Here is a 57,080-nt window from a genome sequence, read left to right as displayed (position 1 = left end):
CCCCGGCCTCTGGCCTGACACCCACGGCCCGGAAGTCCTCCTCGACCTGGCCCGCGACGCGGACATCGTCTTCGTGGGAGAGGACGAGGCAGAGGAGGCCTGGGGCATCACAGGCGGCCCGTCCAAGATCCGCGAGGCCTTGCCGGAACCGGCCATCCTGGTCGTCAAACAGGGCGCCCACGCAGTAGTCGCCTTCACCGGACCCGCGGGCAGCCGTACCCGCCTCCCCGCGGGCAGTCGTGCCGCTGGGGCGACGGGGGTCCCCCCGCTCGAGCGAAGCCGAGAGTGGGGGAGGGTGGGCGCGGACGGCACCCCGCAAGCGCCGGGCAGCGCGACCCACCCCCGCCCAACCGCAGCACAGGGCACCTGTGAACCCGCCCTCAAAGTCGACGTAGTCGCAACAACCGGCGCCGGCGACGCCTTCGCCGCCGGCTTCCTCTCCGCGACCCTCCGGGACCTCCCCCTCCGCGACCGCCTGCGCCATGGCCACCTCACCGCCGCAGCCGCCCTCACCACCCCCGGCGACCTCGCCCCGCCCCCACCCCGCGCCCTCGCGGGGCGCCTCGTCGCCCTCGACGACACCGCGTGGGGGAGACTGCGACTCGGCCCCGGCTGGACACAAGCCGACGAAGAGGCCGAAGAGGAGGCACGCACCCCATGAGCCAGACCGTAGACCGCGCCCTGAGCATCCTCCCCCTGCTCGCGGAGGGCCCCGCCGACCTCGGCCAGGTCGCCGACCGGCTGGGCGTGCACAAATCCACCGCCCTCCGCCTCCTGCGCACCCTCCACGAGCACGGCCTGGTCTACCGCCAGTCCGACCAGCGCTACCGCCTCGGCGCCCGCCTCTTCGCCCTCGCCCAGGAGGCGATGGAGAACCTCGACGTCCGCGAGATCGCCCACGCCCACCTCGTACGCCTCAACGAGACCTGCGGACACACCGTCCACCTCGCCGTGTACGAGGAGAACGAGGTCCTCTACATCGACAAGGTCGAGAGCCGCTACCCGGTCCGCATGTACTCGCGGATCGGCAAACCCGTCGCCATCACCGTCGCGGCCGTCGCCAAACTCCTCCTCGCCGACCTGCCCGAACACGAGCGCCGCCCCCTCGCGGAGAAGCTCGACTACCCCATGTACACGTCCCGTTCGACACCCAACGCCGCCGCGTTCCTCCAGGAACTGGCCAAGGTGCGCGAACAGGGCTGGGCCACCGACCTCGGCGGCCACGAGGAGTCCATCAACTGCGTCGCCGCGCCGATCCGCGGCGCCGACGGCCGGGTGGTCGCCGCGATGTCGGTCTCCGCGCCGAACGTCGTCGTCACCGCCGACGAACTCCTCACCCTGCTCCCGCTGGTGCGCCGTACGGCGGACGCGATCAGCGGCGAGTACTCCGGCAGAACCCCAGTGAAGGACACCCCCGCATGACCGAGAAGACCGCGCTCACCCCCGCCACCCACACCACCCCGCCCGCGAAGTTCTCCCACGGCGTCCGCAAGGGCAACATCCTCCAGGTCGCCGGCCAGGTCGGCTTCCTCCCGCACGAGGAGGGCAAGGCCCCCACCCCCGCCGGTCCCACCCTGCGCGAGCAGACCCTCCAGACCTTCGCCAACGTCAAGGCGATCCTCGAAGAGGGCGGCGCGAGCTGGGACGACGTGATGATGATCCGCGTCTACCTCACCGACGTGGACCACTTCGCGGAGATGAACGAGATCTACAACACCTACTTCGAGGAGCAGGGCCTCACCCAGCCGCCCGCCGCCCGCACGACCGTCTACGTCGGTCTGCCCGCCGGCCTCCTCATCGAGATCGACGCGCTCGCCGTCCTCGGCTGACCCGCGCCGCCCCCCCACACCACCGCCGTACGACATCACGGCACGGTGTCCCGCACCCCTGGGACACCGTGCCGCGATCCCCCCTGCCCGAAAGCCCCATGCCCTTACCCAGAGGACCCCCGCATGTCCCATCCGCTCCTCCCGCTCGCCGCCTCCGCACCCGCCGAGGCACCACCGCACACCGGAGGACTGCTCGTCCTCCTCGACGGCACGGCGGGCCTGCTGACCGTCGCCGCCATCGGCATCGCGCTCCTCCTCTTCCTGATCATCAAGGTCCGGCTCCAGCCGTTCGTCGCGCTGCTCGCCGTCTCCATAGCCGTCGGCCTGCTGGCGGGCCTGTCGGTCACCGAACTCTTCGGCACGGTCCAGCGGTCGGACGCGGTGTCCACCATCGAGTCCGGGATGGGCGGCATCCTCGGCCATGTCGCGATCATCATCGGCCTGGGCACGATGCTCGGCGCGATCCTCGAAGTCAGCGGCGGCGCCGAGGTGCTGGCGGGACGGCTGCTCGGCCTGTTCGGCGAGAAGCGGGCCCCGCTCGCGATGGGCCTCACCGGTCTGATCTTCGGCATCCCGGTCTTCTTCGACGTCGGCATCTTCGTCCTCGCGCCGATCGTGTACGCCGCCGCCAAGCGCTCCGGCAAGTCGATCCTGCTCTACTGCCTCCCCCTCCTCGCGGGTCTCTCGGTCACCCACGCCTTCCTGCCCCCGCACCCGGGCCCGGTGGCCGCCGCCGGACTGCTCCACGTCGACCTCGGCTGGGTCATCCTCATGGGCGTCGTCTGCGGTCTGCCGGCCGTCGCCGCCGCCTGGGTCTACTCCGCCTGGATCGGCAAGCGCATCTTCGTCGCCGTACCGCAGGACATGGTCGAGGCCGCCCAGGAGGCCAAGGACGCCGTCGCCGCCGAGCAGCGCGCCTCCGGTGTCACACCGCGGGAGGCGCCGGTGCCGCTCGGCACGGTCCTCGGCATCATCGGTACGCCGCTGATCCTGATCCTCGCGGCGACCTTCTCCTCGATCGCGCTGGATCCCTCCACCCTCCGCTCGGTCATCGAGTTCTTCGGCCACCCCTTCGTGGCCCTCACCCTCGCCCTGTTCCTCGCGTACTACCTGCTGGGCATCCGGCGCGGCTGGTCCCGCAAGTCCCTGGAGACCGTCTCCACGTCCTCCCTCAAGCCGGTCGGCAACATCCTGCTGGTGGTCGGCGCGGGCGGGGTCTTCGGCGCCGTCCTCAAGGCCAGCGGGGTCGCCCAGGCCCTCTCGGACACCTTCAACGACGTCGGCCTCCCGGTGATCGTCCTCTCCTACCTGATCTCCGTGGTGCTGCGGGTCGCGCAGGGCTCGGCGACGGTGGCGATCGTGACGACGGCGGGCATCGTGGCCCCGCTGCTGGCCGAGGGGGACCACTCGCAGGCGTTCGTCGCGCTGGTCATCATGGCCATCTCGGCGGGCTCGATCTTCGCCTCGCACGTCAACGACGGCGGCTTCTGGATGGTCGCCAAGTACTTCGGCATCAGCGAGCGGGACACGCTCAAGACGTGGACGGTGCTGGAGAGCGTGCTGTCCGTGGCCGGGTTCGTGGTCGCCGCCGCGCTCAGTCTCGTCGTGTGAGCCGTGGTGCTCATGTAGGCGTCTGATAACGAAGTTGGGGGCTGGCTGTGTCCGTCACAGGTTCGTCGACCATACTCCTGCGGTGTGGAGCAGCGCATAGGATCGAGCAGCCAGCCCCTGGAAGGCGCCGGATTCGACCCGGCATTCATCCCCGGGCTCACCTCGCCCGCGTCCGGCCGGGAGGAGGACGCGAAGGCGAAGCCGGAGGAACCGGAGGACACGGCCCCGGCGGAGGACACGACTCCGGAACCGGAGGCGGAGGAGGACTCCGCCCCCGAGGAGCCGGCGGCCCCCGACGGCCCCGTCTTCGAGGCGTCCGACCGCCGCGCCAAGGTGATCGCCGACCACAGGGGCGTACGACTGCGCCTGGACGACCAGGAGTGCGAGTTCCGCTGGGACGAGATCGGCGCGGTGGAGACGGAGACCGCCCGCTTCGGCAAGCGCTACACGCTCACCGTCCACACCCCTGACCGCCGCTGGTACCCGATCGAGGTCGAGGCCCCGTCCCGCAGCAGCTTCGCGGAATGGGACACCGCCCTGGACGCGGTCCTGGACGCGTACTTCGAGGACGGCGAGGCGCAGTCCGAGAAGGACGACCAGCCGGACGACGCGAAGGACAGCGCGAAGGACGACGCGAAGGACAGCGCGAAGGACGACGCGAAGGACGACGCGAAGGACAGCGGGGACGACGGCGACGGAACCGACGCCGACTAGGCACATCGGGTGAAGATCCGCGCACGCCCTCTTGTCCCCCCGGCCGCCATGGGCTTTCTTGACCCCCATGGCGGACACCACGGGCAACACCAGAGACGTAGGCGTACCGGACGGAACCGACTCGGCTCCCCGTAAGTCCAGTTGGCGCTACATCGGCCCCGGCATCGTCGTCGCCGCGACCGGTGTCGGCGCCGGCGACCTCGTCGCCACCCTCATCGCGGGCAGCAACTTCGGCTACACCCTGCTGTGGGCGGCGATCCTCGGCTGCCTGGTGAAGATCTCCCTCGCGGAGGCGTGCGGACGCTGGCACCTGTCCACCGGCCGCACCCTCTTCGACGGCTGGGCGAGCCTCGGCCGCTGGACGACCTGGTTCTTCGCGGTCTACGCCGTGATCTGGGGCTTCGTCTACGGCGCGGCGGCGATGTCGTCGAGCGCCCTGCCGCTCCAGGCCCTCTTCCCGGACGTGATGGACCTCGAATGGTGGGGCATCGCCTGCGGCCTGGTCGGTCTGGTCTTCGTCTGGTTCAACAAGTACGACGTGTTCGAGAAGGTCATGACGGTCCTGGTGGGCGTCATGTTCGTCGTCACCGTCTACCTGGCGATCCGCGTCACCCCCCACCTCGGCGACGCCTTCGCCGGCCTCCTCCCGGTCCTCCCCGACGAGAAGGACTCGGTCCTCAACACCCTCGGCCTGATCGGCGGAGTCGGCGGCACCATCACGCTGGCCGCGTACGGCTACTGGGTCAACGCCAAGGGCTGGACGAACACCGGCTGGATGAAGGTGATGCGCCTGGACAACCGGGTCGCCTACGCCACCACCGGCGTCTTCGTCATCGCGATGCTCCTGGTCGGCGCCGAGCTGCTGCACTCGGCGAACATCGCGATCGCGAGCGGCGACAAGGGCCTGATCCAGCTCGGCGACATCCTGGAGGAGGAGTACGGCACGGCCACCGGCAAGCTCTTCCTGATCGGCTTCTTCGCCACCTCCTTCACCTCCCTGATCGGTGTCTGGCACGGCGTGAGCCTGATGTTCGCCGACTTCCTGGCCCGGCAGCGCGGCGAGCGCGAGGCACGGGGCGACGAGCTGGCCTCCGGACGCCGCGAACGCTCCTGGGCCTTCCGCGCCTACCTGCTCTGGCTCACCTTCCCGCCCATGATCCTGCTCTTCCAGGACGAGCCCTTCCGCCTGATCATCATCTACGGCGTCCTGGGCGCCGCCTTCATGCCCTTCCTCGCCCTCACCCTGCTCTGGCTCCTCAACTCGTCCCGCACACCCCGCGAGTGGCGCAACGGCCCGCTGAGCAACGGCATGCTCGCGATCGCGGGCCTGCTGTTCCTGGTCCTGTGCGTGAAGCAGGTCTGGGACCAGCCGTGGTCGGAGTTCTTCTAGTCCGCGCGACGGCAGACCGACGGAGGCCGGCCGTCACCGAGCACGGTCACGGCCGGCTGGCCGGCGCTCTTGAGCCGCGACGTCTCCGTGGTGCCGTCCTCGCACCGGTCCTCCGGTTCCGCGACCGTGACGACCGCCGGGCCGAGCCGCACCCCCGTGCTGGTGGCGTCCACCACGACGTTCTCCCACGCGCAGTGGTACGCCGCCCCGTCACCGGTCCACCACCTCGCCGTAGGCCCCTTGCTCCGGCACGAGGGACATGCTCACGCCGGAGTCGGGGCCCTCACGCTTCCAGGTGCCGGGGGAGGGTTCCGGGACGGGGGTGTCGGACGGTTCGGTCCTCGTGAGGATCGCGGTCTCGCCGCCGTCGCCGCAGCCGGACTCGGGGATGCTGGTGACCCGCGGTCTTAGGCCGGGCCGACGGGCACCGCGCGCATCGCCCCCGCCCCACGCGGCCGTGGGACGGGGGCGATGGCGGTCCGGACCGGTTACGGCAGGGCGTGGACGTGCGGGCCCACCGCGTTGGACCAGGCGTTCCCGGCCGTGGCGTCCCAGTTCGTGGACCAGGTCATCGCGCCCCGCAGGGACGGGTAGGTCCGCGACGGCTTGAAGGTGCCGCAGCCGGTGCCCTTGGTGAGGCAGTCCAGGGCGTTGTTCACGACCGACGGGGAGACGTAGCCGCTGCCCGCGCCCCGGGTCGAGGCCGGCAGGCCCAGGCCGACCTGGGACGGGTCGAGACCGCCCTCGAGCTGGATGCAGGCGAGCGCGGTCAGGAAGTCCACCGAGCCCTGGCTGTAGACCTTGCCGTCGCAGCCCAGCATGGAACCGCTGTTGTAGTACTGCATGTTGACGACCGTGAGGATGTCCTTCACGTTCAGCGCGGTACGGAAGTACGAGCCGGACGTGGACTGCATGTCGATGGTCTGCGGCGCCATCGTCAGGATCATCGACGGGCCGGCCTTCGCCGACAGCGACCGCAGCGCCTGCGTCATGTAGGTCGGGTTGAGACCGTTCTCCAGGTCGATGTCGACGCCGTCGAAGCCGTACTCCTGCATGACGGCGTACACCGAGTTCGCGAAGTTCGTCGCGGAGGCGGAGTCGTTCACCGAGACGGTGCCCTTCTCGCCGCCGACCGAGATGATGACCTTCTTCCCGGCTGCCTGCTTGGCCCGGATGTCCGCCTTGAACTGGTCGACGGTGTAGCCGTTCAGGCCCGCCGAGTCCAGGTTGAAGGTGACGGCGCCCGGTGTGCCGGTGGCGTCGGCGAAGGCGACCGCGATGATGTCGTACGCGGACGGGACGTCGGAGATCCTCTGCACGGCGGCGCCGTTGTCGAAGTTCTGCCAGTAGCCCGTCACCGCGTGCTCGGGCAGGTCCCCGCCGGTGTCGCCGCCGCTCTCCTCGGTGCGCGCCGACACCGCCGTCGACTTCGGCGACTCGCCCGCCGCGTTGGTGGCGGTGACCTGGAAGGAGTACGACGTGGCGGCCGCGAGCCCGGTCACGGTCGCCGAGGTGCCCGACACGGCCGTCACCTTCGTGCCGTTGCGGTAGATGCTGTAGCCGGTCGCCCCCGACACCGCGTTCCAGGCCAGCGACACCGACGAGGCGGTCGTACCGGAGACGGTCAGCCCGCCCGGGGTGCCCGGGACCGTCGGCTCCGGGTCTCCGCCGCCGCCCCCGTCGGGGCCGAACACCGAGAGGTCGTCGACGTAGTAGGGGGCCTGGCCGTACCAGCCGTGGGTGTAGACCGTCACCGAGGTGGTGGAGGAACCGGTGGAGAAGCCGGTCGACAGCTGCTTCCAGCCGCCGGAGTCCGGGGTCCAGGTGGACACGTCCGTCGTGCCGGTGCCGGTGACGCCCAGGTAGGTGTATCCGCCCTGCACCCAGCCGCTCAGCCGGTAGGTGGAGTTGGGCTTCACCGCGACCGTCTGGGAGCAGCGGGCGTTGTCCTGCCCGGCGGGTGTGGCCTTGAGCGCGGCCGTGCCGCCGTGCACCGGGGAGGAGACGGTCGTGCCGCTGTTCGCCGAACAGGTCCAGTTGCCCAGGCCCGCCTCGAAGCCGGCGTTCCTGACGTTGTTGACGTCCGCCGCGGACGCCTGGCCCGCGCCGGCGAAGGTGAGGGCGAGGGCGGAGACGACGGCTGAGGCCCAGACGCGTCTGCTGCGGCCGGGCGTTCCTGGTGCGCGGTTCACTGGGGCCTCCGGTGGGGGAGAAGGGTGGGGGAGAGGGGAGGAGGAACTCGACGGTGGCCACCGTGTGCAGCACAAGGTGGTCCAGACCAATCCAGTTGTCAATAGGTCCAGACCAAAAACGACCAGTGAGCCGACCCCGCGGCACCACCGACGTCAAGGCGATGCACAGGACCTCCACCCGTAAGGCCCGATCGGGACCGGCGAGATGCTCAACCTGCCCCGTTTTGGCGCACCTTGTGCACCGACGGTTGCCGTTCGGCTGCTCAATCGCTGTTCTCCGGCCACCGGCCCGCGGATACAGTGCTGAGGTAGTCACGCAGTGAAGTCGTCAGGGTGCGCCGGAGTAACGTCCGGTGGGCCGAGGGGCCTGGGGAGAACGGGGAGCCGCGCGTGCCAACTGCCATTGCCGTGACCGGCGCCGACATGGCGCTGCCGGCCCAGGACGAACGAACCCTGCCCGCCGTGGTGCTGCGGGACATCGACACCCGCCCCCTCGAACAGGTCCTGGCCGAGCTTCAGTTGATCATCGAGCACCACGGTCACGTCATCGTCGTCTGCTCCCGGGCCACCCCCGTCGCCGTCCAGCGACGCCTGCACACCCTGCGCTCCCTGCTGGAGAGCGACCGGATAGCCCTCTTCCGCCCCGATCTGCCACCGCTCGGACTGGCCGTCCTGGCGCGCCAGTTACGGCAGCTCGCCTCCTGCGACCTCAGCCCCGGCGTCCTCGCCTCCGCCGGCCGGCTGCTGATCCACTACCTCCACTCCGGGGCCCTGCTCGGCTCCGTCGCCCGCCTCGACCGCGTCCCCGTCGACCTGAGGCAGCACGCGAAGTCCTGGATGCCCGGCAGCCAGTTCGCCGTACTCGCCCATCCGCAGCCGCAACTCGTCCGCCTCGGCCCCGAAACCTCCCTCGCCGGACCCGAGTTCGGCACCTGGATGCTCGTCGCCAAGGGCCACCTCCAGTCCGACTGGGTCACCACCACCCTGGCCCCCTCCTGGAAGGTCCAGGGCCTGCGCGAGACACCGCTCCCCGCCGAGTCCCCCGACTGGTGGGGAACCGGCAAGGTCATCGAGTTCTGCACCTACCTGCCCGACCTGTCCGTCCTGTACCAGCTCGTCACCTCCGTACGGCGCGGCGTCTGCCACTGGTGCGGCATCGACGTCATCGGCGACCGGTGCGTGTTCTGCTCCGCCGTACCACCCGCCCCCGAGGGCACGCCGGCCCTCGCCCGGGGCCGTACCTGACCCCCCACCCCCACCGCACGGTCCCGCTCGACCGATATCCCCGATGAGGTTGCACGGTTCATGAACTCCCGTCAGCGCCGCGGCGTGATACTCCTGCTCCTGTCGGTCCTGTGCGCCCTCGGCGCGTTCGCCGGCGTCCTCTCCGTCATCGACGACGTGGAGTCCAAGGTCGGCCCCGAGGTCACCGCGTACCGGCTGAAGACGGACGTGGCGCCCTACACGCCCCTCGGCACGGGCCAGTTCGAGAAGATCGAGATGCCCGAGCGGTGGCTGTCGAAGAACGCCGTCACCGACCTGGACGAGATCCGGGGCAAGATCGCCGTGACCGATCTGCGGGAGGGCTCCCTGCTGCAGAGCGACATGATCGTGAACCAGCCCGCCCTGCAGCCGGGACAGCAGGAGGTCGCCATCATGATCGACGCGGCCACCGGCGTCGCCGGCAAGATCACACCGGGCTCCTCGGTCAACGTCTACGCCACCTTCGAGGGCGAACGCGAGGGCGACCCCGACCAGTCCAGGATCATCGTGACCAACGCCAAGGTCCTCGACGTCGGCAAGCTCACCGCCCTCCAGCCCGACGAGAACGACCGCGGCCGGGAGCCCACCGACGCCGTTCCGATCACCTTCGCGCTGTCCGCCGTCGACGCCCAGCGCATCACCTACGCCGAGTCGTTCGCCCGGCGGGTCCGCCTCGCGCTGGTCGCACCCGGAACCGACGGCACCGTCCCGGACTCGCAGCGGACGTACGAACTCGCGAAGGACAAGTGAGAGGCCCGCATGCCCACGAGGATCCTGCCGGCAGTCGGCGACGCGGACGCGGTCCGGTCCCTCATCACCCTGCTCAGCCAGCTCCCGGACGCCGAACCGGTCGCCCCGGTGACCGACTCCACCCAGCTCATCGACACCCTCGCCCGCCTGGCCGCCGAGTCCGTCGACGAGCTGCCCGAGGTCGTGGTCGTGCACGAGCGGATCGGCCCCGTCCCCGCCCTGGAGCTGATCCGCGAAGTCGCCCTGCGCTTCCCCGCCGCCGGCGTCATCCTCGTCACCTCCGACGCGAGCCCCGGCCTCTTCCAGGCCGCCATGGACTACGGCGCCCGCGGTCTGGTCGCCCTCCCGCTCGGCTACGAGGAACTCGCCAGCCGCGTCCAGGCCGTCGCCCAGTGGTCCGCCGGCGTACGACGCCACCTCGGCTCCGGGGGTGACGTCTTCACCGGTGCCGGCGGCACGGTCGTCACCGTCAGCGGCGCCAAGGGCGGCGTCGGCACGACCCTGACCGCCATCCAGCTCGCCCTCGCCGCCCAGGCCTCCGGCCGCACCACCGCCCTCGTCGACATGGACCTCCAGACCGGCGACGTCGCCGCCTACCTGGACGTCCAGTTCCGCCGCTCCGTCGTCGACCTCGCCGCCGTGGGCGACATCTCCCCGCGCGTCCTCGCCGACGCCGTCTTCCGCCACGACACCGGCCTCGCCCTGCTGCTCGCCCCCGGCGAGGGCGAACGCGGCGAGGACGTCACCGACCGCGCCACCCGGCAGATTGTCAGCGCCCTGCGCTCCCGCTACGAGGTCGTCGTCATCGACTGCGGCGCCCAGCTCGGCGGCGCCGGCGCGGCGGCGGTGGAGATGGCCGACACGGCCCTGCTGGTCACCACCCCCGACGTGGTCGCCGTACGGGGCGCGAAGCGGGCGGTGCGGATGTGGGACCGGCTGCAGATCCGCAAGGCCGAGGAGACCACCGTGGTCGTCAACCGGCACACCCGGTCCACGGAGATCCAGCCCCCGCTCATCCGGAAGATCACCGGCACCGCGGTCGCGGCCACCGCGATCCCCGCCCACTTCAAGGAACTGCAGGCCGTCGTCGACGCCGGCCGCGTCCACGAACTGGAGAACAAGAGCACGGTGAAGCAGGCCCTGTGGGGCCTGGCCGGCGAACTCGGCCTGGTCAAGGCCGCCGAGGGCGCCCACAAGGGCGGCAGGCCGCGCGGCGACCGGGGGCCGGTGAGCTTCCGGCGGCGCAGGGACGGAGGGGGATGACCATGAAAGCGGCATCACCCGCGCGTGACCGGGGCCGCGACGGCGACCGGGGCCAGGTGACCATCGAGTTCCTCGGCATGACCCCCACGATCCTCGTGACGCTGGTGGTGCTGTGGCAGCTCGTCCTGGTGGGGTACGCGTTCACGCTCGCGGGGAATGCTGCGGACGAGGCCGTACGGGCGGCCACGGCGGCGGCACCGGGCGCACGCCAGGGCGCGTGCCGGGCGGCCGGGCTGGACAAGCTGTCGGGAGCGTGGGCGGGGGGAGCGACCGTGAACTGCACGACCTCGGGCGGCTTCGTCACCGCCGACGTGAGGCTGGACGTCCCCCTCCTCTTCCCCGGCGCCGTCTCCCTCCCCCTCGACGTGGAGGGACACGCGGGCGCGGTCGAGGAGGAGACGGACTGACATGCCGTACGAGCCCTGCGAGCCGCACGCACACCGGCTCCACGACCGCGACCGCGACCGAGGCCAGGTCGCCATCGAGTACCTCGGCTTCCTCCCGATCCTGCTCATCGTCGCCATGGCCGCCGTACAGCTCGGCCTGGTCGCCTACACCGCCCAGCAGGCCGGCACGGCGGCCCGCGCGGGAGCGCGCAGCGCGTCACTGGGCGAGGCGTACGGCTACACCTGCAGGGACGCCGTCAGCACCTGGCTCGCCGACGGCACGTCCTGCGAGGGCTATCCGGGAGGCGACGAGATCACCGTCACCGCCACGGTCGACATCCCCTCGATCGTGCCGGGCTGGGACTTCGGCCCCGCCCGCAAGTCCGCCACGATGCCGCGAGACCACTGAGGAGCGAGCGACCCATGAGCCTGCGGGCACGCATCAACTCCCCCGAGGAGACGGCCGGACGGGGCGAGGACGGCCACCTGGTCGCCTCCTACCGCGCCAAGCTCCTGGAGGAGATCGACCTCGCGGAGATGAGTTCGCTGGCGGCGGCCGAGCGCCGGGCCCGGCTGGAACGCGTCCTCGGCCACATCATCAGCCGCGAGGGCCCGGTCCTGTCGACCGTCGAGCGCTCCCAGCTGATCCGCCGGGTCGTCGACGAGGCCCTGGGCCTCGGCATCCTGGAGCCCCTGCTGGAGGACGCGTCCATCACCGAGATCATGGTGAACGGCCCGGACGCCATCTTCGTCGAGCGCGGCGGCCGCGTCGAACAGCTCCCGCTCCGCTTCGCCTCCAACGACCAGCTCATGCAGACGATCGAACGCATCGTCTCCACCGTCAACCGCCGCGTCGACGAGTCGAACCCCATGGTCGACGCCCGCCTCCCCTCCGGCGAGCGCGTCAACGTCATCATCCCGCCGCTCTCCCTGACCGGCGCCACCCTCACCATCCGCCGCTTCCCCCGCTCCTTCACCCTCCAGGAACTGATCGGCCTCGGTTCGCTGGACGAGCACATGCTGTACCTGCTGGCCGGTCTGGTGCAGGCCCGCTTCAACGTCATCGTGTCCGGCGCGACGGGCACCGGGAAGACGACCCTCCTCAACGCCCTCTCCGGCCTGATCCCCGAGCGTGAACGCATCATCACCATCGAGGACTCCGCCGAACTCCAGCTCCAGCAGCCGCACGTCATCCGCCTGGAGTCCCGCCCGCCGAACGTCGAGGGCAAGGGCCAGGTCACCATCCGCGACCTGGTCCGCAACTCCCTCCGTATGCGCCCCGACCGCATCGTCGTCGGTGAGGTCCGCGGCGGCGAGTCCCTGGACATGCTCCAGGCGATGTCGACGGGCCACGACGGCTCCCTCGCCACCGTCCACGCCAACAGCGCCGAGGACGCCCTGATGCGGCTCCAGACCCTCGCCTCCATGTCGGACGTGGAGATCCCGTTCGTGGCGCTCCACGACCAGATCAACAGCGCCGTCGACGTCATCGTCCAGCTCACCCGCTTCGCCGACGGCGCCCGCCGCATCACCGAGGTCGCCCTGCTGGAGAGCCACGCGTCGGAGCCGTACCGGCTGACCACGGTCGCCCGCTTCCGCGCACAGCCCATGACCGCCGACGGCCGCGTCCACGGCGTCTACGAGCACCACCCCCTCCCGCGCCGCACCGCCGACCGCCTCTACATGGCGAGCCAGCCCGTCCCCCAGGCGTTCGGCATCGCCCAGTCCTACGACCAGCTCGCCACCCGAGAAGCCAGGTAGGAACCGCCCCCATGGATCTGCAGAACCTGATCACGCTGACCACCGGCATCACGCTGCTGGCCTGCGTCCTCGCGGTCGTCGGCGTGCAGTCGTACGCCACCGGCAGGGCACAGCGGCAGGCGCTGGTGGACCGGCTGTCGGCCACCGGCCGGATCCCCCTCGCCGGCCGCCGGCGCCGCTTCCCCACCCTGGACCGCCGCCTGCGCCGCACCGGGCTCGGCAAGAAGCTCGAACTGCGCCTGGCGGCCACCGGCCTGGACGTCACCCCCGGCGAGTTCTTCGTCTACATGCTCGCCACGGTCGCCGGCCTGTGGCTCGTCGGCCAGGCGACCCTCGCCCCCTTCTTCGGCCCGATCGCCGGCCTGCTCGGCATCGGGGTGGCACTGCAGTTCCTCAACTGGCAGCGGCAGAAACGCATCGAGAAGTTCATCAACCAGCTCCCGGAACTGGCCCGCATCCTCGCCAACGCCACCCAGGCCGGCCTCGCCCTCCGTACGGCCGTCGGCATGGCGGCGGAGGAGCTGGAGGCCCCGGCGGGCGAGGAACTGTCCAAGGTCGCCAACCAGTTGGCGGTGGGCGCGTCGATGGACGACGCCCTCGGCGAACTCGCCGACCGTCTTCCGTCCCGTGAGCTGGTCGTCCTGGTCACCACCCTGGTGCTGTCCAACCGGGCGGGCGGCCAGGTGGTGAGCGCCCTGCGGAACCTGACGGAGACGCTGGAGGAGAGAAAGGAGACCCGGCGGGAGGTCCGTACGCAGCTCTCCCAGGTCAGCATGACGTCGTACGCCGTCCCGGTGCTCGGCGTCGGCTCCCTCTTCCTGATGAACGGGGTGAAGGACGGCGCCCTGGAGCGCATGACCGGCTCCCCGGCGGGCCAGGCCGCGGTGATCATCGCGTTCGGCCTGTACGCCGTCGGCTTCGTCCTCATCCGCCGCCTGTCCCGCATCGACGTCTGAGCGGCGAGGAGGCCGACCGACATGGCACTTCTGCTGGCCCTCCTGACGGGTCTCGCCGTCTACGGCGTCTTCGCCGGCATCCGCATGTACCGGGCGGAGGCGAAACTCCCCGGCGACCTGGCCCTGGCCCTGGAGGTCGGCTCCACCCGCACGGGCGCGGTCGACTCCCTCGTCGACCGCATGGGCATGCGCTACGCCCCCGCCGTGCTGCGCCTCATGGGCCCCCGGCAGGTCGCCAAGTACCGCCGCAAGATCGACCTGGCGGGCAACCCCGGCGGTCTGACCATCGACCGTTACGCCGCCCGACGCGCGGTGTACGGGGCGCTCGGCGGGCTGGGCTTCCTGGTGTTCCTGATGCGCGGCCAGCTCTTCATGGCCCTGCTGCTCCTGGCCTTCGGCGCGTTCTGGACGGAGGTCGGCATCTGGTCGGCGATCCGCGTCCGCAGGGACGTCATCGAGCGGACGCTGCCGGACTTCCTGGACGTGCTGGCGGTGGTGGTGAGCGCGGGTCTGGGCTTCCGGCAGGCCCTGGACCGGGTGTCGTCGAAGTACGAGGGCCCGTGGGCGGACGAACTCCGCATCACCCTGCGTCAGATGGACCTGGGCATGAGCCGCAGGCAGGCGTTCGCGGAACTGCGCCGCCGCAACGACTCGGAGCAGGTGGCGATGTTCGTCACGGCGTTGCAGCAGGGCGAGGAACTGGGGGCGCCGATCGTGGACACGCTGGTGTCCCTGGCGAAGGACATGCGCCGTACGGACTCCCAGAACGCCCGCCGCAAGGCGGCCCGCGCGGTCCCGAAGGCCACCATGATGATCACCACGTTCATGGTCCCGGCCACGATGATCCTCCTCGGCGCCGGTCTGATCCTCGGTTCCGGCATCGACTTCGGCGCGGTCACGGGCGAGTAGGGCAGGGGGGCAGGGAGTGATGACGACGATCAGGGAACGCACGGGGCTGTTCCGCCGCGCGGCCGGACCGTCGGAGATCACCACCCCGCCGGCAGGCACGGTCCTCCCGCCCCACGCGCGGACGGGCGCCCCGGACATCCCGGTGACATCGGTGACCCCGGCACTGCCGCCGGGCTGGGAACCGGCGAGGGGTACACAGCCACGGCTGCCCGAACCACCGGCCGCGGAGGCGGCTGGTCTCTCGCAGGACCACGGAGCGCCGGCTGCCGACGGCGCTGAGCCCCCACAGGGGCCACCCGCACCCGACAACGAAACCCGCACGGGTGGTACGGGTGGGAACCCCCATCCGGCCGAAGGCCGGATACACCCCCCACGACCCGCACCGGCACCCGCACCGGGCCCGGACGTCCAGATCCAGATCAACGCCCTCCAAGCCCTGTGCCGGCAGGCATTCGGTTTCCGTCTGGCGATGATCGCGCTGGCGACCCCCTCCGCCCTCCTCAACGCCGCCCCCGGCTGGAGCACCCGCCTCGTCGGTATGGCGGTGGTGGTCACTTTCATGGCCTCCTACGTCCTCTTCAGGGACTGGGAACGCTTCGGCCCCCTCCTCCTCCGCCACCCCACGCTCCTCGCGGCGGACACCCTCTTCGGATCCCTGCTCCTGATCTCGGCGGGCCCCGACACCACCCTCGCCTACGTCAGCGTCTGCACCCCCCTCCTCGCGGGCCTGATCTACGGCTGGCGCGGCGCGGCGGTCTTCGCCTCCCTCCAGGGCCTGATCCTCCTCCTGGTGTACGCGGCCCTGGACAACCCCCGGACGGACCCGGCGGAATCACTCCTCCTCCCCGGCCTCTGCGTGATCGCGGGCGCGGTCGGCTCCAGCCTCCGCAACCTCGTGCTCCGCCTGGGCACGGCGACCCAGGCCCTCACCACGGTCCAGGCCCGCCTGGCCGTCACGGAAGCGGTCAGCGCCGAACGGGCACGCCTGGCCCGCGAGATGCACGACTCGGTGGCCAAGACCCTCCACGGAGTGGCCCTGGCGGCGGACGGCCTGGCCGGCACGGCGGGCGCCCCGCACCTGGACCCGGCCCTGGTGAAACAACAGGCGGAACTGGTGGCCCGCTCGGCCCGCAGAGCCGCCGCCGAGTCCCGCGAACTCCTGGCGGACCTGCGCAGGGAGTCGGATCCCGGCCAGGGTATGGACGTGCTGGTGGAACTGGCCGCCCGCACCCGCGACTTCACCACCCGCACCGGCGTCCCCGCGACCTACCGCCCCACCGGCGAGCACACGGTCCCGCCCGTCCCGCCCGCCGTGGCCCGCCAGCTCCTCACCATCGCCTCGGAGGCCATGGAGAACGCCCACCGCCACGCGCGACCGACCAAGGTCGACGTCCAGGCCGGCGTCCACGGCGACCTGCTCCGCATCAGCGTGTACGACGACGGCACCGGTCTCCCGCCCGGCACCGACCTCGAACAACTCCGCCGTGCCGGTCACTTCGGCCTCGTCGGCATGGTCGAACGGGCGGCCTCGGTCGGCGCCCGCATCCGCATAGGCCGGGGCGCGTACACGCAAGGCACCGAAGTCCGCCTGGAACTGCCACTGGCGGCCGTGACGACCCCCACGGAGGCCACCCCGTGACGACACCACCGAACCCCTTCGCGAACGTCCCGCCCCCGGCCCCGCTCCGGGTGGTGGTGGCCGACGACAACCCGGTGGTCCGCGCCGGCCTGACCGCCCTCCTCACCGGACGCGAGGACATCACGGTGGTGGCGGAGGCGGCCGACGGCCGGGAGGCCTACGAGGCGGCCCACACCCACCGCCCCGACGTGGTCCTCCTGGACGTCCGCATGCCCGGCGTGGACGGCATCTCGGCGCTCCCGTACCTGGTACGGATCGCCCCTGTGGTGATGCTGACGTACAGCAGGGAGTCGGAGATCGTCCAGGAGGCGCTGCGCAGGGGAGCGGGCGGCTACCTGGTCCACGGCGAGTTCACGGCGGACCAACTGGTCTCGGCGGTCCACGACATCAGGGAGGGCAGGCCCCACTTCACCCCCACAGCGGCAGGAGCGTTGCTCTCGCAACTGCGTCAGGACCCGCGACCGGCGAGGCCGCTACCGGAGGGGCTGGGTAATGCGCGCGCAACTAACGCCACCACAAACGGACTCGGCCCGCCCCACATCTCACCCCCGCCTACTTCTGCGGAAAACCTTTCGCAACTGCAACCGGATATGGCACGATCGTCGTCTGGGTGGACAGGCGGCCGCCCGGCCGCTCCCGACAGGTCGGGGTACCAACTGAGCGCGAGGGAGGCGGAGATCATGGACCTCATCGCATCCGGCATGAACAACCAGCAGATCGCCGCCATGTGCTTCATCAGTGAGAAGACGGTCAAGAACCACATCAACCGCATCTTCGCGAAGCTCCACAGCACGAGCCGTTCCGAGGCCGCGGCGAAGTGGCTCGGCACGGCACCGGGTTCGGGCCGAGGGGCGGGGTGAGCTCCGGTGACGGCGAGGACGACGAGGACGACGAGGACGACGAGGAACTGGGCCCGCGATTGGGCCCGGGATTGGGCCCTGGGGCCCTCTGACGGGCAAGGCTCCCGCCCGTACGTTGCGGATGCCGAAAGCGGCCCCGCGAAGCGGGCCGCTGTTGCGTCAGCCGGAGGGGAACACCATGAGCGACCTGATGATGAAGACCGCCGTCGCGACCAAGGTCCGGGTCAACGGCTGGAAGAACACGACGGTCGAGGCCATGCGGCGCCGCAACGCCGACAAGGGGCAGACCGCGGTCGAGTACCTGGGCATCATCGCGGTGGTCGTGCTGATCGTGCTCGCGATCACCGGCACCAACATCGGCCAGACCATCCTCGGCAAGATCAACGCGCAGATCGCCAAGGTCGCTCCTTGACGCGATTCCGCCGCTACGGCGACGCAGGGCAGGCCTTCCCCATCTACATCACGGTGGTGGGAGGCCTGCTCTTTCTCGCGTTCGCGTACTTCGCGGTCGGCCAGGCCGCGGCAAACCGGAACGGTGCGCAGACCGCCGCTGACGCGGCGGCACTCGCGGCAGCTCAGGACAGGCGGGATCAGCTTGCCGGTGCGTGGCTGCGGGACCTGCTCGATCCGACCAAGTGGCAGGACGTTTTCGACGGTAACGCGGAAGGGCTCTCCCCATCGTGCTGGCGGGCGGAGGAACTCGCGGCGCGGAACGACGCCGACATCCTGAGCTGCGGTCCCGACGGATCTCTGGGCTACACGGTCGAGGTCGAGACCAACAAGTCCGTAGGGAAGTCCATCGTCCCCGGCACGGAGGCACGCAGGTCCAACGCGTCCGCCACCGCCGTGATCGAGTCCCGCTGCGGGTTCGAGCTTCCGGCCGAGGATGCCGGAGACGATGTGTTGCCCGCCCTCGACTGCGGTGGAACGACGTGGGACCTGGACCCGAAGGGCCCCGCCGAACTCCTTCCCAAGCCCGAGGACCTGTTCGAAGTCCACCTGGCCGACTGACAAGTGACGACGAGTGGTGAAGGAAGCGGAAAGATGAGTATTCGGATCACTGCCAAGGCTCGCAGGGGGATGGTCGCGTTGACCGCTGTGGCCGGCCTGGCTCTCGGAATGGCGGGCTGTGGCGGCGGTGGTGGCGACGATGAGAAAACGAAGCCTTCGTCACCCGCTTCCAAGGACAGTGGATCGCAGCCGAGTGCTCAGGAGGGGCAGGCGGAGACTCCCCTGGCCGAGCTCAAAGGTACGGACGGACTGCTCCTCCAGGTCACCTCTGCTGTACGGGATTCCGGCGGCTTCGTCACCGTGAGCGGCAACCTCAAGAACGACGGCGCGGAATCAGTGGCCGTCCCCCCTCAGATGAGCGGTGACGAGACCGAAGTCGTCAGCCACGGTCCGTCGCTCGGCGGTGCCACCCTCGTGGACTCGAAGGGAAAGAAACGCTATTACGTGTTGCGAGACACGGACGGCCGACCGCTGACGACGACGGGTCTCACCACCCTCAACGCAGGGCAGGCCCTTCCTGTCTTCATGCAGTTCCCCGCACCGCCGGCCGACACGGCAGACGTGACCTTGCAGGTGCCGACGTTCTCCAGCGGCACGATCAAGATCTCCGGGTGAGGCCGGCCATGACCCGTACCCCGACCCGCCTGGCGCAGCCCCGCCTCGCCCTGGTCCTCTCGGCCGCCACGGTCATGGTCACCGTCAACCTGTACGGCGCGGCGCCGGCCCGCGCGGACGACGGCCCCAGCGTTCCACCGGGAACCGAGGCGTCCGCGTCCGCACCCGTGGAACTCGACCCCAATGACCCGGACCTCAAGCTCCCGGAGGGCGCCACCCTCACCGAGCCCAAGGTCCTCGACATCAAGCAGATCGTGGAGGACAAGAGCGGTGACGAGCGCCGCGAGGACACCAACTCCGACGTGACGTTCGCGCTTCAGGCCGAGGTGCTGTTCGGCAAGGACAGCGCGAAGCTCGGCGCGGAGGCGAAGGCCCGTATCGTCACGATCGCGGGTGAGATCAAGACACAGAACGCGACGAAGGTCCGCGTCTTCGGCTTCACCGACAACCTGGGCTCGTCCGCGCACGGCGACGTCCTGTCCCGCCGACGCGCCAACGCCGTGCAGGCCGTCCTGGGCCAGGAGTTGAGCGACGCGGACATCACCTACGAGGTGCGCGGTTACGGCGAGCAGTACCCGATCGCCGACAACTCCACGGAGGCCGGCCGCAAGAAGAACCGCAGGGTCGAGATCACGTTCCCGCGCACGGGGAGCTGAACCGGAACCGCAGGCACACCAGTGGCGTGTCCTCGTCTACCGGAGTGCCGATGTCTTCCCGGAAGCGCCTGTGTCCGGTCCGCCACTCGTCCAGCGATCGGCCGCCCCCTCCTTCGGCGGTGGCGTGTTCCCACGTGACACCGCCGGAGGAAGTCAGCTCGACGCCGGTGATCGCGGTCGTGGCGACGCGGTCTTCGCCGTTCCCGGGCAGCGCCAGGCGCTCGACCCCGAACTCCAGGCCCCCGTCTCCTCGACGTACTCGGCCGGCAGCCCGGTGGTGGCGGTTTTCCTCCCGGCCGGGACGGGAGCGGTGAGCCGCTCCCGCATCCCACCGACGGTGCCGAGCTCCAGCGCCCGCATGCCGTTCACCCGTGGCCACACGATTCCGCTTCCCCTCCGGCGCCCGTCTCCGCACCGATCGTCCCGAGGCTCCCGGAGCAGGTGATCGGTCTTGCCCGCTCTGATCTCCAGGACGAGGGTGCGTGGAACCTCTCCGCTGCCGGTGAAGGGGTGTTCTTCTGCCCGGTGACGGCGGTGTGGGCGTTGCCGCCGAAGGCAGCGCCGCATCGTCCGTTCAGTCCGGGCGGGAACGGTCTCGGTGAGGGCCTGCGCCGGTGACCGGGGCTTCGGCGACGCGCGGGAACCGGGCGGGGGACCCGCATGGGGGCGGTCCTGCCCAGGGAGGGCGTGCGGGCGTGCCCGGAGGCGGCGGCGTCCTAAAGGTCCACTTCCACCCGGGCCCCGACCCGCAGCCCCCACCCCTCCATCGCCCCGGCCTCGGCTTCGAGCACATGCCGTGCCCGGAGCCGGGGCAGACCGAGCCGCCCCGGCGGCATGGTGCGTACGGCGATGACGCGGAGCCGCCGGTCGAGGTAGGCGACGTCGATGGGTATGCGCATACGGAAGGTGTGCACGCTGTTGGCGGGCGAGAGCAGCAGGGCCCCGTCGAGGGAGTCACGCCCGAGCAGCCCTTTGGTACGGGCCCGGTAGGAGGTGGCGATCTCCAGGGGGACGCGCACCGGCACCCCCTCGCCCTCCTCTCGTACGACGGTCAACTCCCCACGCCCGTCCCGCCAACGCGCCATCCCGACCAACCCCCTCGACCACCGACCACCGATCACCGACCGACGAACCGTCCGCTCCGAACGTATCTCCGCAGGCCCCTCGACATCAGTGCCTGCGGAGTTGTGCGGCCAGGGCGGCGAGGGTCTGGGCGGTCTCGGACAGGCTCGCGACGGCGGCCTGGAGCTCCGAGGCGACGCGGGGAGCGGCGGGAAGGACGGCGGACGTGGCGGCGACCGGTGTGCCCCGGTAACCGATGGGCCCCTCGTTCCAGCGCTGGTAGCAGCCGGTGAACGCCTGCCCGGCGGGCGCTTCCGCGAACCGGACCTGGGCGAGCTGGACCTCGGACCCGCCGGAGTTGCGGGTGATGTCGAGGCGGTAGTGGCGGTAGGCCTGGGTGTTGGAGCGGAGGTGGAACTCGCGGGTCTGGAACCGCTCGGTGAACTTCTCACCGCCGCGCGTGTCCAGCGGTGTCCACGTCCGGCCGTCGTGGGAGCCGAGGAGGGTCCAGTCGCGGGGGTCGCGTTCGTCGAAGTCGTTCGCCGACGTCAGGGAGTACGAGGCGACGGCGGTGGGGCGGGCGAGGGTGAAGTCGAGGTGGGCGGTCTCCTCGAACGTCAGCCACTTGCTGCGCCGCTCCTCGAGGAGGTTGTCGGCTCCCTCGCCCCCTTCGTCGAACTCGCCGCTCGCCTCGACGTCGGTCACCTCGACCTCGGCGGCGGCGGTGTGCAGCACGGCCACCCCGGAGTTGCCCCGCTGGTCGCGCCAGGTGAACCGCTCGACGGGCGCCCCGCCGTCGTCGACCAGCAGCCGCAGTTCGTGGGAGGCGTGCCAGCGACCGCCCCATCCCTCCTCCGTGCGGAAGCGGTGCAAGGGGGACGCCGAGAGGTTCTGGGTGTCGTCCGAGAACGGCCGGCGGTCGGTGAGCCGCCCCCGGTACTCGTACGCCGTACCGTCCGCGGCGCGGTACACGCCGTGGAAGTCGGACATGCTGGACTGGAAACTGATGGCGGCCTCGGCGCCGTCCTCGCCGCGCCAGCCGAGCTGGGCGGGCAGGGAGTGCTCGTCCCGGTCGATGTGGAAGAGCAGTCGCGGGGCCGCCTGCCAGGAGGCGGAGGAGGAGTGGGCGGGGCGGAGCTCCGTACGGTAGGCGAAGACCGAGTCCCGGGCGGCCTCGGCGACCCGCGCGCGCTCGGAGCGGCCACGCTCCCAGACGGGGTCCAGGGTGATCCGGTAGAGCCAGAGCATGCTGCCGGACTTGGCCGAGGAGCGTATCTCCAGGGTGTTGGTGCCGGGCTTCAGCAGACGCCCCGGCACGGCGAAAACGTTGTCCTGCGGAAGGTCGCCGCCACCGGGCACGGTGAGGTCCTCGGCCACCACCTCACCCTGGACCAGTACGTCCATCGGCGCGTACCCGAGGTCGGAGCCGAGCTTGGAGACGAGGGCCGTGACGGTGAGCGTCACCTGGGGGACGTCCTCCGGGTCCTCCACCTCGAAGTCCAGCGTCACGCTCCCGCCCGCGCTCAACGCCACGTGCGACCCGGCGAACCGGGCCCGCTGATACCTGACATCGGCGTTGGCCAGCCGAGCCGGATCGACGGAAAAGTCGGCGTAGGTGACGTCAAATCCCATGATGCACACCATTCCTGATGGTAAGTCAGCAAGATCAGCGGCCCGTGTGGCAGCGACTGTGTCAGGGACCCTAGTGGCCGGGTATGACAGCCCCGGCGGCGCGGTCGGCCGGGAGCGTGGGGCGCGGCACGAGCCCCGCCGGCCACCCCCTCTCCAGAAATGCGTGAGCGGGAGACGGGCAAGTGTCACTCCACCGCTCATATGAGCGCCATCGGGACATCAACGGCTGAAGTGCTCACGCAATTCGGAAAGACCCAGGTGCACGGACGACGGGGGCGCCCCAGGCCTGTCACGGGCCCTCGGCCGGACACCGCTTTGGGCCCACGGGCCCATGCCCCGACCACCCGCCTCTCCCTACCCTCGGGGCCTGCCGTGAACCAAACACGGTTGCGAACCGGGGGACTCGAGGAGGGGCGGTATGGCCTCGAACGGGGGAGGAGCGGAGCCGGGGGTGGGGCGGGGCGCGCCCGGGTACGGGGGAGGGCGGCGGGACATGCCCCGGCCCCTCTCCCAGGCCCTGCTGCTCGTGCACGCGCTGTTCGCGCTCACGGTGCTCGGGGGCCTGGGGCTGCTCCTCACAGCGGCATCGTTCGACGCGGTGGACGGCACACTGCTCGCCCATGTGGCGTACGCCGCCGCTCCCGGAGTCCTCGGCTGGTGGCTGGCCTGCCGCACCCGGCGGGGCGGAACCGGCATCTGGGCCGGACTGATCGTCGTACAGGCATGGCTGGTCCTCGGCTCCCTGTCCCACCTCGCCGACGGATCGGCCCGCGGCCTCACCCAGCTCCTCCTCCCCCTCCTGATCCTCTCCCTCCTGACCCGCCCCGAGAGCCGCGACTGGTACCGCCTCGCGGAACAGGACCGGCGTGAGCACCGCCCCTTCTCCCTGCCCCGGATGATCCGGTGGCGCCGGGACGACGGCCAGACGGCGGTGGAGTACGCGGGCCTGGTCGCGGTCGTCGCGGCGATCATCACCGCGCTGGTCGTCAGCGGCCTGGGCACCCAGATCCTCACCGGCATCCAGACCCAGGTCTGCCACATCACCGGCACAGCCTGTCCGGCCCCCGGCGGGACCGACGACCACCAGACCACGGCGGAGGACGACAGCGAGGACACCGACGACCCCGGCGGCACGGGGGATTCCGGTGGTGTCGGGGACTCCGGTGGCATCGACGACCCCGGCGGCATCGGGGACTCCGGTGGTACCAGGGATCCCGGTGGCACGGGGAACTCCGGTGGCACGGGGAACTCCGGCGGCACTGGGGACTCCGGCGGCGACTCGGACGGCACGAGCCCCGGCCCCCGGGACTCCGACGACACGCCTGCCGAGCCGGAGGGCGACCCCTCCGTCGCGGACCCGGTGGCAGCCGAGGACGAGATCGACGAGCCACCGTACGAGGACCCGACCACCGAGGCCGAGGCCAGGGACGAAGAGGACGGCGACGGCGACGACGAGGGCTGCTTCTCCGGCTTCGGCGCCTTCTTCGGCTGCGCCGGCGACCAGCTCGGCCAAGTGGGCGGAGGCCTCTTCGTCGACGGCGTCTGGGGCGACCTCACCGGCATCTGGGACGTCGTCACCAGCCCCGTCGACACCTGGAACGGCCTGATGGACTACGGCGGTTCCCTCGGCGACGAATGGTGGGACAACACCGCCGACGCCCGCGAGATGTGGGACGACGGCGACTACCTCGGCGCGATCCTGGACTGGGGCGGCGCCTCGCTCGGCACCGGCGGCACGGTCCTGTTCGACTCGTTCATCGGCGGCGACGTCGTGGACCAGTGGAACAGCGGCAACGAGACCCGGGCCGTCACCACCGTCATCTGGAACATCGGCTCCCTCTTCATCCCCGGCTACGGCGAGGTGAAGACAGCCGAGAAGGTCGGCTCGCTCGGCCGGCTCAGCCGGGTCGTCGACGACGCCACCGAGGCCGCCCAGGACGCACGGCGCGCGGCCGAGGCCGGTGACCTCGACGCGCTGGAGGACGCCGCCCGACGCGCCGACGAGGCGGCGGACGAAGCCGAGGACACGGCCCGCCGCACCGGCTGCACCCTCTCCGCACCGCCCCGCAGAACCCCGTACGGCGAGGCCCCGCACGGCGGACCCGGCGCCGGCACCACCGTGCTCGCGGTGGCGGGCAGCCCGTACGTCCTCCTGGCGGAAGGCGGCTGCGACGAGGAAGCCCGCGAACAGGCCGAGGAGGCCCGCGCGGCCGAACGCCAGGCCTACCTGGAACGCAAACGCGCCGAAGAACCGGAACGCGCCCGGCAGGCCCTGGAGAGCAGGAAGCAGTGGCCGGACCCCGAGCGCAACGCCACCAGCGACCCGCGCAACTACAACCCGCCGGACTGGGCCGACGACCTCGACAGCCGCACGTACGGCGACGCCGACAACGGCGACGGCTTCTGGGCGAGCCGAGACCGCAACCCCCAGCCCACCTGGCGCAACGAGTCCTGGCTGCGCTACCAGGAACAGATCACCGGCACGCAGCGCGGCTACGAGTACGTCGTCCCGCACACCGATCCCGACGTACCGGACGTCGAGTTCGACGGCTGGGACTCCTCCCGCCAGACCTACCTGGAGGCCAAGAACGGCTACGACAGCTTCCTGGGCGCCGACCGCACGGAACTCACCCCGTCGGGCCGGGAACGGCTGCTGACCGAGGCCCGCAGGCAGGTCGCGGCGGCGCGGGGCAAGGACATCGAGTGGCACTTCTCCAACGAGGAGGTCGCCGACGCGGCCCGCGACGCCTTCGAGGACGCGGGCCTGGACATCGAGGTCGTCCACACGACGCCCGGACCGGTCGCGGGCGACCGCCGCCCCGAGGCCTTCGACTGACGGGGCGGCGGACCACGTACGACCTAGGGTGTGAAGCGGACACGGGAAGAGAGGGAACGGGACATGCGACGCGTGGTGCGGGGCTTCTGGGGCCCCCGGCAGGAGTCGGCGGAGGAACTCGCCGCACGGTGGAGCACGATGCTGGACCGGTTCGCCCGACTGCTGCCACAGGTGACGGGAACATGGCGCACCGCCCCCGCCTCCGGACCGGCCGAGGTACTCCAGCCGGACGAGCCGTCCCTGCTCGCCGCCCTGCGTACGGCCCGGACGACGGACGACTGGTCGGCGGCGAACGGCACCTCACTCCGACTGCTCGCCGAGAACACCACCCCCGGCTGGAAGGTGGAGATCGCCGCACTCGCGGGCGGAACCCCGGAGTACCTGCTCCAGTCACTGGTGGCCACGATCGTGTCCCCCGACGAGGCGCCGGACCTCCCCGACGTCGAACTCCTCGCGGCGGTGGCGGAGTCATGGGTTCCGGACTACGGGGACGTGAGCGACCGGGCGGTGACGTCCGCGCTGAAGAAGGAAGCGGGCTTCAGGATCGGGACGCCGTCGGTCGGCTGGGCGGCCTACCTGTCCGCCGGCCGCGCAGCCCGCGCACCCCTCACGTCACTCCCCGACAGCAGGACACTCCCCACCGGTGGCGTACTCCTGACCATCGCGCCCCCCGGAGACACGGCGACCGTGGTCAAGGCGTACCGGGCGCTCAGGGAATCAGGCGCACTGGACCCCCTGCCCCACCCCATGACCAGGCCGGCACTATGACGCCCCACGCAGACGCCCCCTTCGACCTGCCCTCCGCCGTGTCAGCCATCGAGACCGCCCTGTCCTCTCCCCTCCCGGCCTCCGGCCCCACCACCGACGAGGGCGAACCGCTGACCGGCGAATGGACATCGACACACGGCGAAGGCTTCCTGCTCCTCCCCCTCTGGCAGAGCGAAACCCTCACGGGTGTGTACGGCCGCGAATGGAACGAGGCGGAGGCGAGGGCGGAGTCGCACCTGGCCGCACTGACTTCACACCTGGACGCCCACTGGGGCCCCCACCGCACGCTGAGCATGCGAGCCCCCCTGCTCCGACGCGGCTCCGACGAACAATTCCCCGAACCCTTCCACACCCTCTCCGCCAAGGACTGCTACGGCGACCTGACGCTCTGGGGCCCGCTGCCACCCACCCTCCCGTCCCCCCGCTGGGCCGCCCTCTCCCTCAACCAGTCCGACGGCGACGCCCCGTTGATCCTCACGGTCCTGATCACCGACCACCCGCTCACGGAACCGCAGAACCCCGCAAGTTGACCCCGTTCACTCTGGTGCCTCGACTTACGCACCGGATAGCTTTGACTTCGCTGAAGCCAAGCCTCGCCCCATTGGGAGCCGACTGTGACCCGCCGCCCCACCCTGCTCGCAGCGCTCGCGCTGACCGCCACCGCGGCCCTGACGCTGTCCGCATGCGGAAGCGACGACGACAGCCCGACAAAGGACAACGACAAGATCGCGGGCGCGGACACGGGCGGTGAGAAGTCGCCCTCCCCGAGCGCATCGACTTCCGCTTCGACGGACCGCCCGAAGATCGAGCTGCCGTCCGACCTCTCCTACACCTTCGACTGGCCGAAGACGGGAGACAAGGAGAAGGATGCGGTCCTGGCGGACGGGGAGCAGTCCATCAAGGCCGTTGACCTGGCGATTGTCAACCAGGACGCACTGGACAAGGCGTACCTCTACTACTACGAGGGCGAGGCGGCGGCCCAGACGGAACAGTTCATCCAGAACTATGTGGATCACAAGGCTGGCCTTACGGGGTCCTACCGCTTCTACGCTCCTGAAGTGGCCGTTGGTAAAGACGGTTCTGCGTCCCTCAGTTACTGCGAGGACCAAGGCAAGGCGTATGTGAAATACCTGGAGAGCAACAAGATCAAGAAGACTGAGGTCACCGCCGAGAGTTACGTGATTTATCACACGTCGCTGAAGAAAAACAGCGACGGCGTATGGGTGATCCAGAAGATCGTCTCGCAGAGTGGGAGCGCCAAGTGTCAGCCATAACACGTTCTTGCTGGAGGCTCACCACTCTCGGCTTGATCGTTTCCCTTTTGGGCCTGCCTGGTATTTCCCATGCAGATGACAAGTTGGGCGGCGAAACCCTAGGTGGAGAACAGAGCGCCAAGACGAGCGACGACGGAACCGTCTCCGTCACCGTCGGCGGCGTCGTCTTCGATCGTTCGAAGAACGGCAGTGGCGGCTCCGCAGGCGCGCTGACGTCGTCCACCTCGTGGAGCCCACCCCCCTGCTGGTACGCCCCCAAGTACACCCCGGAGCAACTGCAGAAGTACCTGGAACCGATCTGGGAAGCCGGCTCGACGGGGTATGAGTGGGACGCCAAGCAGCGGGAGAAGTACAACGCCGACGACGAGAAGAAGGGCTTCAACAAGGACAAGTCCGGCGAAGGTTATTGGTGGGGTTCGTACGTGGACAAGAGCTACCCGCCGGGCTGGGACTCCTGCGACGAGGACTATTTCTGGGTGGACACGGGCGATGCGCCGCCCGCGAACATTGAGAACGCCATCACCCCTGAAATTCTCGCCGAACTCGCCTACGCGGAGATCCGCGTCCCCGGCACCGAGGTGACGCTGGCTCCCGCGGAGACGACGAAAGTGAACCTTCCGACGTGGGCGTGGCTGGACGGTGCGGAGTTCAAGCCGGTCTCGGTCACGGCGTCCGTCCCGGCGATCGGTCTCCAGGCGACGGCCACAGCGGAGCCGGTCTCGCTGGAGATCAAGCCGGGAACCCCGGACGCGGAGATATATCCGGCCTCGGGTGTCTGCGAGATCAACGGCGGCCGTATCGGTGAGCCGTACGCAAAGGGCAAGGCGGACGAGACACCCCCGTGCGGCGTGAAGTACCTGCGCTCCTCGGGCGACGACACGTTCCCGCTCCAGGCGACGGTCACATGGGAGATCCACTGGACCGGCACCGGCGGCGCGGGCGGCGACCTCCCCGACGGCGAGTTCGGAGCGACGCAGGACGTCGAAGTCCAGGAAATCCAGGCCATCAACCGCTGACCCCAAGCTTCGCCCTACCGGGAGCCGACTGCGACCCGCCGCCCCACCCTGCTCGCAACACTCGTGCTGACCACCATCACGGCCCTGACACTGTCCGCCTGCGGAAGCGGCGACGACAGCGCCGCCAAGGACGGCGACAAGGCGCCGGTGCCACCGGGCCCCGTACCGTGCGGCCCGCCGAGGCCGGGGCCGACCCGGTGATTCCGCAGCCGGCCGGCGATGAACCGGACCCGGAGGGCTTCGTGCGGTTCGTGGCGGAGGAGGTACGGCCGTTGGTGCCGTGAAGCCGGAGGACAGGTGATGGTTCCTCTGTGCATGATCGGAGCATGACGGACAAGGCGGCCCGCCGTACCTTCGACGACCTGATCGCGGAAGGAGCCTCCGTGCCCACCGAGGGGTGGGACTTCTCCTGGTTCGAGGGGCGGGCCAGCGAGGCCCGGCCCTCATGGGGGTATGCCAAGGCGATGGCCGGCCGGCTGGGCGGGGCCGGCGCCGCGCTCGACATCCAGACCGGGGGAGGGGAGGTCCTGGACTTCGCCCTCGCCAACGCCCCCCGGCGCCCCCGGCTCGCCGTCGCCACCGAGGGCTGGCCGCCCAACCTGGCCAAAGCCACCGCCCTGCTCCGGCCGCGCGGTGTCGCCGTCGTCGCCTCGCCCGAGGACGCGCCGCTGCCCTTCGCGGACGGGACCTTCGACCTCGTCGTCAGCCGGCATCCCGTCGAGGCCCGCTGGGAGGAGATCGCACGGGTGCTCGAGCCCGGTGGCGTCTACTTCGCCCAGCACGTCGGGCCCGGCAGCGTCCACGAGCTCGTCGAGTACTTCCTCGGGGCGCAGCCGGACGAGGGGCGCGAGGCGCGGCATCCGGACCGCGAGCGGCGCGCGGCCGAGGCCGCCGGGCTGGAGATCGTCGAGCTGCGGGCCGAACGGCTGCGCGTGGAGTTCTACGACATCGCCGCCGTCGTTCACTTCCTGCGGAAAGTGATCTGGATGGTCCCCGGCTTCACCGTCGAGGCGTATCTGCCGCGGCTGCGCGCCCTGCACGAGCGGATCGAGCGCGAGGGGGCCTTCGTGGCCCACAGCACCCGGCATCTCTTCCACGCCCGCAAGGGCGGAGCCGGCCGCGCCCCGCGTCCGTGAGTTTCCTCATCGTTATGGGGTGCGGCTGGTCCGCGGAGCAGAGGATCACATAGGTTCGGACCAAGGTGATTCGCGTCGGCAAAGCCGCGCGGGGCGTCGGTACCGCGCGGCGGAGGGGGCTGCGCGGTGCCCGGTCCGGTCCCCTCGGGTCAATGCCGGTGTCCGCGCCCGGGTCACCCGTCGGAGGGACGGCCGAAAGTGTGGTCATCCGGTCGGCGGGTGGTGCCGCATCCGGCACAGAACCCCCTCATCGCTCGATTTTCGCTCGATTCCGCCGGCTTTCGGCCACCTCGGGGCCCGGAACGGCCCCCTCCGGGGTCGTCCGTGCGTCGCCGGACGGTTTCGGAGAGTAGTTGTGGCGCGCCGATGTACGCGGCATCCCTTACGAAGGGTTATGGTGGAAACCCCCCCTCGGGCCGGTCCGTCTCCCCCCCACGGACCGGCCCGTTTTTTCTTGGCCCCAGGGTGCGCGGGGGTGCGCGGGACGAGCGCCCGACGGGACGGCGGTCCGGGAGGCCGTCCGGGACGGCGGGCGAACGCGACCACCCGGACTTCCCCCTCGGACTTTGGGGGCCTCCGCCCGGCAGGGGTACGCTTCGCCTTCGGGGACCGCCATACGGACAGGGGTCGCCCGCGGCCGAGACCGGGCCGCTTGCCGCGCCACGCGGTGGGGAGCGCCGCGCCTGTCCGATCCGTACGGAGGGGCTGACGATCACGTGAACCTGCGCGACAAGCTGCGGGGCCTGCTGGTCAGGCTGTACGCACGCCGGGTGGAAGGTCACCTGGACACCGCTCAGGTGCCCAAGCACATCGGCGTCATCATGGACGGCAACCGCCGCTGGGCGAAGGCCGCGGGTTCCAGCACCGTCCACGGCCACCGGGCCGGCGCGGACAAGATCGGGGAGTTCCTCGGCTGGTGCAGCGAGACGGACGTCGAGGTCGTCACCCTCTGGCTGCTGTCGACGGACAACTTCGAGCGGCCGAAGGAGGAGCTCGTCCCGCTCCTCGGCATCGTCGAGGACGTGGTGCGCACCCTCGCCGCCGACGGACGCTGGCGGGTCCATCACGTCGGCACGCGTGACCTGCTGCCCTCCGGACTGCAGACCACCCTGAAGGAGGCCGAGCAGGCCACCGCGGACATCGACGGGATAGTGGTCAACGTCGCCATCGGGTACGGCGGCCGCCAGGAGATCGCCGACGCGGTGCGGTCCATGCTGCTGGACGCCCACGAACAGGGCACGTCGATGGACGAGCTCGCCGAGGCCGTCGACATCGACATGATCGGGCGTCACCTCTACACCCGCGCCCAGCCCGACCCGGACCTCGTCATCCGCACCAGCGGTGAGCAGCGGCTGTCCGGATTCATGCTCTGGCAGACCGCGCACTCGGAGTACTACTTCTGCGACGTGTTCTGGCCGGCCTTCCGCAAGGTCGACTTCCTGCGCGCCATGCGCGACTACGCCGCCCGCCACCGGCGCTACGGCGGCTGAACACCCCGCGCATCCTCCGCGGGTCACACGGAGTTCACCGGCGCGCCGTCATATGCCATGGCATGGCGGCGCTCGTTCGAGGGCATAGACCAGACAGGTCGACACCCGAACCACGGGTGTCGGATCTCAGCGGGCGGCGCAGAAGCCGTCCGCCCGGGAGGCCCTTTGCACCAGCCCGACCGTGCGGTCACGGCACGGAAGAAGCGGCGGAGGGCCGGTTTCCGGCCCGCTGTGCATGCGGGCCGTCGACCGGTCCAGTCCCGCCTCGTCGCTCCCCGACCTCATCCGAGGGGGTACGTTCTTCCGTGGTGACCAGCGCAAAGCGCCACAAGCCCGACCGGCGCACCTATGTTCTCGACACCAGTGTCCTGCTGGCCGATCCAGGCGCCCTGACCCGCTTCGACGAGCACGAGGTCGTGCTCCCCGTCGTCGTGGTGACGGAGCTGGAGGCCAAGCGGAACCACCCCGAACTCGGCTATTTCGCCCGGCAGGCGCTGCGCCTGCTGGACGACTACCGGGTGCGGTACGGCCGTCTCGACGCCCCCATCCCGACCGGGGACCTCGGCGGAACGCTGCGGGTCGAGCTCAACCACTCGGACCCCGGCGTGCTGCCCAGCGGCTACCGCCTGGGGGACAACGACTCCCGCATCCTCGCGGTCGCCCGCAATCTGCAGGCCGAGGGGTTCGACGTCACCGTGGTGTCGAAGGACCTCCCGCTCAGGATCAAGGCGTCCTCCGTGGGACTCCTCGCCGAGGAGTACCGCGCGGAGCTCGCCATCACGGACTCCTCCGGCTGGACCGGAATGTCCGAACTGACCCTGCCCGGCGAGCAGGTGGACGTCCTCTTCGAGGAGGGGCACGTGTACGTGCCCGAAGTCGCCGGCCTGCCCGTGCACACCGGGCTGACGATCCAGTCGGAGCGCGGCAAGGCGCTCGGGCGGGTCACGGCCGAGGGCAACGTCCGTCTGGTGCGCGGCGACCGGGAGGCGTTCGGCGTCAAGGGCCGCAGCGCCGAGCAGCGCATCGCGCTCGACCTGCTGCTCGACCCGGACGTCGGGATCGTGTCCCTGGGCGGCCGGGCCGGCACCGGCAAGTCGGCGCTGGCCCTGTGCGCGGGTCTTGAGGCGGTGCTGGAGCGCCGTCAGCACCAGAAGGTGATGGTCTTCCGTCCGCTGTACGCGGTGGGCGGGCAGGAACTCGGCTATCTGCCGGGTTCCGAGGCGGAGAAGATGAGCCCCTGGGCGCAGGCGGTGTTCGACACGCTGTCGGCGGTCACCAGCCGGGAGGTCATCGAGGAGGTCACCGCGCGCGGCATGCTGGAGGTCCTGCCGCTCACCCACATCCGGGGCCGTTCGCTGCACGACGCGTTCGTGATCGTGGACGAGGCCCAGTCGCTGGAGCGGAACGTCCTGCTGACCGTTCTGTCCCGGATCGGGGCCAATTCGCGGGTCGTTCTGACCCATGATGTCGCCCAGCGGGACAATCTGCGGGTCGGCCGGTACGACGGTGTGGTCGCCGTCGTCGAGAAGCTGAAGGGGCATCCGCTGTTCGCGCACGTCACCCTGACGCGGTCCGAGAGGTCCCAGATCGCCGCGCTCGTGACCGAAATGCTCGAAGACGGGCAGATCTGACCCGCGGTATCCAACACGGGCCGGTTACCGATCGGTTGGCGCCGTCCGGAAGGCGTAGAGCCTAGCCGGGCGGCGTCGGCGCGTGTGCGGCTTTCCGGGATTCCCTGGAGGCAAACGGGGTGTGAGCTTTCACACGCAACAGAGAATTGCCTTGCGGCGTCGGGTTGCGGCAGAGTCTCACTCCTGTCAGGCCCCGCATACGACACATCTGTACCCCTGGGGGTACCCCCACACTTTCGTGGTGGGGGAGGTACGGCACCACAGCAGGACACAGTTCCAACTCCATAGCGTCGTCGTATGCCGCCCGAGCACCACAGGGCGCTCCCTCGCGGGAGTCGCCCACCGGGCCCGAGCCTTCCGTGACCCGTAGTTGGGGAGGCCAGTGCCAGGGGCACGATTGCGTCCGCGAGGGTCACCGAAGCGGGCGATGCTGGAAGGAAACCGTGTGAGCCGGATCTCGGTCCGGGGATTCGCAGTGGCCTCGGCCACGGCGGTCACCGCTGTCGGAAGTGTCGTCGGCGTTGCCTCGGGCAGCACCGCGCAGAACAACGACGCCGAAGCGACGGCAAGCGGCACCACGCTGCTCGCGGACATCCCCGCGGGCCAGCAGGCCCAGGTGCAGACCGCGTCCCTGACGCAGCAGGCCGAAACGATGGCCATCGCGGCGGACGCGAGCGCCAAGAAGGACGCCGAGGAGGCCGCCCGCAAGGCCGCCGCCGAGACCGCGGTCGCGAAGAAGAAGGAAGCGGCCGAGAAGGCGGAGCAGGCGAAGCAGGAGGCCGAGGAGCGCGCGGAACTCAAGGCCGCCGCCAGCCGTTCCGCGACCCGCGACGCGTCCAGCTTCCCGGTCCAGTCCTCCTACACGATCGCCGAAGTGCAGGCGATGGCCCGGCAGATCGTCCCGGCGGACCAGTTCCAGTGCTTCAGCACCATCGTGGACCACGAGTCCAGCTGGAACTACAGGGCCGACAACCCCACCTCCGACGCCTACGGTCTGATGCAGGCGCTCCCGGGTTCCAAGATGTCCTCCGCCGGAGCCGACTGGGCGACGAACCCGGCCACCCAGATCAAGTGGGGTCTCGGCTACATGAACGAACGCTACGGCAGCCCGTGCGCGGCCTGGACGTTCTGGCAGGCCAACCACTACTACTAGGCCGACCGGGAGCCCGCCGCCCCCGGCCCCGCTCAACCACGGCACAGCCCCACACCGTCCTACGGTGCGGGGCTTTCGCCATGTACGGTCTGACCGACGACTCCAGGGGGAGTGGTGGGGAGAAACGGGGGAAGAGGACGGATCATGTCGCGAGTGCCAGGATGGCTCGGCCGGGTCGGAGCCGGGCTGACCGAGGTCAGCAAGCGGTTGGAGGAGCGCCGTGCCGAGGTGGAGCGGGACCGTCCGTCGGACGCCGACCCCGGACCCGGTCGGGTGAAGCCCCCGCCCTCCGCCCCCGAGCCGCCGCCCGGGTACACGGCCGCCGTCGTCCCGGCCCGCCCCGACCCGGCACAGGCCGTGCCCTGGGGGGTACGGGTCGCGGCCGAGGCCGGCTGGCGGCTGCTGGTACTGGCCGGCACGGTCTGGGTGCTCATGCGGATCATCAGCGCCGTACAGCTCGTGGTGCTGGCGTTCGTGGCCTCGCTGCTGATCACCGCGCTGCTGCAGCCGACGGTGGCGCGGCTGAAGCGGCTGGGCGTGCCGCGCGGGCCGGCCACCGCGCTGACGGCGCTGTTCGGGTTCGTCGTGATCGGCCTCATCGGCTGGTTCGTGACCTGGCAGGTCATGGAGAACATCGACCACCTCTCCGACCAGATCCAGGACGGCATCGACGAGCTGCGCAACTGGCTGCTGAACAGCCCCTTCCACGTCACCGACAAGCAGATCAACGAGATCGCCAAGAACCTGCGGGAGGCGGTCGGCGCCAACACCGAGCAGATCACCTCGGCGGGCCTGGAGGGTGTGACCGTCGTGGTCGAGGCGCTCACCGGCATCCTGCTGGCGGTCTTCTCGACGCTGTTCCTGCTCTACGACGGCAAGCGGATCTGGCAGTGGTCGCTGAAGCTCGTTCCGGCCGCGGCCCGTCCGGGTGTCGCCGGGGCGGGTCCCGCGGCGTGGCGGACGCTGACGGCGTATGTGCGCGGCACGGTGATAGTGGCTCTGATCGACGCGATCTTCATCGGCCTCGGCATCTACTTCCTCGATGTGCCGATGGCGGTGCCGCTCGCCGTGTTCATCTTCCTGTTCTCGTTCATCCCGCTCGTGGGTGCGGTGGTGTCGGGAGCGCTCGCGGTGGTCGTCGGGCTCGTCACGCAGGGCGTGTTCACGGGTGTCATGGTGCTGGTGGTGGTGCTGGCGGTGCAGCAGATCGAGGGGCACATCCTCCAGCCGTTCATCCTGGGGCGCGCGGTCCGGGTCCATCCGCTCGCGGTGGTGCTGGCGGTCGCCTCGGGCGGGATGGTGGCCGGTATCGGGGGAGCGGTGGTGGCTGTGCCGCTGGTCGCGGTCACCAATACCGTCGTCGGCTACCTGCGCGCGTACACGCACGAGACGGCCGTGGCCCAGGCTCCCCGGCCGCGGGGGGCGACGGCGATGTCCGAGCCGGACGCCCCGCCGCCGGCGGTGTCGGAGGCCCGGCCTCCGGCACCGGACACGGAGAAGCGGCCGGGGGACGCCGACGAGGAGTAGGTGCGGGCAGCGCCGTGCACCCGCCGTGGCTACGGGCAGTCGTGCCTCCCCCAGTGCCTCAAGGGCCTGGGAGGTGCCCCCGGGGCGGCACGGGTGGGCGGTGTTGGTGCGGCACCTGGCGAGCCGAGTGCGCGGGGTGTACGGGTCGGGCCCGCCCACCGGGTGGGGTGGGCGGGCCCGAGGGGTGGGGCGGGGGCGGAGTCACTCCGCGAGGGCCGCCTCCGCGTCCAGCGTCGCGGCGACCGCCTGGATCACCGCGGCGATCTTGAACGCCTCCTGGACGGTCTCGCGCTCCACGCCGGCCTTGCGCAGCACCTGCTCGTGGGAGTCGAGGCACATGCCGCAGCCGTTGACCGCGGAGACCGCGAAGGACCAGAACTCGAAGTCGACCTTGTCGACGCCCGGGTTGCCGATGACGTTCATCCGCAGGCCGGCACGCAGGTTGCCGTACTCGTGGTCCGACAGCAGATGACGGGTGCGGTAGAAGACGTTGTTCATCGCCATCACCGCGGCGGCGGCCTTCGCGGCCGTGTACGCCTCCGGCGACAGGTTCGCCTTCGCCTCCGGCTCCAGCTCGCGCAGCACGATGGCCGAGCGCGAGGCGATCGCCGTCGACAGCACCGTGCCCCAGAGCTGCTGGGCCGGCAGGTCGGAGTTGCCGATGACCGAGCCCAGGTTGAGCTTCAGGTCCTTGGCGTAGTCCGGTATGCGGGACTTCAGGGAGTCGAGGGACATGTCAGCTCACTCCCCGGCCAGCAGCGCGACCGGGTCCAGGGTCTCGTCGCCCTTGGACCAGTTGCACGGGCAGAGCTCGTCGGTCTGCAGGGCGTCCAGGACCCGCAGGACCTCCTTGGGGTTACGGCCGACGGAGCCGGCGGTCACCATGGAGAACTGGATCTCGTTGTTCTGGTCCACGATGAACACGGCGCGCTTGGCGAAGCCGTCCTCGCCCTCGATGCCGAGGGCGCGCATCAGCTCGTGCTTGGAGTCCGCCATCATCGGGAACGGCAGGTCACGCAGGTCGTCGTGGTCCTTGCGCCAGGCGTGGTGGACGAACTCGGAGTCGCCGGAGAAGCCGAGGACCTGGGCGTCACGGTCGGCGAACTCGTCGTTCAGCTTGCCGAAGGCGGCGATCTCGGTCGGGCACACGAAGGTGAAGTCCTTGGGCCACGCGAACACGATCTTCCACTTGCCCTCGTAGGTCTTGTGGTCGATCGTCTCGAACTCCTTGCCCTTCTCCAGCGAGACGCAGGCGGTCAGTTCGAACTCGGGGAACTTGTCACCGACAGTGAGCACAGGCTCTCCTTGCAGCGAGGAAACACCCGGATTGCGGGCGTTTTCCATGAGTTGGTCCTTGTTGATGTTGGCACATCGTGCATTGATTAGTGAAATAGCTACACTCGGTTGTGTTGATCGGAGGTAGCTATCAGTGACCGTGGGTAAGAGGCGCAGGCAGCCCAGCTTCGCTCAGCTCCGCGCGTTCGCCGCGGTGGCCGAGCATCTGCACTTCCGGGACGCCGCCTCGGCGATCGGGATGAGCCAGCCGGCGCTGTCGGGTGCCGTGTCGACGCTGGAGGAGACGCTCGGTGTCACCCTCGTGGAGCGTACGACGCGCAAGGTGCTGCTCTCACCGGCCGGTGAGCGGCTCGCCGCCCGCGCCAAGGCCGTACTCGGCGAAGTCGACGCGCTGATGGAGGAGGCGGACGCGATGCGGGCGCCGTTCACCGGGGTGCTGCGGCTCGGCGTCATCCCGACCGTCGCGCCCTATCTGCTGCCGACGATCCTGCGGCTGGTCCGCGGCCGCTATCCGCTCCTCGACCTCCAGGTGCACGAGGAGCAGACCGCGAACCTGCTGGACGGACTGGCCGCCGGCCGGCTCGACCTGCTGCTGCTCGCGGTGCCCCTCGGTGTGCCCGGTGTGACCGAGATCCCCCTCTTCGACGAGGACTTCGTGCTGGTCACCCCGCTCGGCCACCGGCTCGGCGGCCGGGAGGGCATCCCCCGCGCGGTGCTGCGCGAGCTGAACCTGCTGCTGCTCGACGAGGGTCACTGCCTGCGCGACCAGGCCCTGGACATCTGCCGGGAGGCCGGGCGGGCCGACGTCCCGGCCACGACGACGGCGGCCGGACTGGCCACACTCGTCCAACTGGTCGCGGGCGGCCTCGGGGTGACCCTGCTGCCGCGCACCGCCGTCCAGGTCGAGACCGCCCGCTCCAACCGGCTGCTCACCGCCCGCTTCACCGATCCGGCCCCCAGCCGCCGCATCGCCCTCGCCATGCGCACGGGCACGGCGAGGGCGGCGGAGCACAAGGAACTGGCGGCGGCCCTGCGGGCGGCGATGCGGGACCTTCCGGTACGGATCGTGGGGAACTGAGCGCCCCCGCGGTCCGTGCGGTCCCCACGGCCCCCGCGGTCCGTACCGCTCACTCCGTCCGCAGGCCGTCCGGGCGCATCATGCGCAGCAGCGGGGGCAGGCTCAGCAGGGTCACCACGAGGACCACGCCCGCGCCCATGCCGGTCATCCGCAGCACGCTCGGCCAGTCCACACCGACCGGTGCCGACGTCATCTTCAGCAGCACCGCGCCCAGGGCGATGCCCACCACCGAGGCCAGCAGCAGACCCAGGCCGATCGGGATCGCCGTCTGCCACAGCACCGACAGGCTCAGCGTGCGGCGCCGGGTACCGAAGGCGACCAGGGCCGACAGCAGCTTGCGGCGTTCCCGCAACTGCTCCAGCTGGGAGACCAGCAGACTGGCTCCGATCAGCGCCAGCACGGCGGCGGCGCCGACGGACAGGCCCGTACGGATGGACTCGTAGCGGTCGGCACGCTCGACGGAGTTCCACGTCGCCGGATAGGCCAACGGGTCGATCGCGGCCGCCGCGTTGCGTATGTACTCGCGGGCGTACGGCACCGAGTCGTCGACCGACAGATACAGCTCGCCGGTGACCACCTCCGCGATGTCCGCGGGCACCGCGGCCGGGGTCACGAGGAAGCCGCCGCGCCTGTTTCCGGTCGGGTCCTCGATGGAGGCGGCCTGCTTCAGCCCCTCGGGGAGGGTCCAGACGACGCTCTCCCTGCCGCTGTCGCTGATGGACTTCTCCAGGTACAGCTTCTGGCCCGGCCTGCTCAGCGACGGGGTGTCGGTGTCGTACTCGCCGCCCCGGAGCGTGAACACGTCGCCGTCCGCGCACGAGGGCAGCTTCGCCACCTCGCGCAGGGTCGCGCAGTCACCGATGGTCAACTGGGCGGTGCGCTGCGGATCCTTGTCCCAGGGACGGTCGCCGAAGTACCCCTCGGCCAGCGGGTAGACCTTGCGGACGCCCTCGGTCTCCTCGAGCTTCGTGGCGGCCGCGGCGAGTTCGGTGCCCTTCGGCACCCGTACCTGCATCTGCGCCAGTGACGTGTCATAGCCGGTTTCCTCGGTGTAGTCGCCCTCCACCCCGGCGAACAGCATCTGCAGCGCGATCGCGCCGGCCACCGCGACCGCGATGCCGTTGACCATGCGGGCCGCCGCGCCGCTGCTCAGCTGCAGGCGACGCACCGCCAGCTGCCAGGAGACGTTGCCCGAGCCGAGCCGGGCGACGACCGTCTCCACGATCCACGGCAGCAGCGCGGTGACGCCGACGAGCAGACAGATGACACCGCCGGTGACCAGGTACTGGTTGAAGTCCCCGTTCTCCCGGCCCTGGCCGATCATGGGGAGCAGCATGCCGATCCCGGCCAGCGGCAGCAGCAGCCGCCACCACAGCCGGCGGCGGGCGGGCCGCGCCGTGCGCACCACGCCCAGCGGTTCGATGACCACCCCGCGCAGCGCCAGCAGCGTCACCAGCACGGCGGCCCCCGGAACCGCCACCGCGACCAGCAGCGCCAGCAGCGGGGAGGGGTTCAGATAACTCGGGAAGACACTGATGCGGAACACCTCGACGGACGCCGCGAACTCACGCCCCGCCAGGAAGAACCCGGCACCGAACACCAGTCCGAGCAGCGCCCCGCCGAGCGCCTCGCCCGCGGCGATCCGCCGGGTCATGCCGCCGTCGGAGCCGACCAGCCGCAGCGCGGCCAGCCTGCGGTCGCGCCGCTCACCGCCGAACCGTACGGCCGCGGCGATGAACACGGCGACCGGCATCAGCAGTACGACGAAGACGACCAGGACCAGCAGCATGAGGACCGGATCCGTCTCCTCCTCGATCGGGTTGGGGTCCCCGAAGGAGTCGATACGGCCCACCTGCCCGTCGCCGGCCCGCCCCGCGAGACCCTCGGCGCCCGCGTAGTAGGCGAGCTCCCGCGAGCCGATCAGCCCCTGCTCGCCGATCGTCCCGACGATGTCGTACGGCAGCCGTTCCCGCAGCAGCTCGCCGTCGTCCGAGCCGAGGAACTCCTTCAGCGCGGGGGAGACCACCATGTCGCCCGGCGCCGGGAACTCCCGCAGCCCCGGCGGCAGCGGGGCCTTGTCGCCCTCCGGCTCCAGCAGCCGGCCGCGGATGTCCCGGCCGTCGAACTCGGTGTCGGTGTCCGCGGTCACCAGGGTGTCGTCGGCGCGCTCGATCTGTTCACCGTAGGTGTAGTTGAGTCGTGCCTCCTCCCGCCGGTGCCGCTCCGCCAGCGCGCCGGGCAGGGCGGTGGTGAGCAGCAGCAGCGCCACCCCCAGCCCGACGCCGACGGCGGTGAGCAGCGCCCGGATCCACCCCTCGCGTCCGCCGGCGAAGGCGAACCGCAGCCCCATGCCGAGGTCCCGCGCCCTCCCCCAAGCTCTCGACTTCGCTCGAGCAGGGCGGTGCCCCCAGCCCGCACTCATACGACGCGCTCCATGTCCCGGGACTTCCCGTCGCGCACGACGACCTCGCGGTCGGAGTACGCGGCCACCCGCGCCTCGTGCGTGACGAGGACGACGGCGGCGTTGGTGGACCGGGCGGCGTCGGTGAGCAGCTCCATCACCCGCTCGCCGTTGAGGGAGTCCAGCGCGCCGGTCGGCTCGTCGGCGAACAGCACCCGCGGGCCGGTGACCAGCGACCGGGCCACGGCGACCCGCTGCCCCTGACCGCCGGACACCTCGCCGGGGCGCTTCTTGCGGACGTCGTCGACCTCCAGGCGCTCCATCCAGGTCAGCGCGGTCCGCTCGGCCTCCTTGCGGGGCGTGCCGTTCAGCCGCAGCGGCAGGGCGACGTTCTCCACGCAGGTGAGCTCCGGGACGAGCTGTCCGAACTGGAAGACGAAGCCGAACGCCGAGCGCCTGAGCGCACTGCGCTCGGCGTCGCTCATGGCGGTCAGCTCACGCCCGTCGTACGTGATCGACCCGGAGTCGGGGGTGACGATCCCGGCGAGGCAGTGCAGCAGCGTCGACTTGCCCGACCCGGAGGGCCCCATCACGGCGACGACCTCGCCGGGGTGGATGGAGAAGGCGGCGCCGTCGAGCGCGGTGGTGGGGCCGTAGACCTTGCGCAGGTCCTGCGCGGTGAGCAGGGAACCGGGGGGAGGGGCCGTGGTCATCGGGTCACCGCCGCACGGAGCTTGTCGAGACGCGCCGCGGTCAGCTCCAGCCAGCGCAGGTCGGCTTCGAGGTGGAACAGGGCGTGGTCGCAGATGAGCTGGTCGGCGAGGTCGCCCTTGCGCTTGCGGTCGGTGAGGATCCGCATGCCGCGCAGGTGCTCCGAGCGCTGCGTGTCGAGGATGTCGGCGGCGTCCCGGCTGGTGAGCAGGGCGAGGACGACCTTGGTGTAGAGCGTCGACTGGAGGTACGGCTCCGGCTTCTCCGGTGTGGCGAGCCAGCGCTCGACATCGGTGACGCCGGCCTCGGTGATCGCGTACCGCTTCCGCTCGGGGCCGCCGCCGGCCTCGATGCCGTCGACTTCGACGAGCCCGTTCTTCAGCAGGCGGGACATCGTCGAGTAGACCTGGCCGTAGTGCAGTGGCCGGTCGTGACCGAACTTCTCGTCGAAGGCCCGCTTCAGGTCGTAACCGTGACGCGGACCGGACTCCAGGAGCCCCAGGAGGGTGTGACCGATGGACATGCGGAGCACTCTACACACGGTGTATACGCGGTGTGTATACGCGGAGTGCGCAGGTCGCGCCGGGGTGTACGGAGGCGCAGGTGGGGGCCGATTGTCACGGTTCCGCTACGGGGCGGGGCGGGCTGTGCGCGGGCGCCGGTGGGGTGGGGCGGGCCGCACGCGGGCGCCGATGGGGCGGGCGTGCGTGCGTCGGCCCGTCCGGCACTCGAGGACGAGGCCCTTCAGGCCGACGGGGGTCCGGGGGTGGAGCCCCCGGGCGGCCGTCCGCGGCGGGGGAGGGGCCCGGTGTCGCCGGGCAGCCTCCCCGCCTCGGCCAGCGCCCGCCGCAGCAGGAACTCGATCTGCGCGTTGGCGGAGCGCAGCTCGTCGTTGGCCCACCGCGCCAGCGCCTCGTACACCGACGGGTCCAGCCGCAGCAGCACCTGCTTGCGCCGCGGCCGGCCCTGGGGGGCGGAGTCCCCGGACGGAGTCGTCACTGGTAGAGCGTCCCGGTGTTGAGGACCGGCTGCGCGGAGCGGTCACCGCACAGCACCACCATCAGGTTGGACACCATCGCCGCCTTCCGTTCGGGGTCCAGCTCCACGATGTCCTGCTCCTGGATCCGGGCCAGGGCCGACTCGACCATACCCACGGCGCCCTCCACGATCTGCTGCCGCGCCGCCACGACGGCGCCCGCCTGCTGCCGCTGGAGCATCGCCGAGGCGATCTCGGGAGCGTACGCGAGGTGGGTGAACCGGGACTCGATGATCTGCACGCCGGCCGCCTCCACGCGCGCGTGCAGTTCGACGGCGAGCTTCTCGGTGATCTCCTCGGCGTTGCCGCGCAGCGAGAGTCCGTCCTCGTCGTGGGCGTCGTAGGGGTACTCGATGGCGATGTGCCGCACGGCCGCCTCGGTCTGGGTGGAGACGAACTCGATGTAGTCGTCCACCTCGAAGGTGGCCTGGGCGGTGTCCTCCACCCGCCACACCACGACCGCGGCCAGCTCGATCGGGTTGCCGTAGGCGTCGTTCACCTTCAGGACCGCGGTCTCGTGGTTGCGCACCCGCGTGGAGATCTTCCTGCGCGAGGTGAGGGGGTTCACCCAGCGCAGCCCGTCCTGCCGGATCGTGCCCCGGTAGCGGCCGAAGAGCTGCACCACCCGCGCCTCGCCCGGCGCCACCATGTTCAGTCCGCACATCGCGAGGAACGCGGCGATGACGACCAGGATGCCGCCGACGATCAGTACGGCCTTGGCGCCGGCCCCGGTGACCGCCGTGGCGGTGACGAGCAGCATGGTGCCGAGCAGCAGACCGACGAGGCCGAGCAACAGCGCCAGCCCGCCGCCGATGCTGTGCGCCGCGAACTCCCGCACGCGCGGGGCCGGCATCTCGGGCACATCGGCCGTGACCTGCGTGTCGTGTGTGGACATGGGTGATCCCCCGTTTCTCCGGGCGCCCGCCGAGCGGCTAGCGCCTTTCTAGCTAAGTGATATCAGATTACCCCGTCCCGGCAACCCTGCGCCCCTCTCGGACGTCGGTTCCGTTGGAGCGGGTGCTGATTGTCACGCCCGTAAAGGCCGGATCGGCGGCCCTTTGTCATAGCTCCCGGTGTTAGCTTTCTGAGCTGACCCGAGCGGCGAACTGGTGTGGCCGTAGAGCACACACGAACGAAGCGGAGCGGAACGGACGCATGGGACGAGCGGAAGAAAGACGCGCACGACAGCGCGGTGGGCGCCGTGCGGCACCCCGGGGCCGCCGTTCGTCGGACGCGGCCGGGCGCAGCGGCATACGCCGCCTCTTCACCTGGAAGAAGATCCTCGGCACGTTCTTCGGCCTCTGCCTGCTCGGCATGGGCGCCTTCATCGTGCTGTACATGGTGATCGACATCCCCGAAGGGAACGCCGACGCCGAGCTGCAGGGCAACGTCTACAAGTACAGCGACGGCTCGATCATGGCCCGCAAGGGCTACAACCGCGAGATCGTCGACCTGGCCAAGGTCCCCAAGGACGTCCAGCGCGCCTTCGTCGCCGCCGAGAACAAGACCTTCTACAAGGACTCCGGCGTCGACCTCAGGGGCACCGCGCGCGGCGTGCTCAACACGCTCTCCGGCAAGGGCGCGCAGGGCGGTTCCACGATCACCCAGCAGTACGTCAAGAACTACTACCTGTCCCAGGAACAGACGGTCAGCCGCAAGCTGAAGGAACTGGTCATCTCCCTGAAGCTGGACCGGGAGAAGTCCAAGGACTACATCCTCGCCGGCTACATCAACACCAGTTACTACGGCCGCGGCGCCTACGGAATCCAGGCCGCCGCGCAGGCCTACTACCGCGTCGACGCCGAGGACCTCACCGTCGAGCAGGGCGCGTACCTCGCCGCGCTGCTCCAGGCGCCGAACCAGTACGACTGGGCGATCGCCAGCGACACCGGCAAGAGGCTCGCCCAGGAGCGCTGGAACTACGTCCTGGACAACATGGTCGAGCAGAAGTGGCTGGACCGGGCCGACCGCCAGGGCATGAAGTTCCCGGTTCCCGAGGAACCCAAGGCCGTCCCCGGGCTGGAGGGCCAGACCGGGTACCTGGTCGAGGCGGCCAACACCGCGCTCAAGCGGCAGCTCGTCGCCCAGGGCACCGCCGAGGACACCAAGCAGGCCGACGCCATGCTGGACCTCGGCGGCTACACCATCACGCTGAACATCGACAAGAAGAAGCAGAAGGCGCTGGAGGAAGCGGTCAAGACCAAGCTCACCGGCAGGCTCGACCCCGGCAAGCGCGAGGTCGACGCCGACGTCCAGGCCGGCGCCGTCTCCGTGGACCCGAAGACGGGCGCGGTCCTGGCGATGTACGGCGGCGTGGACTACGTGAAGCACTACCGCAACAACGCCACCCGCGACGACTACCAGCCCGCCTCCACCTTCAAGCCGCTGATCCTCGCCGCGGCCGTGGACCGGGACGCCGAGACCCAGGACGGCGTGCCGATCACGGCGAACACCCTCTACGACGGCACGAGCGGGCGCCCCGTGGTGGACGGCGGCAAGGAGGTCGGCTTCGCGCCGCCCAACGAGGACGACCGGAACTACGGCGACATCACCGTCCAGGAGGCGATGAACAAGTCCGTCAACTCGGTCTTCGCGCAGATGGGCATCGACGTCGGCATGACCGAGGTGATCGAGATCGCGGGCGACCTCGGCATGGAGACCGAGGGCATGCCCCCCGTGCCCGCGCAGACGCTGGGCACCATGGGCGCGAGCCCGCTGGAGATGGCCGGCGTCTACGCCACCCTCGACAACCACGGCAAGAAGGTCACCCCGGCGATCGTGAAGTCGGTCGAGCACAAGGACCGCGCGGTCGAGTTCCCCGACCCGATCGGTGAGCAGGTCATCAGCCGCGAGGCCGCCGACACCGTGACCTCCGTGCTCACCGGCGTGGTCGACGACGGTACGGCCCAGAAGTCCGTGCGGGACAACCCGCTGCGCGACGGCCAGCAGGTCGCCGGCAAGACGGGTACGTCCGACAACAACAAGTCGGCCTGGTTCACCGGCTTCACCCCCGGACTGGTCACCTCCGTCGGTCTGTTCGGCGAGGACCCCAAGAGCGGCAAGCAGGTCCCGATGTACCGGGCGGGCGGCGTCGACTACCGCGTCAACGGCGGTGGCTTCCCCGCGGAGATCTGGGCCGCGTACACCTTCGGCGTCATGGACGAGGTCACCGAGTTCGACCTGGACACCAAGCAGGGCAACGCGGTGAGGAAGCCGAGCAGCTCCCCGCCGGTCTCGCAGTCGCCGTCCGGGACGCCGAGCGACGAGCCGACGAGCGAGGAACCGACCACCGAGGCACCGCCGGAGACCTCCGCGCCGCCGGCCTCCGAGCCGCCGGTGTCCGAGCCTCCGGCGTCGGAGTCGCCGGAGGCCCCGCCCACCTCCGCATCGCCGACGTTCGAGCTCCCGGGAGGACCGGAGAAACCGGGGGACGACGAGGAGCAGTAGACGGCGGACACGAGGGGCGCCCGGTGACCGCACCGGGCGCCCCTCGTCATGCCGTACGACGGTTCAGCCGTGGTTCAGTTCGAACCACACCACCTTGCCCGTGCTCAGCCGGGTCGCGCCCCAGCGCCGGGCCAGCCGGTTCACCAGGTACAGCCCGCGCCCGCCCTCGTCGGTGGCCCGCGCCTGCCGCAGCCGCGGCAACTGCGGCACGTCGTCACCGACCTCGCAGCGCAGCACGTCGGTGCGCAGCAGCCGCAGCGTGACCGGCCGCGTGGCATAGCGCACGGCGTTCGTCACCACCTCGCTGACCAGCAACTCCACCGAGTCGCTCAGCTCCTCCATGCCCCAGCGGGACAGCGCCCGCCGGGCGAGGCGGCGGGCCCGGCCGGGGGCCGCGTCCTCCGGCTCCAGGAACCAGTACGCCACGTCGCTCGGCGCGATCCCGTCGAAACGGGCGGCGAGCAGCGCGATGTCGTCGTCCCGGTCGCCCGGACCGAGCATGTCCAGCACCTCGTCGCAGAGCGCCTCCAGGGGCGGCGGATGATCGGGCCCGGTGAGCTGCGCGGTCGCGGCGAGCTTCTCCCGGAGCTGCTCGATACCGGTCCACACGTCCCGCAGCCGGGACTCCACCAGGCCGTCGGTGTACAGCAGCAGGGTCGCCCCGGCGGGCGCGTCCAGCTCGACCGCCTCGAAGTCCACCCCGCCCACACCGATCGGGGCGCCCGCGGGCACCCGCAGCACCTCGGCGCGTCCGCCCAGCTCCAGCAGGACGGGCGGCGGATGGCCGGCGTTGGCGATGGTGATGCGGTGCGCCACCGGGTCGTACACCGCGTAGAGGCAGGTCGCCATGCGGTCCACGCCGAGCCGCTGCGCCTGCTCGTCGAGGTGGTGCAGCACCTCCTGCGGGGGCAGGTCGAGCCCGGCGAGGGTCTGCGCGGTGGTGCGGAGCTGGCCCATGATCGCCGCCGAGGTCATGGAGTGCCCCATGACGTCGCCGACGACCAGTGCGACCCGGCTGCCGGGCAGCGGGATGGCGTCGTACCAGTCACCGCCGACCCGCGCGGTCTCCGCGGCCGGGAGGTAGCGCGAGGCGAGCCGTACGCCGGTGCAGCGCGGCAGGTTCTCCGGCAGCATCGTGCGCTGCAGCTCGTCGGCGATGTACGCCTCCCGCCCGTACAGCACCGCCTTGTCGATGCCGAGGGCGCTGTGCGTGGCGAGCTGGGCCGCGACCAGCAGGTCGTCGGCCTCGAACGGGATGCGCTCCGGGCGGCGCAGGAACAGCGCCGCGCCGATCACCCGCCGCCGTCCGCGCAGCGGCGCGAGGATCGCCCGCTGCCCGTCCGGTACGGCCGACGCGCCCTCCTCACCGAGGAGTTCGGGCAGCGCGGCACGGGCCGCCGGCGCGTCCGTGAACACCGGCCGTACGCCGCGCAGCACCTCGGCGAGCGCGCTGCCGGGCCGCACGGTGCACAGCTCCGCGCCGACCGAGTCCAGCTCGGACGGCTCCGGCGGGGCGATCGGGGCGAACCCGCCCTCGGTGTCCCGTTCGGCCGGGATCCGGTCGGTGCGGCGCAGCCGCAGCACCAGCGGGCCGGTGGGCCGCTCGTCGCCGACCGGCAGGGGCTCGCGCAGATAGACCAGGATCGCGTCGGAGAAGGTGGGCACGGTGGCCCGGCACAGCCCCATCACGATCTCGTCCAGGTCGATGCCGCGGGCGATCCGCCGGGTCGCGGCACCGACGAACCGCAGCCGGTCCCCGTCCCTGCGCATCGGCGTGGGCCGTCCGGGCTGCGCCTGCTGCCCGGTACGGCGCTCCGTGCCGTCGGGACCCCGCACCGGCCGGCCGTGGCCCGCGGCCGGCTGCACCGGGATGCCCTCGGGCACGGGACGCGGCCGGTGCGCGTCCGGCTCGGTGCCCTGCCCGGCACCCGGCTGGGAGTGCTCGGGGCCGGACCCGGCGGCCGGGTCCTGGCCGGTGCCGTCCGGCGTCACCGTGTCCGGCGACGCGGCCCCGGGCGCGGGAGGCTCACCGCCGGAGCGGCTCTGTACGGGTAAGGCGGCCCCCGTGCCCGGCACACGCTCCGGTGGCGGGGTACGCGGGAGTGCCCCGCGGGGATCCGCGGGGTCGACGCCCGGCTGGGGGCGTTCGAAGGAGGTCGGCTGCTCCGTCACGCGTGTCGAGTCCATCCGTCCGGCGCACGCCGTGCGCGCGGTTCGTCCCGCCGGAACTCCGATACCCGGAACACGTGCCCCCGGAACGGAATTCCCGCGTGGTCAGAGGTTGTTCCTGTGCCGTTGGCCGGCCGTTCCCGGCCGGCACCGGTGTTTCCGTACCCCTCGCTCACGTCCTGCCGCCCCTCGGTGACGATCGGTCAAGCCTGGTGCGCGTTCCGGTGGTTGCTGCCCGCACCCTTGCGGAGGACGATCCTACGTTTCCCGCCCGGGGGCGCAGCAAGGGTCTCACGAGGACAGATGCGCGGGAGTGCGGTCCCAGTCCTGTGGCAGTGACGGTACCGTCCACGACGGATCGGGGCGCCAGTTCTCCCACCCGTCCGCGAACGGCGGCCCCCAGGCCTCGATCGCCGCCACGGCGGCCCGCCCGGCCTTCCGCACCCTCCCGGCCAGCGCGGAGTCCACCAGACCGTCCCGCCGGGCCTGCGCGAACTCGTCCTCGTCGAGCCAGCGCCAGGTGCGGTCCGGGCGCACGGAGATGTCCAGGAAGTGATCCTCGGAGTCCACCCCGCCGGCCCAGCGGGACAGCGGCTCCTCCAGGTTCACGTACCAGTTCCTGAACCGCCAGCCCGGGTCCCAGAACAGCCACACCGACCAGGGCTCGCCGGGCCGGGCCAGCTTCAGCACCCCGGTGCCGGACCAGCGGTCCCGCCGCACCGCGCGCGGCTTGGTGTACCGGGTGCCGAGCGGCTCCCGGTGCACCGGCGTGCCGTCGGCGAGCACCGGCTTCACGCACTCGGTCCCGGGCGCCATCCACACCGCGAGCAGCTCCGGGTCGTCGCGTACGACCGTGACGGGGCGCGCGATGTGGATGCGCGCGCCGCCGTTCTCCCGGTACCGCCACAGGACCTGTGTCCCGGGCGCCCAGTGTCCGGCCGTCCCGCCCGCTTCCTCGCGCATCGTCGCTCCGCCCTCCGCCATGGCCAGATATGAGAGTGCCATGGGCGTACGACGCCGTGACCCCCGGTCACGGTTCACGGCTCCCGGCACGACGCCCTACGGCCGTGCCGTCACGGCCGTGTCATCCGCAGGACGTCCAGCGCCGCGTCGAGCTGCTCGACGGTGAGGTCGCCGCGCTCGACGTAGCCGCTCTCCAGCACGACCTCCCGGATGGTCTTCCGCTCGGCCAGGGACTTCTTGGCGACCTTGGCGGCCTCCTCGTAACCGATGTACTTGTTGAGCGGGGTGACCACGGACGGCGAGGACTCGGCGTACTCGCGGGCCCGCTCGCGGTGCGCGACGATGCCGTCGACCGTGCGGTCGGCGAGCAGCCGGGAGACGTTCGCGAGCAGCCGCACCGACTCAAGGACGTTCTTCGCGATGACCGGCAGCATGACGTTGAGCTCGAAGTTGCCCGCGGCGCCGGCGGCGGCGACGGTCGCGTCGTTGCCGGTGACCTGCGCGCACACCATGAGCACCGCCTCCGGGATCACCGGGTTGACCTTGCCGGGCATGATCGAGGAACCGGGCTGGAGATCGGGCAGGGAGATCTCCGCGAGGCCGGTACGGGGACCCGACGCCATCCACCGCAGATCGTTCGCGATCTTCGTCAGCCCGACGGCGATGGTCCGCAGCTGCCCGCTGGTCTCCACGATGCCGTCACGGGCGCCCTGCGCCTCGAAGTGGTCGCGCGCCTCGGTCAGCGGCAGCCCGGTGGCGCGGGCGACCTCCTCGATGACGGCGGCGGAGAAACCGGGCGGGGTGTTGATGCCGGTGCCGACGGCGGTCCCGCCCAGCGGCAGCTCGGCCAGGCGCGGCAGGGAGGCGTTCAGCCGCTCGATCCCGTACCGCACCTGGGCCGCGTACCCGCCGAACTCCTGGCCCAGCGTCACCGGTGTGGCGTCCATGAGGTGCGTCCGCCCGGACTTCACCACGTCGGCGAACTCCCCGGCCTTGCGCTCCAGGGCGGCGGCGAGGTGGTCGAGCGCCGGGACCAGATCACGGGTGACGGCGGCCGTCGCGGCGATGTGGATCGACGACGGGAAGACGTCGTTGGACGACTGCGAGGCGTTGACGTGGTCGTTCGGGTGCACGTCCCGTCCGAGCCGCTCGGTAGCGAGCGTGGCGAGGACCTCGTTGGTGTTCATGTTGGACGAGGTCCCGGACCCGGTCTGGAACACGTCCACCGGGAAGTGCTCGTCCCACCGTCCCTCGGCGACCTCGCCGGCCGCCTCCTGGATCGCCTCGGCGATGTCCTCGTCCAGCACCCCGAGCCGGGCGTTCACCTTGGCCGCGGCGCCCTTGATCCGGGCGAGGGCCTCGATGTGGGCGCGCTCCAGCCGCTGCCCGGAGACGGGGAAGTTCTCCACGGCGCGCTGGGTCTGCGCACGCCACTTGGCGTCGGCCGGTACCCTCACCTCCCCCATGGAGTCGTGCTCGACGCGGTAGTTCCGGTCGTCGTCCGTGGTCGTCATCGTCGTACCTCCGAGCATGCACAGCAGCGGTGTCCGGCGAGCGTATTCCCGCGCACGGCCTCCGCCCCGCCGCGCAGGGAACGCGGCGGGGCGGAGTACCCGTGGGGGGTGGTCTCAGTCGCTCAGCAGGGTCACGTCGTCCAGGACGAAGCTCGTCTGCAGCGAGGAGTCCTCGCTTCCGGTGAAGGTCAGGGTCACCGTCTGTCCGGCGTACGCCGACAGGTCGACCGAGCGCTGCGCGTAGCCGCTGCCGGCGTCGGCGTTGGACAGCGTGGCGAGCGTGGTGCCGCCGGCCTTCACCGTGAACCGGTCGTACGGCGTCGAGCCGGACTCGTCGGTGTCGATGTGCAGCCAGTAGCTCAGCGTGGCCCGGGTGCACCCGGCCGGCACGGTCACCGACTGGCTGATCGACTCGGTACGGGTGGAGCCGTACCCCGACAGCCAGGCGAACCGGGTGCCGGTGTGGGCGGACTGGCCCGACTGGGCGCCGATGGCCCCGGTGCTCCCGGTCCACGGCGAGGTGCCGCTCTCGAACCCGCCGTTGGCGACGACGCCGGTGGTGTCACAGGTGCCGCCGGTGCCGGTGTCCACGGCCCGCTGCCAGATCGTGTACGCGATGCCGTCGGACGCGCGGTCCAGGCCGGTGGTGTTGATGTTGGTGAGGGTGTCGCAGGACGAGTGGTAGCAGGGGTCGTACGCCCTGCTCGCGGTGCCGCCCCACTTGGCGGCCTGCGCGGAGGTCTTGCGGGCGCTGGCCCCCATCGCGTAGCCGGAGGTGGGAATGCCGTATTGCTCGAAGGAGTAGTCGTCGCTGCGCCCCGCACCCTCGGTGTTCTCCTCGGGCTGGAGCCCGAGCGAGTCCCAGTACGCCTTCATGGGGGCGGCGGCCGAGGAGGTGATGTGGTTGATGAAGTAGCCGCCGTTGACGGAGGCGACCATGTCGAAGTTGTAGTAGGCCTTGATCCTCGCGCGCTCGGTGGACGACAGCGAACGCACGTAGAAGTCGGACCCGTTGAGGCCCTGCTCCTCGTCGGTCCACCAGGCGAAGCGGACCCGGTTGCGCAGGGCGGGGTTCTGCTGGGCGAGCGTCAGGGCGTTCTCGAGGAGGGCGGCGGAGCCGGAGCCGTTGTCGTTCATGCCGGGGCCGGCCGAGACGCCGTCGAGGTGGGCGCCGAACATGTACACGTTGTCGGCGTCGCCCTGTGGCCACTCGGCGATCAGGTTGGGCCCGGCCCCGCTGGTGCAGCCGGAGGTGCACGGCTGCTCGGTGACGGTGTATCCGGCGGCCTGGAGCCTGCCCTTCACATAGGCGACGGAGTCGCGGTAACCCTGGCCGGTGGAACGGCGGTTGCCGCCGTTCCGGCCGGCGATGGCGCTGAACTCGTTCAGGTGCGCCTTCACTTTGTTCACGTCGACGTCGGGCGCGGCGCTGAGGGTGGTGTCCGCGGTGGGTGCGGAGTCGGCGGCCACGGCGGGGAGTGTTCCGCAGCCGAGCACGACGGCGAGCGAGAAGCCCGCCACGGCGAATCTTCGTTTCACCTGGTCTCCTCCGGGAGGTGGCTGTGGGGTGAGCCACGCGGGGATAGACATGGCATGCGCATGTCGGAGCGTCGAGAAGACTCACAGCGATGGTTGAGCCAGTCAACGGAACGGGCAGGGCCGAGCCTTGATTGTCCGAAAGAAGCACACGGAATCCGCTATGCGGACAGCGGTGATCCGCCCCCGAACTCCCGCTTTTCAAGCGCCGGAGAGGCTGTCCTTTCGTCCCGTCCGGCAAGGATTCAGCCCCTCCGGCGCTTGAGGAGCGGGATCCGGGGCGGAGCCCCGGTTTCGGGACGGGAAGGGGCGGCGGGGGCGAAGAAACCACTCCCGCCGCCCCCGCGGCGGCTACGCCGGCCCGGGCCCCCGCACCGGAATCGACGTGAACGTCGGCTGCTGCGGCGAGGGATCCTGGAAGAAGTCATTCCCCTTGTCGTCGACGACGATGAACGCCGGGAAGTCCTCCACCTCGATCTTCCACACCGCCTCCATCCCGAGCTCCTCGTACTCGACGACCTCGACCTTCTTGATGCAGTCCTGCGCCAGCCGGGCCGCCGGCCCCCCGATCGACCCGAGGTAGAACCCCCCGTGCGCGTCACACGCGTCGGTGACCTGCTTCGACCGGTTCCCCTTCGCCAGCATCACCTTGGACCCGCCCGCCGCCTGGAACTGCTCCACGTACGAGTCCATGCGCCCGGCCGTCGTCGGCCCGAACGACCCCGACGCGTACCCCTCCGGCGTCTTCGCGGGCCCCGCGTAGTACACCGGGTGGTCCTTCAGGTACTGCGGCATCTCCTCACCCGCGTCCAGCCGCTCCTTGATCTTGGCGTGCGCGATGTCGCGGGCCACGACCAGCGGGCCGGTCAGGGACAGCCGGGTCTTGACCGGGTACTTGGTCAGCTCGGCGAGGATGGCGTCCATCGGCTGGTTGAGGTCGATCCTCACCACGTCACCGTCGGCGTCGAGCTGCTCGTCCGTCGTCTCCGGAAGGAAGCGCGCCGGGTCCGTCTCCAGCTGCTCCAGGAACACACCCTCGGCGGTGATCTTCGCGACGGCCTGCCGGTCCGCCGAGCAGGACACGGCGATCGCGACCGGACACGACGCCCCGTGCCGCGGCAGCCGCACCACCCGCACGTCGTGGCAGAAGTACTTGCCCCCGAACTGCGCCCCGATCCCGATCCTCTGCGTCAGCTCGAAGACCTTCTCCTCCAGCTCCTTGTCCCGGAAGCCGTGCCCGAGCGGGGAGCCCTCGGAGGGGATCCCGTCCAGGTAGTGCGCGGAGGCGTACTTCGCGGTCTTCAGCGCGTACTCGGCCGACGTGCCGCCGACGACGATCGCCAGGTGGTACGGCGGACAGGCGGCCGTGCCCAGCGAACGGATCTTCTCCTCCAGGAACTTCATCATGGAGGTCTCGTTCAGGACGGCCTTGGTCTCCTGGTAGAGGAACGACTTGTTGGCCGACCCGCCGCCCTTGGCCATGAACAGGAACTTGTACGCGCCGCCGTCCGTCGCGTACAGCTCGATCTGCGCGGGGAGGTTGGAGCCGGTGTTCTTCTCCTCCCACATGGTGAGCGGGGCCATCTGCGAGTAGCGCAGGTTCAGGTTCTTGTAGGCGTCGTAGATGCCCCTGCTCAGGGCCTCCTCGTCACGCCCCGACGTCAGCACGTTCTGCCCGCGCTTGCCCATGACGATCGCCGTACCGGTGTCCTGGCACATCGGCAGCACGCCCGCCGCCGCGATGTTCGCGTTCTTCAGCAGGTCCAGCGCGACGAACTTGTCGTTGCCCGACGCCTCGGGGTCGTCGATGATGCGGCGCAGCTGCGCCAGGTGGGCGGGGCGCAGGTAGTGCTGGATGTCGTGGACGGCCTCCTCGGCGAGCTTGCGCAGCGCCTCCGGCTCCACCTTGAGGAACGTCCGCCCGTCGGCCTCGAAGGTGGAGACACCTTCGGAGGTCACCAGCCGGTAGGGGGTGGTGTCCTCTCCCATGGGGAGCAGATCGGCGTACTCGAACTCAGGCATCTCGCCCATTCCTCACTCGACAGGAAGTCTTCCGGGGCGGCTCGCCTCCGGGGCGCCGAGGCCTGTGCGCAGGGCCCGTCGTGCTCGGGCCCTCCGGGCCTCCGCGCGCTCGGGCCCTCCGCACAGGCGCGCCCCTTCGGCTCGCTCGCCGGCCGCCCGCCGACGTCGGCGGGCGCCCACCAGCGTAGGACCTGCTCTTCGCGGTGAGTCTGTGAGGTTGTCCTCAGTTGTCCCCCGTCAGGGGGTAGTCGCGATCTATCGCGTTTCGGTACGCTACTGCCGTGGACCTTCAGAAGCACGCCCAGCAGCCGGACACGGCACCGCGGACGGCCGAGCTGCGCGCCTCCGACGCCGACCGGGACCGTACCGCCGACCTCCTGCGCGAGGCCCTCGCCGAGGGTCGCCTCACCGCCGACGAGCACGCGGAGCGCGTCGAGGGCGTGCTGGCCGCCAAGACGGTCGGGGAGCTGGAGGTGTTCGTCCGGGACCTGCCGGCGGCCCACCAGCGGCGCGCGGCACACGCCTCCGCCCCCAGCCGCCCCACCACCGGCGCGATCCCGATGGACCCCGATGACAACGTGGTCGCGGTGTTCAGCGCCGCCACCCGCAAGGGCCGCTGGCGCACCGGCCGCCGCATTCACGCCTACGCGGTCTTCGGGAGCGTGGAGATCGACCTGAGCGAGGCGCTGTTCGACCACCAGCAGGTCATGATCAAGGCGTTCTCCGTCTTCGGCAGCGTCGAGATCCGCGTCCCGGAGAACGTGTCGCTGCGCGGCATGGGCGGCGGCGTGCTCGGCGCCTTCGAGGTGGACACGCTCGACGCGGCCGACCCCGGGGCCCCGGTGGTCTACGTGGACGGCTGGGCGGTGCTGGGGTCCGTCGAGGCGCGGCCCAAGCGCGGCAGGCTCGTGGCGGACATCCTCGACCGGGTGCAGCGCAAGGTCGACCGGAGCATGCGCAGGCACCTGGGCCACTGACGTACGGTCGGGACTCTGTGCATAGGCGCGCGTACATCGGGTAAGCCTTGCTGCATCGTGTCTCGCTTGCGAAGCCGTCGTCAGGAGTAGACCGTGCTGCAACCGCCGCATTCGTCCCTGCAGATAGCCGCTGTCCCGGCCCAGCGAGCGGCAGCGCGGGACAGGGACCAGGACGCCCCCTGGCACACCGAGGCGGTGTGCCGGCGCGACGAGGCGGGGCTGTTCTTCGCACCCTCGAAGGAACCCACGGCCGCCCGGCTCTCCCGCGAGGAGGCGGCCAAGCGCGTCTGCGCCCGCTGTCCGGTGATGGTCGAGTGCCGCGAGCACGCCCTGCTCCAGCCCGAGCCCTACGGCGTCTGGGGCGGCCTCACCGCCGCCGAACGCCGGGTGGTGCTGGCCCGCCGCCGGCGCCGCGAGATGGAACTGAAGAAGAACGCCCGCCCGGGCCGCATCGCGGCAGCGGGCTGAAACACACGCAAGCGACAAGAAGGGGCGCCCCCTCCGCACAGGGGGCGCCCCTTCGCCGCCGGGAGACCCGCTCATCTCTCAGCGCCGGGGAACTCGCTCACCTCTCAACCCCGGGAGACCCGCTTGCCTCCCAGCACCGGGAGACCCGCTTGCCTCTCAGCGCCGGGGAACTGGTCCCACCTCAGGGGTGCGGGGTTGTGCCCGATATGCGGCTACCGCCGCGTGGGCGCGATCAACCACGACGCACTCGCAGCCGCCCACGTGCCGCAGGCCCGTACTCACCCACGCGCCGCAGGCCCCCCCGCACCGAAGTGACGTTTCACTTGGCGCGATCGAAGTCGATCGCGCTGTACGCCCGCAGCTTCGAGAGCCGGTGCTCGGAGTCGATCCTCCGCACCGTCCCCGACTTCGACCGCATCACGATCGAATCGGTCGTGGCCGTCTCCGACCGGTACCGCACCCCGCGCAGCAGCTCGCCGTCGGTGATGCCCGTCGCCACGAAGAACACGTTGTCCCCGGTGACCAGGTCCTCCGTGGTCAGTACCCGGTCCAGGTCGTGCCCCGCGTCGACCGCCCGCTGCCGCTCCTCGTCGTCCTTGGGCCACAGCTTGCCCTGGATGGTGCCGCCCAGGCACTTCACCGCGCACGCCGAGATGATGCCCTCGGGGGTGCCGCCGATGCCGAGCAGCAGATCGATGCCCGTGCCCTCGCGCAGGGCGAGGATCGAGCCGGCCACGTCGCCGTCGGAGATCAGCTTGATGCGCGCCCCGGTCTCCCGGATCTCCTTGATGATGCCCTCGTGCCGCGGCCGGTCGAGGATCACCACGGTGACGTCCTCGGGGGTGACCCGCTTGGCCTTGGCGACCCGCCGGATGTTCACGCTCACCGGCGCGTTGATGTCGACGAAGTCCGCGGCCTCCGGCCCGGTGACCAGCTTGTCCATGTAGAACACGGCCGACGGGTCGAACATCGAGCCGCGCTCGGCGGCGGCCAGCACCGCGATGGCGTTCGTCATGCCCTTGGCGGTCAGCGTCGTACCGTCGATCGGGTCGACGGCGATGTCGCACTCCGGGCCGGTCCCGTCGCCCACGCGCTCCCCGTTGAAGAGCATCGGGGCCTCGTCCTTCTCGCCCTCGCCGATGACGACGACGCCGTTCATCGAGACGGTGGAGACGAGGGTGCGCATGGCGCGCACCGCGGCGCCGTCGGCGCCGTTCTTGTCGCCGCGCCCTACCCAGCGGCCGGCTGCCATGGCCGCCGCCTCGGTGACCCGTACGAGCTCCAGGGCGAGGTTGCGGTCGGGGGCCTCGGAGGGGACATCGAGCTCGGACGGCAAGTGATGGTGTTCGGTCATCGGAGCGCACCTTTCTGTACGACGACGGCCGGATGAGGGTTGGGGCACGACTCTATCGCCAGTCCGACAAAATGAGCAGGGCCCCCCACGGATGAGCGCACCGGGCACCTGCGACGATAGGGGGCGTGGCAGGAAAGAACAGCATGCAGAAAACGGCCCGGGACATGATCCTCTCCATGGTCCTCATCGGGCTGGTGGCGGGAGTGGTCTGGCTGTTCATCCCGCACGAGGACGGCGAACCCGACCTCAAGCGGGTCGACTACCGGATCGACCTGCTCACGGCCCGCCGGGCCGCCTCCTACCCCGTCGCCGCACCGGAGGGCCTGTCCGAGGAGTGGAAGCCCACTTCCGTCCGCTACCAGGGCACCGAGTCCGAGGCCTGGCACCTCGGCTTCCGTGCCCCCGACGGGGAGTACGTGGCGGTCGAGCAGTCCACGGGCAAGCGGGCGGCGTTCATCGAGGACACGACGCAGGGTGCCGCGAAGACGGAGACCACGCGGCAGATCGGCGGCAGGACCTGGACGCGCTACGAGGGCGACCACTACGACGCGCTGGTGCTGGAGGGCACCGAGGGCTCGACCACGGTGGTGACCGGCACGGCGTCGTTCGGCCGGCTGGAGAAGATGGCCGGGGCGCTGCGCACGGAGTGAGCGGGACGCGGACGCACAGGGGGCGGGGCCCCGCCGGCACGGCGGCGGCCGGGGGGGCCGCCCCGGGGGGCGCCGGGCGGGGGGGGGGGGCGGGGGGCGCGCGACGAGCAGGCGCCGCCCCCGGGCGC

At 70.9% G+C, this 57,080-nt stretch carries 54 protein-coding genes and 1 pseudogene (1 of these 55 running past the window's edge); 36 read left to right on the top strand and 19 right to left on the bottom strand.

The annotated features are described in order from the left end of the window. From ACF1DX_RS06295 to ACF1DX_RS06270, 6 genes are all read left to right on the top strand, one after another. On the top strand, positions 1–661 hold the 3' portion of the coding sequence (locus tag ACF1DX_RS06295) for a sugar kinase (RefSeq protein WP_391790462.1). Its footprint begins 476 nt before the window's first position; only the last 661 of its 1,137 coding nucleotides appear in the window; its start codon lies beyond the left edge, outside the window; it ends in the stop codon at positions 659–661. Next, the gene (locus tag ACF1DX_RS06290) at positions 658–1,422 is read left to right on the top strand and encodes an IclR family transcriptional regulator (protein WP_391790060.1); all 765 of its coding nucleotides are present in this window, start codon (positions 658–660) and stop codon (positions 1,420–1,422) included. Before ACF1DX_RS06295 ends, ACF1DX_RS06290 begins: the two co-directional genes overlap by 4 nt. After that, positions 1,419–1,829, top strand: a complete 411-nt coding sequence (locus ACF1DX_RS06285; protein WP_391790059.1) for a RidA family protein — start codon at positions 1,419–1,421, stop codon at positions 1,827–1,829. The genes ACF1DX_RS06290 and ACF1DX_RS06285 overlap by 4 nt, the downstream gene beginning before the upstream one ends. Before the next feature lie 123 nt (positions 1,830–1,952). Next, positions 1,953–3,440, top strand: a complete 1,488-nt coding sequence (locus ACF1DX_RS06280) for a GntP family permease (protein WP_391790058.1) — start codon at positions 1,953–1,955, stop codon at positions 3,438–3,440. 84 nt (positions 3,441–3,524) lie between these two features. Then, positions 3,525–4,154, top strand: a complete 630-nt coding sequence (locus ACF1DX_RS06275) for a hypothetical protein (RefSeq protein ID WP_391790057.1) — start codon at positions 3,525–3,527, stop codon at positions 4,152–4,154. A gap of 67 nt (positions 4,155–4,221) precedes the next feature. Then, positions 4,222–5,544 carry an Nramp family divalent metal transporter gene (locus ACF1DX_RS06270; protein ID WP_391790056.1) on the top strand — a complete coding sequence of 441 codons (1,323 nt, stop codon included), beginning with the start codon at positions 4,222–4,224 and terminating at the stop codon, positions 5,542–5,544. On the opposite strand, the gene ACF1DX_RS06265 is transcribed toward ACF1DX_RS06270, so the two are convergent. Both ACF1DX_RS06265 and ACF1DX_RS06260 read right to left on the bottom strand, forming a co-directional pair. Then, a complete protein-coding gene (locus ACF1DX_RS06265; protein ID WP_391790055.1) occupies positions 5,541–5,720 on the bottom strand; it encodes a hypothetical protein in 180 nt (59 codons plus the stop codon). The genes ACF1DX_RS06270 and ACF1DX_RS06265 overlap by 4 nt on opposite strands. 312 nt (positions 5,721–6,032) lie before the next feature. After that, a complete protein-coding gene (locus ACF1DX_RS06260) occupies positions 6,033–7,736 on the bottom strand; it encodes a chitinase (protein ID WP_391790054.1) in 1,704 nt (567 codons plus the stop codon). 408 nt (positions 7,737–8,144) lie between these two features. On the opposite strand from ACF1DX_RS06260, the gene ACF1DX_RS06255 reads away from it, so the two are divergent. From ACF1DX_RS06255 to ACF1DX_RS06190, 14 genes are all read left to right on the top strand, one after another. After that, the gene (locus ACF1DX_RS06255) at positions 8,145–8,981 is read left to right on the top strand and encodes a hypothetical protein (protein ID WP_391790461.1); all 837 of its coding nucleotides are present in this window, start codon (positions 8,145–8,147) and stop codon (positions 8,979–8,981) included. 60 nt (positions 8,982–9,041) lie between these two features. Next, positions 9,042–9,749: a Flp pilus assembly protein CpaB gene (gene cpaB / locus ACF1DX_RS06250; RefSeq protein ID WP_391790053.1), complete on the top strand. Its 708-nt coding sequence runs from the start codon at positions 9,042–9,044 to the stop codon at positions 9,747–9,749. 9 nt (positions 9,750–9,758) lie between these two features. Continuing rightward, positions 9,759–11,012, top strand: coding sequence for a CpaE family protein (locus tag ACF1DX_RS06245; protein WP_391790052.1), 1,254 nt, complete (start codon positions 9,759–9,761; stop codon positions 11,010–11,012). Further along, positions 11,009–11,419 carry a pilus assembly protein gene (locus ACF1DX_RS06240; protein WP_391790051.1) on the top strand — a complete coding sequence of 137 codons (411 nt, stop codon included), beginning with the start codon at positions 11,009–11,011 and terminating at the stop codon, positions 11,417–11,419. Before ACF1DX_RS06245 ends, ACF1DX_RS06240 begins: the two co-directional genes overlap by 4 nt. Before the next feature lies 1 nt (position 11,420). After that, the gene (locus tag ACF1DX_RS06235; RefSeq protein WP_391790050.1) at positions 11,421–11,807 is read left to right on the top strand and encodes a TadE/TadG family type IV pilus assembly protein; all 387 of its coding nucleotides are present in this window, start codon (positions 11,421–11,423) and stop codon (positions 11,805–11,807) included. 14 nt (positions 11,808–11,821) lie between these two features. Continuing rightward, positions 11,822–13,159 (top strand): CpaF family protein, encoded by a 1,338-nt coding sequence (locus ACF1DX_RS06230; RefSeq protein WP_391790049.1) that lies wholly within the window; start codon positions 11,822–11,824, stop codon positions 13,157–13,159. 11 nt (positions 13,160–13,170) lie between these two features. Further along, positions 13,171–14,115 (top strand): type II secretion system F family protein, encoded by a 945-nt coding sequence (locus ACF1DX_RS06225; protein WP_391790048.1) that lies wholly within the window; start codon positions 13,171–13,173, stop codon positions 14,113–14,115. Positions 14,116–14,136: 21 nt separating this feature from the next. Beyond that, positions 14,137–15,024, top strand: coding sequence for a DUF5936 domain-containing protein (locus tag ACF1DX_RS06220; RefSeq protein ID WP_391790047.1), 888 nt, complete (start codon positions 14,137–14,139; stop codon positions 15,022–15,024). Positions 15,025–15,043: 19 nt separating this feature from the next. Continuing rightward, positions 15,044–16,663 (top strand): histidine kinase, encoded by a 1,620-nt coding sequence (locus ACF1DX_RS06215; RefSeq protein WP_391790046.1) that lies wholly within the window; start codon positions 15,044–15,046, stop codon positions 16,661–16,663. Then, complete coding sequence (locus tag ACF1DX_RS06210; RefSeq protein WP_391790045.1) at positions 16,660–17,523, top strand: response regulator; 864 nt, start codon at positions 16,660–16,662, stop codon at positions 17,521–17,523. Before ACF1DX_RS06215 ends, ACF1DX_RS06210 begins: the two co-directional genes overlap by 4 nt. 178 nt (positions 17,524–17,701) lie before the next feature. Continuing rightward, the gene (locus ACF1DX_RS06205) at positions 17,702–17,935 is read left to right on the top strand and encodes a hypothetical protein (RefSeq protein WP_391790044.1); all 234 of its coding nucleotides are present in this window, start codon (positions 17,702–17,704) and stop codon (positions 17,933–17,935) included. Beyond that, entirely contained in the window at positions 17,932–18,534 is a 603-nt protein-coding gene (locus ACF1DX_RS06200; protein WP_391790043.1) for a pilus assembly protein TadG-related protein, read from the top strand. Before ACF1DX_RS06205 ends, ACF1DX_RS06200 begins: the two co-directional genes overlap by 4 nt. Positions 18,535–18,567: 33 nt before the next feature. Further along, entirely contained in the window at positions 18,568–19,149 is a 582-nt protein-coding gene (locus ACF1DX_RS06195; protein ID WP_391790042.1) for a hypothetical protein, read from the top strand. Positions 19,150–19,157: 8 nt separating this feature from the next. Continuing rightward, on the top strand, positions 19,158–19,805 hold the full coding sequence (locus tag ACF1DX_RS06190) for an OmpA family protein (RefSeq protein ID WP_391790041.1): 648 nt from the start codon (positions 19,158–19,160) through the stop codon (positions 19,803–19,805). On the opposite strand, the gene ACF1DX_RS06185 is transcribed toward ACF1DX_RS06190, so the two are convergent. The 4 genes from ACF1DX_RS06185 to ACF1DX_RS06170 all read right to left on the bottom strand — a co-directional run bounded on the left by ACF1DX_RS06185 (position 19,780) and on the right by ACF1DX_RS06170 (position 22,499). Next, on the bottom strand, positions 19,780–19,962 hold the full coding sequence (locus ACF1DX_RS06185; protein ID WP_391790460.1) for a hypothetical protein: 183 nt from the start codon (positions 19,960–19,962) through the stop codon (positions 19,780–19,782). The genes ACF1DX_RS06190 and ACF1DX_RS06185 overlap by 26 nt on opposite strands. Beyond that, on the bottom strand, positions 19,959–20,165 hold the full coding sequence (locus tag ACF1DX_RS06180) for a hypothetical protein (protein WP_391790484.1): 207 nt from the start codon (positions 20,163–20,165) through the stop codon (positions 19,959–19,961). Before ACF1DX_RS06180 ends, ACF1DX_RS06185 begins: the two co-directional genes overlap by 4 nt. A 356-nt stretch (positions 20,166–20,521) precedes the next feature. Then, positions 20,522–20,890 carry a DUF192 domain-containing protein gene (locus tag ACF1DX_RS06175; RefSeq protein WP_391790040.1) on the bottom strand — a complete coding sequence of 123 codons (369 nt, stop codon included), beginning with the start codon at positions 20,888–20,890 and terminating at the stop codon, positions 20,522–20,524. An 85-nt stretch (positions 20,891–20,975) separates the two neighbouring features. After that, complete coding sequence (locus ACF1DX_RS06170) at positions 20,976–22,499, bottom strand: alpha-1,2-mannosidase (RefSeq protein ID WP_391790039.1); 1,524 nt, start codon at positions 22,497–22,499, stop codon at positions 20,976–20,978. Positions 22,500–22,992: 493 nt separating this feature from the next. Here ACF1DX_RS06170 and ACF1DX_RS06165 point away from each other — a divergent pair, with 493 nt between their 5' ends. The 11 genes and pseudogenes from ACF1DX_RS06165 (at position 22,993) to ACF1DX_RS06115 (ending at position 35,330) form a co-directional block, all read left to right on the top strand. Next, entirely contained in the window at positions 22,993–25,335 is a 2,343-nt protein-coding gene (locus ACF1DX_RS06165; protein WP_391790038.1) for a Tox-REase-5 domain-containing protein, read from the top strand. Between the two features lie 63 nt (positions 25,336–25,398). Beyond that, positions 25,399–26,103 carry an Imm52 family immunity protein gene (locus ACF1DX_RS06160; RefSeq protein ID WP_391790037.1) on the top strand — a complete coding sequence of 235 codons (705 nt, stop codon included), beginning with the start codon at positions 25,399–25,401 and terminating at the stop codon, positions 26,101–26,103. Beyond that, entirely contained in the window at positions 26,100–26,633 is a 534-nt protein-coding gene (locus ACF1DX_RS06155) for a hypothetical protein (RefSeq protein WP_391790036.1), read from the top strand. Before ACF1DX_RS06160 ends, ACF1DX_RS06155 begins: the two co-directional genes overlap by 4 nt. Positions 26,634–26,717: 84 nt before the next feature. Next, on the top strand, positions 26,718–27,377 hold the full coding sequence (locus ACF1DX_RS06150; RefSeq protein ID WP_391790035.1) for a hypothetical protein: 660 nt from the start codon (positions 26,718–26,720) through the stop codon (positions 27,375–27,377). After that, positions 27,323–28,393, top strand: coding sequence for a hypothetical protein (locus ACF1DX_RS06145; RefSeq protein WP_391790034.1), 1,071 nt, complete (start codon positions 27,323–27,325; stop codon positions 28,391–28,393). The genes ACF1DX_RS06150 and ACF1DX_RS06145 overlap by 55 nt, the downstream gene beginning before the upstream one ends. Before the next feature lie 167 nt (positions 28,394–28,560). After that, positions 28,561–28,677 (top strand): annotated as a pseudogene (locus tag ACF1DX_RS06140) (LLM class flavin-dependent oxidoreductase); the annotation flags it as partial. Between the two features lie 42 nt (positions 28,678–28,719). Further along, on the top strand, positions 28,720–29,529 hold the full coding sequence (locus ACF1DX_RS06135; protein ID WP_391790033.1) for a class I SAM-dependent methyltransferase: 810 nt from the start codon (positions 28,720–28,722) through the stop codon (positions 29,527–29,529). Positions 29,530–30,245: 716 nt separating this feature from the next. After that, complete coding sequence (locus ACF1DX_RS06130) at positions 30,246–31,019, top strand: isoprenyl transferase (protein ID WP_391790032.1); 774 nt, start codon at positions 30,246–30,248, stop codon at positions 31,017–31,019. 305 nt (positions 31,020–31,324) lie between these two features. Next, entirely contained in the window at positions 31,325–32,650 is a 1,326-nt protein-coding gene (locus ACF1DX_RS06125; protein WP_391790031.1) for a PhoH family protein, read from the top strand. A 445-nt stretch (positions 32,651–33,095) separates the two neighbouring features. Next, the gene (locus ACF1DX_RS06120; protein WP_391790030.1) at positions 33,096–33,803 is read left to right on the top strand and encodes a transglycosylase SLT domain-containing protein; all 708 of its coding nucleotides are present in this window, start codon (positions 33,096–33,098) and stop codon (positions 33,801–33,803) included. 144 nt (positions 33,804–33,947) lie between these two features. Continuing rightward, positions 33,948–35,330 (top strand): AI-2E family transporter, encoded by a 1,383-nt coding sequence (locus ACF1DX_RS06115; RefSeq protein WP_391790029.1) that lies wholly within the window; start codon positions 33,948–33,950, stop codon positions 35,328–35,330. A 201-nt stretch (positions 35,331–35,531) separates the two neighbouring features. On the opposite strand, the gene ACF1DX_RS06110 is transcribed toward ACF1DX_RS06115, so the two are convergent. Both ACF1DX_RS06110 and ACF1DX_RS06105 read right to left on the bottom strand, forming a co-directional pair. Further along, positions 35,532–36,065 (bottom strand): alkyl hydroperoxide reductase, encoded by a 534-nt coding sequence (locus ACF1DX_RS06110; protein WP_391790028.1) that lies wholly within the window; start codon positions 36,063–36,065, stop codon positions 35,532–35,534. A 6-nt stretch (positions 36,066–36,071) separates the two neighbouring features. Beyond that, positions 36,072–36,626 (bottom strand): peroxiredoxin, encoded by a 555-nt coding sequence (locus ACF1DX_RS06105; RefSeq protein ID WP_391790027.1) that lies wholly within the window; start codon positions 36,624–36,626, stop codon positions 36,072–36,074. A gap of 133 nt (positions 36,627–36,759) precedes the next feature. Between ACF1DX_RS06105 and ACF1DX_RS06100 the strand changes: the two genes are divergently transcribed. Beyond that, entirely contained in the window at positions 36,760–37,704 is a 945-nt protein-coding gene (locus ACF1DX_RS06100; RefSeq protein WP_391790026.1) for a LysR substrate-binding domain-containing protein, read from the top strand. A gap of 49 nt (positions 37,705–37,753) precedes the next feature. Here the strand turns inward: ACF1DX_RS06100 and ACF1DX_RS06095 are convergent, their stop codons facing one another. The 5 genes from ACF1DX_RS06095 to ACF1DX_RS06075 all read right to left on the bottom strand — a co-directional run bounded on the left by ACF1DX_RS06095 (position 37,754) and on the right by ACF1DX_RS06075 (position 42,747). Continuing rightward, positions 37,754–40,054: an ABC transporter permease gene (locus tag ACF1DX_RS06095; protein WP_391790025.1), complete on the bottom strand. Its 2,301-nt coding sequence runs from the start codon at positions 40,052–40,054 to the stop codon at positions 37,754–37,756. A 68-nt stretch (positions 40,055–40,122) separates the two neighbouring features. Beyond that, on the bottom strand, positions 40,123–40,818 hold the full coding sequence (locus ACF1DX_RS06090; RefSeq protein ID WP_391790024.1) for an ABC transporter ATP-binding protein: 696 nt from the start codon (positions 40,816–40,818) through the stop codon (positions 40,123–40,125). Then, on the bottom strand, positions 40,815–41,339 hold the full coding sequence (locus ACF1DX_RS06085) for a PadR family transcriptional regulator (RefSeq protein ID WP_390814653.1): 525 nt from the start codon (positions 41,337–41,339) through the stop codon (positions 40,815–40,817). The genes ACF1DX_RS06090 and ACF1DX_RS06085 overlap by 4 nt, the downstream gene beginning before the upstream one ends. A gap of 221 nt (positions 41,340–41,560) precedes the next feature. Further along, positions 41,561–41,815: a hypothetical protein gene (locus ACF1DX_RS06080; RefSeq protein ID WP_391790023.1), complete on the bottom strand. Its 255-nt coding sequence runs from the start codon at positions 41,813–41,815 to the stop codon at positions 41,561–41,563. Further along, positions 41,812–42,747, bottom strand: coding sequence for an SPFH domain-containing protein (locus ACF1DX_RS06075; RefSeq protein WP_391790022.1), 936 nt, complete (start codon positions 42,745–42,747; stop codon positions 41,812–41,814). The genes ACF1DX_RS06080 and ACF1DX_RS06075 overlap by 4 nt, the downstream gene beginning before the upstream one ends. 260 nt (positions 42,748–43,007) lie before the next feature. Between ACF1DX_RS06075 and ACF1DX_RS06070 the strand changes: the two genes are divergently transcribed. Next, entirely contained in the window at positions 43,008–45,299 is a 2,292-nt protein-coding gene (locus ACF1DX_RS06070; RefSeq protein ID WP_391790021.1) for a transglycosylase domain-containing protein, read from the top strand. A 63-nt stretch (positions 45,300–45,362) separates the two neighbouring features. On the opposite strand, the gene ACF1DX_RS06065 is transcribed toward ACF1DX_RS06070, so the two are convergent. From ACF1DX_RS06065 to ACF1DX_RS06045, 5 genes are all read right to left on the bottom strand, one after another. After that, complete coding sequence (locus ACF1DX_RS06065; protein ID WP_391790020.1) at positions 45,363–47,486, bottom strand: SpoIIE family protein phosphatase; 2,124 nt, start codon at positions 47,484–47,486, stop codon at positions 45,363–45,365. A 273-nt stretch (positions 47,487–47,759) separates the two neighbouring features. Then, positions 47,760–48,452: a DUF402 domain-containing protein gene (locus tag ACF1DX_RS06060; RefSeq protein ID WP_391790459.1), complete on the bottom strand. Its 693-nt coding sequence runs from the start codon at positions 48,450–48,452 to the stop codon at positions 47,760–47,762. Positions 48,453–48,541: 89 nt separating this feature from the next. Next, entirely contained in the window at positions 48,542–49,945 is a 1,404-nt protein-coding gene (locus ACF1DX_RS06055; RefSeq protein ID WP_391790019.1) for a class II fumarate hydratase, read from the bottom strand. Positions 49,946–50,059: 114 nt separating this feature from the next. Further along, positions 50,060–51,484 (bottom strand): M20/M25/M40 family metallo-hydrolase, encoded by a 1,425-nt coding sequence (locus tag ACF1DX_RS06050; protein WP_391790018.1) that lies wholly within the window; start codon positions 51,482–51,484, stop codon positions 50,060–50,062. 348 nt (positions 51,485–51,832) lie between these two features. After that, positions 51,833–53,512 carry a fumarate hydratase gene (locus ACF1DX_RS06045; protein ID WP_391790017.1) on the bottom strand — a complete coding sequence of 560 codons (1,680 nt, stop codon included), beginning with the start codon at positions 53,510–53,512 and terminating at the stop codon, positions 51,833–51,835. A gap of 272 nt (positions 53,513–53,784) precedes the next feature. Between ACF1DX_RS06045 and ACF1DX_RS06040 the strand changes: the two genes are divergently transcribed. Both ACF1DX_RS06040 and ACF1DX_RS06035 read left to right on the top strand, forming a co-directional pair. Further along, positions 53,785–54,480 carry a DUF1707 domain-containing protein gene (locus ACF1DX_RS06040; protein ID WP_391790016.1) on the top strand — a complete coding sequence of 232 codons (696 nt, stop codon included), beginning with the start codon at positions 53,785–53,787 and terminating at the stop codon, positions 54,478–54,480. 93 nt (positions 54,481–54,573) lie between these two features. Further along, a complete protein-coding gene (locus ACF1DX_RS06035) occupies positions 54,574–54,948 on the top strand; it encodes a WhiB family transcriptional regulator (protein ID WP_078913925.1) in 375 nt (124 codons plus the stop codon). Between the two features lie 319 nt (positions 54,949–55,267). Here ACF1DX_RS06035 and glpX read toward each other — a convergent pair whose 3' ends face one another. Then, positions 55,268–56,302 (bottom strand): class II fructose-bisphosphatase, encoded by a 1,035-nt coding sequence (gene glpX, locus ACF1DX_RS06030; protein ID WP_391790015.1) that lies wholly within the window; start codon positions 56,300–56,302, stop codon positions 55,268–55,270. Positions 56,303–56,445: 143 nt separating this feature from the next. On the opposite strand from glpX, the gene ACF1DX_RS06025 reads away from it, so the two are divergent. Continuing rightward, a complete protein-coding gene (locus ACF1DX_RS06025; protein ID WP_391790014.1) occupies positions 56,446–56,952 on the top strand; it encodes a DUF4245 domain-containing protein in 507 nt (168 codons plus the stop codon). The last annotated feature ends 128 nt before the right edge of the window (positions 56,953–57,080 follow it).

The sequence above is a fragment of the Streptomyces sp. NPDC014676 genome, assembly GCF_043084105.1.
Lineage (GTDB): Bacteria > Actinomycetota > Actinomycetes > Streptomycetales > Streptomycetaceae > Streptomyces.
This window is presented reverse-complemented; position numbering and strand designations above follow the sequence as displayed.

Bases quoted from the DNA above. Each gene is read 5' to 3' on its own strand.
- ACF1DX_RS06290 (WP_391790060.1), top strand. From the start codon at position 658: ATGAGCCAGACCGTAGACCGCGCCCTGAGCATCCTCCCCCTGCTCGCG.
- ACF1DX_RS06285 (WP_391790059.1), top strand. From the start codon at position 1,419: ATGACCGAGAAGACCGCGCTCACCCCCGCCACCCACACCACCCCGCCC.
- ACF1DX_RS06280 (WP_391790058.1), top strand. From the start codon at position 1,953: ATGTCCCATCCGCTCCTCCCGCTCGCCGCCTCCGCACCCGCCGAGGCA.
- ACF1DX_RS06270 (WP_391790056.1), top strand. From the start codon at position 4,222: ATGGCGGACACCACGGGCAACACCAGAGACGTAGGCGTACCGGACGGA.
- cpaB (WP_391790053.1), top strand. From the start codon at position 9,042: ATGAACTCCCGTCAGCGCCGCGGCGTGATACTCCTGCTCCTGTCGGTC.
- ACF1DX_RS06245 (WP_391790052.1), top strand. From the start codon at position 9,759: ATGCCCACGAGGATCCTGCCGGCAGTCGGCGACGCGGACGCGGTCCGG.
- ACF1DX_RS06240 (WP_391790051.1), top strand. From the start codon at position 11,009: ATGACCATGAAAGCGGCATCACCCGCGCGTGACCGGGGCCGCGACGGC.
- ACF1DX_RS06235 (WP_391790050.1), top strand. From the start codon at position 11,421: ATGCCGTACGAGCCCTGCGAGCCGCACGCACACCGGCTCCACGACCGC.
- ACF1DX_RS06230 (WP_391790049.1), top strand. From the start codon at position 11,822: ATGAGCCTGCGGGCACGCATCAACTCCCCCGAGGAGACGGCCGGACGG.
- ACF1DX_RS06225 (WP_391790048.1), top strand. From the start codon at position 13,171: ATGGATCTGCAGAACCTGATCACGCTGACCACCGGCATCACGCTGCTG.
- ACF1DX_RS06220 (WP_391790047.1), top strand. From the start codon at position 14,137: ATGGCACTTCTGCTGGCCCTCCTGACGGGTCTCGCCGTCTACGGCGTC.
- ACF1DX_RS06215 (WP_391790046.1), top strand. From the start codon at position 15,044: ATGACGACGATCAGGGAACGCACGGGGCTGTTCCGCCGCGCGGCCGGA.
- ACF1DX_RS06205 (WP_391790044.1), top strand. From the start codon at position 17,702: ATGAGCGACCTGATGATGAAGACCGCCGTCGCGACCAAGGTCCGGGTC.
- ACF1DX_RS06195 (WP_391790042.1), top strand. From the start codon at position 18,568: ATGAGTATTCGGATCACTGCCAAGGCTCGCAGGGGGATGGTCGCGTTG.
- ACF1DX_RS06190 (WP_391790041.1), top strand. From the start codon at position 19,158: ATGACCCGTACCCCGACCCGCCTGGCGCAGCCCCGCCTCGCCCTGGTC.
- ACF1DX_RS06180 (WP_391790484.1), bottom strand. From the start codon at position 20,165: ATGCGGGCGCTGGAGCTCGGCACCGTCGGTGGGATGCGGGAGCGGCTC.
- ACF1DX_RS06175 (WP_391790040.1), bottom strand. From the start codon at position 20,890: ATGGCGCGTTGGCGGGACGGGCGTGGGGAGTTGACCGTCGTACGAGAG.
- ACF1DX_RS06170 (WP_391790039.1), bottom strand. From the start codon at position 22,499: ATGGGATTTGACGTCACCTACGCCGACTTTTCCGTCGATCCGGCTCGG.
- ACF1DX_RS06165 (WP_391790038.1), top strand. From the start codon at position 22,993: ATGCCCCGGCCCCTCTCCCAGGCCCTGCTGCTCGTGCACGCGCTGTTC.
- ACF1DX_RS06160 (WP_391790037.1), top strand. From the start codon at position 25,399: ATGCGACGCGTGGTGCGGGGCTTCTGGGGCCCCCGGCAGGAGTCGGCG.
- ACF1DX_RS06155 (WP_391790036.1), top strand. From the start codon at position 26,100: ATGACGCCCCACGCAGACGCCCCCTTCGACCTGCCCTCCGCCGTGTCA.
- ACF1DX_RS06145 (WP_391790034.1), top strand. From the start codon at position 27,323: ATGGGTGATCCAGAAGATCGTCTCGCAGAGTGGGAGCGCCAAGTGTCA.
- ACF1DX_RS06135 (WP_391790033.1), top strand. From the start codon at position 28,720: ATGACGGACAAGGCGGCCCGCCGTACCTTCGACGACCTGATCGCGGAA.
- ACF1DX_RS06115 (WP_391790029.1), top strand. From the start codon at position 33,948: ATGTCGCGAGTGCCAGGATGGCTCGGCCGGGTCGGAGCCGGGCTGACC.
- ACF1DX_RS06110 (WP_391790028.1), bottom strand. From the start codon at position 36,065: ATGTCCCTCGACTCCCTGAAGTCCCGCATACCGGACTACGCCAAGGAC.
- ACF1DX_RS06095 (WP_391790025.1), bottom strand. From the start codon at position 40,054: ATGGGGCTGCGGTTCGCCTTCGCCGGCGGACGCGAGGGGTGGATCCGG.
- ACF1DX_RS06090 (WP_391790024.1), bottom strand. From the start codon at position 40,818: ATGACCACGGCCCCTCCCCCCGGTTCCCTGCTCACCGCGCAGGACCTG.
- ACF1DX_RS06085 (WP_390814653.1), bottom strand. From the start codon at position 41,339: ATGTCCATCGGTCACACCCTCCTGGGGCTCCTGGAGTCCGGTCCGCGT.
- ACF1DX_RS06075 (WP_391790022.1), bottom strand. From the start codon at position 42,747: ATGTCCACACACGACACGCAGGTCACGGCCGATGTGCCCGAGATGCCG.
- ACF1DX_RS06070 (WP_391790021.1), top strand. From the start codon at position 43,008: ATGGGACGAGCGGAAGAAAGACGCGCACGACAGCGCGGTGGGCGCCGT.
- ACF1DX_RS06065 (WP_391790020.1), bottom strand. From the start codon at position 47,486: ATGGACTCGACACGCGTGACGGAGCAGCCGACCTCCTTCGAACGCCCC.
- ACF1DX_RS06060 (WP_391790459.1), bottom strand. From the start codon at position 48,452: ATGGCGGAGGGCGGAGCGACGATGCGCGAGGAAGCGGGCGGGACGGCC.
- ACF1DX_RS06055 (WP_391790019.1), bottom strand. From the start codon at position 49,945: ATGACGACCACGGACGACGACCGGAACTACCGCGTCGAGCACGACTCC.
- ACF1DX_RS06045 (WP_391790017.1), bottom strand. From the start codon at position 53,512: ATGGGCGAGATGCCTGAGTTCGAGTACGCCGATCTGCTCCCCATGGGA.
- glpX (WP_391790015.1), bottom strand. From the start codon at position 56,302: ATGACCGAACACCATCACTTGCCGTCCGAGCTCGATGTCCCCTCCGAG.
- ACF1DX_RS06025 (WP_391790014.1), top strand. From the start codon at position 56,446: ATGCAGAAAACGGCCCGGGACATGATCCTCTCCATGGTCCTCATCGGG.